The sequence below is a fragment of the bacterium genome, from assembly GCA_013360215.1.
Taxonomy (GTDB): Bacteria; CLD3; CLD3; order SB21; family SB21; genus JABWCP01.
In genome coordinates this window covers 1-41032 of record JABWCP010000029.1, presented here as the reverse complement: position 1 = coordinate 41032, position 41032 = coordinate 1, and the positions used below count along the sequence as shown (strand labels likewise).

At 43.5% G+C, this 41032-nt stretch carries 34 protein-coding genes; 13 read left to right on the top strand and 21 right to left on the bottom strand.

Annotated features, from left to right (window positions below):
- Positions 1-127: 127 nt before the first annotated feature.
- Both HUU58_13830 and HUU58_13825 read right to left on the bottom strand, forming a co-directional pair.
- The gene (locus tag HUU58_13830) at positions 128-706 is read right to left on the bottom strand and encodes a hypothetical protein (GenBank protein NUN46751.1); all 579 of its coding nucleotides are present in this window, start codon (positions 704-706) and stop codon (positions 128-130) included.
- The gene (locus HUU58_13825) at positions 703-3168 is read right to left on the bottom strand and encodes a leucine--tRNA ligase (GenBank protein NUN46750.1); all 2466 of its coding nucleotides are present in this window, start codon (positions 3166-3168) and stop codon (positions 703-705) included. Before HUU58_13825 ends, HUU58_13830 begins: the two co-directional genes overlap by 4 nt.
- A 199-nt stretch (positions 3169-3367) precedes the next feature.
- On the opposite strand from HUU58_13825, the gene HUU58_13820 reads away from it, so the two are divergent.
- The 11 genes from HUU58_13820 (at position 3368) to icd (ending at position 16302) form a co-directional block, all read left to right on the top strand.
- A complete protein-coding gene (locus tag HUU58_13820) occupies positions 3368-4279 on the top strand; it encodes a hypothetical protein (protein ID NUN46749.1) in 912 nt (303 codons plus the stop codon).
- Positions 4276-5715 carry a B12-binding domain-containing radical SAM protein gene (locus tag HUU58_13815; GenBank protein NUN46748.1) on the top strand — a complete coding sequence of 480 codons (1440 nt, stop codon included), beginning with the start codon at positions 4276-4278 and terminating at the stop codon, positions 5713-5715. Before HUU58_13820 ends, HUU58_13815 begins: the two co-directional genes overlap by 4 nt.
- 4 nt (positions 5716-5719) lie before the next feature.
- Positions 5720-6541 (top strand): class I SAM-dependent methyltransferase, encoded by an 822-nt coding sequence (locus HUU58_13810; GenBank protein ID NUN46747.1) that lies wholly within the window; start codon positions 5720-5722, stop codon positions 6539-6541.
- Positions 6542-6578: 37 nt separating this feature from the next.
- Positions 6579-7763 carry a glycosyltransferase family 9 protein gene (locus HUU58_13805; GenBank protein NUN46746.1) on the top strand — a complete coding sequence of 395 codons (1185 nt, stop codon included), beginning with the start codon at positions 6579-6581 and terminating at the stop codon, positions 7761-7763.
- Positions 7753-9006: a DUF2029 domain-containing protein gene (locus HUU58_13800; protein ID NUN46745.1), complete on the top strand. Its 1254-nt coding sequence runs from the start codon at positions 7753-7755 to the stop codon at positions 9004-9006. Before HUU58_13805 ends, HUU58_13800 begins: the two co-directional genes overlap by 11 nt.
- A gap of 100 nt (positions 9007-9106) precedes the next feature.
- Positions 9107-10318 (top strand): polysaccharide biosynthesis C-terminal domain-containing protein, encoded by a 1212-nt coding sequence (locus HUU58_13795; protein ID NUN46744.1) that lies wholly within the window; start codon positions 9107-9109, stop codon positions 10316-10318.
- A complete protein-coding gene (locus tag HUU58_13790; GenBank protein NUN46743.1) occupies positions 10315-11814 on the top strand; it encodes a B12-binding domain-containing radical SAM protein in 1500 nt (499 codons plus the stop codon). Before HUU58_13795 ends, HUU58_13790 begins: the two co-directional genes overlap by 4 nt.
- Positions 11814-12473, top strand: a complete 660-nt coding sequence (locus HUU58_13785; protein ID NUN46742.1) for a class I SAM-dependent methyltransferase — start codon at positions 11814-11816, stop codon at positions 12471-12473. Before HUU58_13790 ends, HUU58_13785 begins: the two co-directional genes overlap by 1 nt.
- A 7-nt stretch (positions 12474-12480) precedes the next feature.
- The gene (locus tag HUU58_13780) at positions 12481-13656 is read left to right on the top strand and encodes an amidohydrolase family protein (protein NUN46741.1); all 1176 of its coding nucleotides are present in this window, start codon (positions 12481-12483) and stop codon (positions 13654-13656) included.
- Positions 13647-14678 carry a radical SAM protein gene (locus tag HUU58_13775; GenBank protein ID NUN46740.1) on the top strand — a complete coding sequence of 344 codons (1032 nt, stop codon included), beginning with the start codon at positions 13647-13649 and terminating at the stop codon, positions 14676-14678. Before HUU58_13780 ends, HUU58_13775 begins: the two co-directional genes overlap by 10 nt.
- Positions 14679-14973: 295 nt before the next feature.
- Complete coding sequence (icd, locus tag HUU58_13770; GenBank protein ID NUN46739.1) at positions 14974-16302, top strand: NADP-dependent isocitrate dehydrogenase; 1329 nt, start codon at positions 14974-14976, stop codon at positions 16300-16302.
- Between the two features lie 83 nt (positions 16303-16385).
- Here icd and HUU58_13765 read toward each other — a convergent pair whose 3' ends face one another.
- From HUU58_13765 to HUU58_13735, 7 genes are all read right to left on the bottom strand, one after another.
- The gene (locus HUU58_13765; GenBank protein ID NUN46738.1) at positions 16386-17519 is read right to left on the bottom strand and encodes a BamA/TamA family outer membrane protein; all 1134 of its coding nucleotides are present in this window, start codon (positions 17517-17519) and stop codon (positions 16386-16388) included.
- Between the two features lie 70 nt (positions 17520-17589).
- A complete protein-coding gene (locus HUU58_13760) occupies positions 17590-18777 on the bottom strand; it encodes a hypothetical protein (GenBank protein NUN46737.1) in 1188 nt (395 codons plus the stop codon).
- A gap of 36 nt (positions 18778-18813) precedes the next feature.
- A complete protein-coding gene (locus HUU58_13755) occupies positions 18814-20979 on the bottom strand; it encodes a S9 family peptidase (GenBank protein ID NUN46736.1) in 2166 nt (721 codons plus the stop codon).
- Positions 20980-21090: 111 nt separating this feature from the next.
- Positions 21091-21549, bottom strand: a complete 459-nt coding sequence (locus HUU58_13750; protein NUN46735.1) for an EamA family transporter — start codon at positions 21547-21549, stop codon at positions 21091-21093.
- Between the two features lie 178 nt (positions 21550-21727).
- Positions 21728-24130 (bottom strand): molybdopterin-dependent oxidoreductase, encoded by a 2403-nt coding sequence (locus HUU58_13745; GenBank protein ID NUN46734.1) that lies wholly within the window; start codon positions 24128-24130, stop codon positions 21728-21730.
- A gap of 59 nt (positions 24131-24189) precedes the next feature.
- Positions 24190-24672, bottom strand: a complete 483-nt coding sequence (locus tag HUU58_13740; GenBank protein NUN46733.1) for a (2Fe-2S)-binding protein — start codon at positions 24670-24672, stop codon at positions 24190-24192.
- A gap of 74 nt (positions 24673-24746) precedes the next feature.
- Positions 24747-25472, bottom strand: coding sequence for a class I SAM-dependent methyltransferase (locus HUU58_13735; GenBank protein NUN46732.1), 726 nt, complete (start codon positions 25470-25472; stop codon positions 24747-24749).
- A gap of 389 nt (positions 25473-25861) precedes the next feature.
- On the opposite strand from HUU58_13735, the gene HUU58_13730 reads away from it, so the two are divergent.
- Positions 25862-26848, top strand: a complete 987-nt coding sequence (locus tag HUU58_13730) for an AraC family transcriptional regulator (GenBank protein NUN46731.1) — start codon at positions 25862-25864, stop codon at positions 26846-26848.
- A gap of 75 nt (positions 26849-26923) precedes the next feature.
- On the opposite strand, the gene HUU58_13725 is transcribed toward HUU58_13730, so the two are convergent.
- The 4 genes from HUU58_13725 to HUU58_13710 all read right to left on the bottom strand — a co-directional run bounded on the left by HUU58_13725 (position 26924) and on the right by HUU58_13710 (position 34116).
- A complete protein-coding gene (locus HUU58_13725; protein ID NUN46730.1) occupies positions 26924-27580 on the bottom strand; it encodes a hypothetical protein in 657 nt (218 codons plus the stop codon).
- A 20-nt stretch (positions 27581-27600) separates the two neighbouring features.
- Positions 27601-32058 (bottom strand): T9SS type A sorting domain-containing protein, encoded by a 4458-nt coding sequence (locus HUU58_13720; GenBank protein NUN46729.1) that lies wholly within the window; start codon positions 32056-32058, stop codon positions 27601-27603.
- Between the two features lie 204 nt (positions 32059-32262).
- Positions 32263-32940 carry a FecR domain-containing protein gene (locus tag HUU58_13715; protein ID NUN46728.1) on the bottom strand — a complete coding sequence of 226 codons (678 nt, stop codon included), beginning with the start codon at positions 32938-32940 and terminating at the stop codon, positions 32263-32265.
- A gap of 42 nt (positions 32941-32982) precedes the next feature.
- Entirely contained in the window at positions 32983-34116 is a 1134-nt protein-coding gene (locus HUU58_13710; GenBank protein NUN46727.1) for a hypothetical protein, read from the bottom strand.
- 130 nt (positions 34117-34246) lie between these two features.
- On the opposite strand from HUU58_13710, the gene HUU58_13705 reads away from it, so the two are divergent.
- Complete coding sequence (locus HUU58_13705) at positions 34247-34834, top strand: isoprenylcysteine carboxylmethyltransferase family protein (GenBank protein NUN46726.1); 588 nt, start codon at positions 34247-34249, stop codon at positions 34832-34834.
- A 6-nt stretch (positions 34835-34840) separates the two neighbouring features.
- On the opposite strand, the gene HUU58_13700 is transcribed toward HUU58_13705, so the two are convergent.
- From HUU58_13700 to tsf, 8 genes are all read right to left on the bottom strand, one after another.
- Positions 34841-35551 (bottom strand): Crp/Fnr family transcriptional regulator, encoded by a 711-nt coding sequence (locus HUU58_13700; protein ID NUN46725.1) that lies wholly within the window; start codon positions 35549-35551, stop codon positions 34841-34843.
- Between the two features lie 26 nt (positions 35552-35577).
- The gene (locus HUU58_13695; GenBank protein ID NUN46724.1) at positions 35578-36096 is read right to left on the bottom strand and encodes a biotin/lipoyl-binding protein; all 519 of its coding nucleotides are present in this window, start codon (positions 36094-36096) and stop codon (positions 35578-35580) included.
- Between the two features lie 70 nt (positions 36097-36166).
- Positions 36167-36928 carry an SDR family oxidoreductase gene (locus HUU58_13690; protein NUN46723.1) on the bottom strand — a complete coding sequence of 254 codons (762 nt, stop codon included), beginning with the start codon at positions 36926-36928 and terminating at the stop codon, positions 36167-36169.
- 12 nt (positions 36929-36940) lie between these two features.
- Entirely contained in the window at positions 36941-37552 is a 612-nt protein-coding gene (locus tag HUU58_13685) for a helix-turn-helix transcriptional regulator (protein ID NUN46722.1), read from the bottom strand.
- Positions 37537-38769, bottom strand: a complete 1233-nt coding sequence (locus HUU58_13680; protein ID NUN46721.1) for an ABC transporter permease — start codon at positions 38767-38769, stop codon at positions 37537-37539. The genes HUU58_13685 and HUU58_13680 overlap by 16 nt, the downstream gene beginning before the upstream one ends.
- A 143-nt stretch (positions 38770-38912) precedes the next feature.
- On the bottom strand, positions 38913-39476 hold the full coding sequence (gene frr / locus HUU58_13675; GenBank protein ID NUN46720.1) for a ribosome recycling factor: 564 nt from the start codon (positions 39474-39476) through the stop codon (positions 38913-38915).
- 38 nt (positions 39477-39514) lie between these two features.
- Entirely contained in the window at positions 39515-40237 is a 723-nt protein-coding gene (locus tag HUU58_13670) for a UMP kinase (protein NUN46719.1), read from the bottom strand.
- A 117-nt stretch (positions 40238-40354) separates the two neighbouring features.
- On the bottom strand, positions 40355-41032 hold a 678-nt coding region (tsf, locus tag HUU58_13665; GenBank protein NUN46718.1), incomplete at its 5' end, for a translation elongation factor Ts.

Below are 41032 nucleotides of genomic sequence, written 5' to 3'. Positions count from 1 at the left end.
AGAATTTTATGGACAAAAAATCGGTGTAGGCATGCCTACACCGATTTAACGGAATAAATCACTAACTAAAAAACTGTGTACTTTTTCTAGGACGACACACTATCAATATCTCTATTTCACGCATCCATCACGGCTTTGTATCAATCGTATTTTTGAAATCCTTTAGCGCTTTGTTGATTGCCATTTCATTGGATAAGACCGTGTCCAGCACAGCGATCATGGATTCAAATTTCTCATGGTCGCGAAGTATCTGGTAATTGTTGAGCCAGCGTTTATGAGCGATGAGCAATTCGTTGTATGACGATTTTAATGCGGCATCGGTCGGGCGAATAACCCCGCGAAGACTATCCAGATAAGCTGTATGGTACATTTCGGCATTTCTATAATTTTCCCGTGCAATATTGTTTCGCACCGCCTCGCGCCACGGCTCGCCGGAACGTTTGGCAAAAAGTATGAGCCCAAGCCGTTGATTGAAATCTTTACTCCGATTGCCTAATTCAATACTGAAAGCGAGGAGTTGATCTCTAAAAGGTAACTCTTTTACCGAAGTAACAGGACGACCGGCTTCAATAGGAATATCGTAGTTGATCGGTTGTACCGCTGTGGATGCACTATCTTGACCAAGCTGTGATTCATCCGTTTTTTTCTTCCCGCAGCTCGCGATCAGAAGAACTAAAAAAACAAATAGTGGAAATCTCAAACTCATCCCTTCACCACCACATTGACTAATTTATCCGGTACCACAACTATTTTAACAATTTCTTTTCCGGCAACCCAATGTCCAAGTTTTTCTTTAGCCATGGTCTCTAAGGTTTGTTTATCCAAACCTTTTTTCACTTCAAGTTTATCCCTTAATTTTCCATTGACCTGAAGAACAACCGTAGCCGTATCTTCCACCGTCCATGCGGGATCAAAAACGGGAAATGGCTCGTAGGTGAGTGACATTGTATGCCCAAGACGCGACCATAATTCCTCCGCAATATGCGGAGCAAAAGGCGCCAACAAAAGCAAAAACGGTTCTATAACTTTTCGCGGCCGCACGTCCGACGGCGTAAGTTCATTTACAAATATCATCATTTGAGCAATTGCCGTATTAAAACTAAGCGCCTCGATATCATCTTGTACTTTTTTGATCGTTTTATGCAAAACGCGTAACTGATCCGGCGTCGGTTCGACATCCTGCACTTTAGACGACAGTTGGTCGCGCTCATCCACAAAAAGACGCCATGTACGCTGAAGAAAACGGTACACACCCTCGACACCGCGTGTACTCCAGGGTTTGGTCTGTGTCAACGGCCCCATAAACATTTCGTAAAGCCGCATGGCGTCGGCGCCGTATTGCGCGATAACATCATCGGGATTGACGACATTGCCTCGGGATTTGGACATTTTTTGTGAATCTTCACCTAAAATGATACCTTGATTGACAAGTTTCATAAAAGGTTCCGGCGTAGAAACCAATTTCAAATCGAAAAGCACTTTATGCCAAAAGCGCGCATATAAAAGATGCAGCACGGCGTGTTCACCGCCACCAACATACAAATCAACAGGCAACCAATATTTTTCTTTTTCCGCATCCACAAATGCTTGATCGTTATGGGGATCACAATAACGAAGATAATACCAGCAAGAACCGGCCCACTGCGGCATGGTGTTCGTTTCGCGACGCGCGGATTTTCCATCCATGGTTATGTTCACCCAATCGGTCATCGTCGCAAGCGGTGACTCGCCGGTACCGGCCGGCTTATATGACTGTACTTCCGGAAGATTCAACGGTAAAACGGATTCATCCAACGGCATGATACGGCCATCCTCAAGGTGAACTATGGGAAAAGGTTCACCCCAATATCTCTGACGCGAGAAAAGCCAGTCGCGGAGCTTATAGTTAATGGTGCGCTTACCGATACCTTTATTTTCGATCCAAGCTACGATCGTATCAAATGCGGTTTTATAATTCATTCCGTTGATCGATACTTCCGCATTGGAAGAATTCACACAGACGCTATCCGTATTATTATCGTACACTTCTTCTTGTACGTTTTTCGCCGCTTTAACGACTTCGACGATGGGAAGATCAAATTTTTTTGCAAATTCCCAGTCGCGTGTGTCATGCGCCGGTACAGCCATAATCGCACCGGTACCATAGTTGATCAGGACGTAGTCTGCAATCCATACCGGTATCGGATTACCGTTGGCAGGATTGATCGCATACGCACCGGTCCACACCCCGGTTTTATCTTTGGCTAACTCCGTACGCTCCATATCGCTTTTCAAAGCGGCTTGTTTGCGATAAGCTTCCACCGCATTACGCTGTTCTGCACTTGTTATTTTTTCAACCAGCGGATGTTCCGGTGCGAGCACCATATAGGTCGCACCAAAAATCGTATCCGGTCGTGTCGTAAACACTTTGATATCCCCGTCGTGATCTTTGATGCGGAAATGAATCTCGGCACCTTCGCTGCGACCGATCCAATTGCGTTGCATTTCTTTGATGCTTTCAGGCCAATCCACTAAATTGAGATCCTCCAGCAAACGATCCGCATACGCCGTAATTCGGAGCATCCATTGGCGCATGGGTTTTCGTACGACAGTAAAACCTTTTTCGATTTGTTCCGGTACTTCTTCATTGGCCAGTACGGTACCGAGTTCCGGACACCAGTTGACCGGTACTTCAGCGATATAAGCGAGGTTCTTCTTAAACAATTGAAGAAATATCCACTGCGTCCACTTGACATAATGCGGATCGGTCGTATTGACTTCACGATCCCAATCGTATGAGAAACCGAATATTTTGAGCTGACGGCGAAAGGTGTCTATATTTTGTTTGGTTGTGATGGCCGGGTGCACACCGGTTTTTACCGCATACTGCTCGGCCGGCAATCCAAATGCATCCCAACCCATCGGATGGAGTACATTGAACCCTTTCATGCGTTTGTATCGCGCAAGGATATCGGTCGCTGTATAACCCTCCGGATGACCTACATGCAATCCCGCACCTGACGGATAAGGAAACATATCTAAAACGTAGAATCGTTTTTCTTTGGGAAACTTGGGGTCTTCCGTCACACGGAAAGTTTTATGCTGATTCCAATAAGCTTGCCATTTGGCTTCGATTTTAGTGAAGTCGTATTTCGCCGCGATCTGATCGTTTGAAGAAGATGTGGACATTTCTTTTCCTGCAATAAATGAATGGCGTAATAATATAAACCGAAAATCAATTACTCAATCGAATAATAAAATAAACCGCGAAATACACTGTTTTGTGTACGTGTAAATTTTATTTGCATTACCATTCAAAATTAGAAATATTGTTGCGACACCGTTCTTGACTTAATCGCCCTCTTTCTGTTTTATACAACACAGGTACATGATGAGCCAATCTGTTTCTGACGCCATAGTACGCGTTATCGCCTACTGCGACTATTTCAAGTATCCACTGACTTCCGAAGAAATTCGCTGTATGCTTGCCGTCCCCTGCCGTGACACCAAACAACTGGAAGCAGCACTTAATCAGTGGTGTGCGGAGGGAGAAATCATTTGCCGCGACGGATACTATTGTTTTACTGATCACACAACAGATATCGTCAACAAACGTTTGGAAGACGAGAAACGCGCCGCGCCGCTCAAGGCTAAAGCAGAACGTATTGCACGTTGGATGGCATTCATTCCGTTTGTACGCGGAGTGTTATTAACCGGCAGTTTATCAAAAAACGTAGCGGATGCCAGCGATGATATCGATTATCTGATTATTGTTCCTCACGGACGTGTATGGCTTGTACGCACGCTATTTACCGTAATAAAAAAGATTTTCCTGCTTAACGATAATGATAACTTTTGCGTGAATTACATACTGGCAGAAGACGGTTTGGAGATACCATTTAAAAGCTATTATACGGCATACGAAACCGCCACCGTCAAAATGCTATGGAATGCTAAAGCATTGGATCGCTTTCAGGAAAACAACCGATGGATACATGACTTTTTACCCAATTGGAAATTTCCTTCGCATCCGTCAAAATCGGAGGCCAACCCTTCTTACGTACAACGTTTTTTGGAGTGGGTTTGTTTTCCTCTGGTGATTCCCGGTATGGATACATTCCTACGGCGTATCTGGGATAAGATATGGAAATGGCGGCATCCCGAGCTTCAACAATCCCAGCGTGACAAGCTTTTTTCAACGACCGATCAGGCATCGTCCCGATGGAATATTGATTACGGCGCACTTATTGAGGCTCATATTGAGCAGCGCCTTCAGCGTAAACAAAATTTAGCCGGATGAAAATACTCTTTACTCAATCCTACCAACGTTATCTCGACCCTAAAGAAGAGAAACGTCACATGCCGTATGCACCGCTGGGAACACTCATAGCCGCTGCGATGTTACGTAATGAAGGGCATGATGTGCGTATCATTGACGGCATGTTCTCACGCGACATGAAATCGTTTGATCAAACCATAGCATCATGGCGGCCTGATTTGCATTTTATCTATGATGATGAGTTCAATTATCTCACCAAGATGTGCCTTACCAATATGCGTCAAGCGGCTTTCTATATGATCCGCCGTTCGACCGAACACCAAATCCCCGTATTCGTGTATAGTTCGGACGCGACCGACCATGCCCCGCTATATTTGAATAACGGATCCGACGGGGTCATCATCGGTGAAGGTGAATCCGTGATATCCGATATCGTACATCACGATGATGTCCGGCGCGGTGATCGCCGAGTATCCGGTCTCCTCCGGCGCGATATAGCACCATCCGATCATCCGGGCCGACGTAATGCAACTTTGAATATTGACCAATTGCCTGCACCGGATTTTACCTTAGTAGATATCGCTTCGTATCAAAACGAATGGAAGCGGCATCACGGATATTTTTCCATGAACGTCACGACGTCCCGCGGATGTCCGTATCACTGCAACTGGTGCGCCAAACCGATATATGGGCAAGTGTATCACGCACGATCAGCCGAGTCAACTGCCGACGAATTTTATCGCCTGCATCACCGGTATGGTGCCGATCATATATGGATTACGGATGACATTTTCGGATTGAAGCCGGGATGGCTCGATAGCTTTGCTGTCGCTTTACAACAACGCCGCCTCCATCTGCCGTACAAATGCCTCAGTCGCGCTGACTTACTGTTGCGCGGCAATACGATCAGCGCACTGCGTGAATCGGGTTGTCGTACCGTCTGGTTGGGAGCCGAATCCGGTTCGCAAAAAATATTGAACGCCATGGATAAGGGCGTACAACGTACACAGATTGACGAGGCCACACAAAATCTTCGTCGCTCGGGCATCGAAACGGCATACTTTATCCAGTTCGGTTATTCCGGTGAATCGTGGAATGATATCAATGCGACACGTGCGATGATACGCCAAAATCTTCCCGATGAACTCGGCATATCTGTATCGTATCCTCTGCCGGGTACTCCTTTTTATGAACGCGTACGCAATGAATTGAAAGAAAAGCATAATTGGTCTGATTCCGATGATTTGGATATGATGTTTGAGGGAACGTATTCCAAATCTTTTTACAAAGCACTGCATCGTTTTGTGCATGCAGAATATCGGCTTAGACTTTTTTTAAAACGTGGTCCATGGCACCGATGTATCCATGCCGTGTATTATTTAATCAAGTATTTGATATACGGCCCGTACGTTCAACTGACAAGAATGAGGCCATTGAACCCGACCGATCCGAAATGATTATATGATACCAACCGATTCATTAGACGATATCAACACAGCGTTCTCGCGGCAGTCTGAGGGGTACGACGCGTATGACCAATCGAACCCGATATTATTGTGGATGCGACAACGTGTATACAATCACGTTTTTGAATTTTTAAAACCGGGAGAACGGGTACTGGAAATCAACGCGGGAACCGGTATTGATGCGATGCGCTTTGCACAATACGGATGTACCGTGCATGCTACGGATCTTTCCGAAGGTATGATCCGTCAGATGAGAAAAAAAATTACCGCTGCAAATTTGGAAAACAGTATAACGATAGAACAATTATCTTATACGGAATTAAACCGTATCTCCAACGGCCCCTTCGATTATATTTTTTCCAATTTCGGAGGACTCAATTGCGCACCCAATCTCAGACTTGTAACTCAACATATAGACGATTTGCTCAAACCCGGCGGCCGCCTGACATGGGTGATCATGCCCAAAATCTCACCATGGGAAATAGCCGCTGCACTCAAAGGCCATCTGAGGTATGCCTTTCGACGCCTGCATCGCGGTGGCGCACGTGCACATGTCGAGGGTATTTATTTCCAATGTTACTATTTCAATGTTTCCGACGTGCAAAAAGCTTTGGGTGACGGATATCAACTTTGTCAGTCCGAAGGTTTAGGCGCCCTAGTGCCGCCTCCCCATCGTATGGATTTTGCAGTTTCTCATCCGGACATATACGCTTATCTGAAAAGAGCTGAGGAAGGGTATTCAACATCGTGGCCACTTAATCATTGGGCCGATCACGTGATATGGACATTTCAAAAAAAGACGAGAAACGTATCATGACAGGCTCTGATTTCTTAATTCGAAGTATTGTAAAAGAATGATCACGATACGTACCGCTCGATGGATTGATCGTAAGTTCGGGAAACCGTTGTGTCGAATATTGTCGGTTATTAGTCGCTTCCGAAAAAAAACATGCCCATTGCCAAATGAGATACGGCGTATTGTCATTATTAAAATGTGGGGTATGGGTTCGGTGATTCTTGGTAGTAGCGCTATCCGTAATATGCGACTGAATTGCCCCGAAGCACACATCACGTTAATCACACTTAAACAAAACCAAAGCTTGTACGCTCCCGGTCCATGGATCAATCAACTTATGTATTTCGATTTAAATTCGTTGCCCAAGGCGATCCGTTCTTTGTACCAAATTATGTCGTTCTTGCGCGCACAACCGCCGGATATTGTGTTTGATTTCGAGTTTGCATCGCGGTTTACCGCAATGCTAAGTTTTTGGTCATACCGTAGTTTTCTCGTAGGTTTCAATCCGTCCGGCAGTGCCAAAAATATTTTTGATATAACTATACCTTATTCCGAAACACGCCATATTTCGAAAATTTTCATGGATTCGCTAAAAGCGGTAAAATTTACGATACATACCGACGAACTTATTCCGTGTGTTGCTGAGGATGGCGAGAAATCCAAAGTGGATGCTTTCCTAAAAACACGAGGTATTAACCGGTTTATCGTTTTTAACCCTAATACCAGCAGTATGGCACCTGAACGACAATGGCCACTGGAGCGTTTTGCAGAATTAGCGAAACGATGGTTTGCTGTCGAACCAGAGTGTGTCATTATTGTCATAGGCGGAACAGAAGATATTCAACGCGTTGAAACGCTTTGTGCGATGGTATCTTCGGCCCGAATGATTAGCGCGTGCGGCCACTTTACTATTGCCGGTACATCGTATATGCTGAGCAAGGCCATTGCACTGGTTACGAATGACTCCGGGCCTATGCATTTAGCTACTTTATCGAACACTCCGACGGTCGGTCTTTTTGGCCCGGAAACCCCGGCTTTATACGGACCGGTAGGAGTAAATCAATCAGCTTTAAGCTCTAACGAATATTGCAGTCCGTGTATTTCGATTTATAACGATAAAAAAATCGTTTGCTACCGTCAATGCGCATGCATGCAAAATATCTCCGTATCTCAGGTTTATGAAACACTCAATAGCTACTTTTCTAAAAATCCTTCATTGGAGATACCGCGCAGTGAATCTTAAGCGTAGCCAAGTGATTACGTTTGTTGTGCTGGCGTCTTTGTTTTTTTGGCGCGGCATATGGGTTTCATGGAATGACGTTCATGGAGATTTTCCAAATTATTATTTGGCCGCTAAATTATACAACGAAGGGCATCCGGCCGAATATTTTTATGATGATCAGTGGTTTGACAAAAAATTAACCGAGCATGGTTTTAATTCCGGAAGATTTTCTCAATTTCCGCCATTAACAGTTTTTGTAATGACTCCGCTCGTTAATTTCGAAGCGGCAACAGCTAAAAATATATGGATTATAGTTAATCTCGTTGCTCTTGGAATGATTGTTTTCTGGCTAATGCGACTTTTCCATCAATCGTTTCTTACCTCAGGAATTTTGGTACTTGCTTCAGGTTTTGGACTGATCAATAATTTTCGAGCCGGACAGTTGTACATCATACTTCTTTTGATTTGTATGGGTAGTTATATGCTGCTCAAATATAATAGGAATATATTAACCGGTTTATTGCTCGGCCTAGCCGCTATGATAAAATATTTTACGGCCATATTTATTCCATTCTTATTACTGCAGCGACGCTATAAGGCCGTCAGCGCTATGGGCATAAGCATCATTGTGTGCATGATAATTCAAATTTTAGTTTTCGGTTATACATTGAATGCATCTTTTTTTCGGAACATATTTCTTAATCACCTTGCAGCAGAAATCCCTTCCGGAACTCCATACGCCATCGCCTATCAGGCATGGACGGGGGTTTTGCATTATCTTTTCGTTTTTCATCCCGATTATAACGCCAATCCTCTTCTGGACTTACCTATATTAGCTCATGTTATAAAATACCTTCTACACGGAATCATCTTCGTAACAACTGTAGTTGTGTTATTTAAATTGTACAAATCTCGATGCGAACATCGAGATGATAAAATGCTTGTAGTAATTTGGTTAGCCATCTTTACTTTACTGCCTGCGTCGGCAACATACCATTTCGTTCTGCTAGTTTTTCCTTTAGCTTTTATTTTTTTTCAAAATTGGTTTTCGGCGCGGGCTAAACTCGCGGCGGGATGTCTCTATCTTATGATAAGCTACTTCCCCATTCATCAGATCATAACTTTAAAACCTGATGGGCTGTGGGCCGCTTTGGGTTATCCGCGTCTATATGCGACGACAGCCCTATTCGCTCTTACAATACATCAAGCGTGGTATTCCGTAGAATCGTTATATTCAAATTCTGAACCTAGATATAAAACATGAATAACGTTATAGACAAATAGCCCGACCATAGCATGATTTTTGATTTAAAGTTTCTAACTACAAGCTTACGATTAATTTGCGATTCGTTTTGGAATACCCTATGAAACACCGATGGCCGCAACGATGGATGCCGATGCTATGGAATGCTCTCCGCAACGCGATTCCGCCCGCAGCGGGGTTGATCTCCTCGGTGGTGATTATTCGTACGGCTTCGCTTGAGGTGTGGGGAAATTATGCGCGGTATCTGATCGTTATCCATTTTGGAGTTACTTTTGCCAATTGGGGTTCCCGCTTATATTTACTGCGTGCTTTTTCGGATCAACCGCAACGCTGGCAGGAACTCTGGTTGACGAATATCAAAACGCGCTTACCCTTACTTATCCTACCCATCGCTTTGATGTGTACTGTTGTCCAAGCGAATGACGCCTTACCGCCTCTTCTGCTTTGGTTCGTATGTTTATTTGGAATCCATGCATTTGAACCGGCGATTATTTTTCATCACCGATACATACTCGGCATCCTCAATGATCTTGCAGGTACAGCCGTTTTTTTAGGGTTATCGTTATGGTCATCGGAGATGCAGCATATCCATTTGATCTGGGCCACTTGCATGGCTGCTCTTTGCCGACTTATCATTCTATTGATAGCATGGAGAAATACATTCAGATTGTGGTTTAGAGTTATCGCGCAATGGAATCAACTCAAACATGCATGGGCTCTTGCCATGCAAAATATCAGCGGTTTGTTAGTTTCTAAAATGGACACCTACAGTGTTGCTGTTCTGCTACCGCCATCCGAATTAGGAGTTTATCATATAGTCATGAATGTGCTTAGCTTTTTACAAGCGCTGCCGGAGTTTGCCATTTCAACGCAGTTAAAAAATCTATATCGGTTACAAGCCTCTCATATTCGGCGCATGGGCTTACAATCACTTTTTGCAGGCAGCCTTTTGACTGCGCTCGGCGTCGTTTGTTTGATTGGGATTTTATGGTTTATCGAGGATACCCGCGTCCCGATCACGGCATTGGCCGTCGGTTTTTTATTTGTGCTCCCGATGTACGTATATTTACCATATGTACACGCTTTACTCAAACAACATAAATCCATTATAGTTTTGCGTTTGAGTCTGATCGGTGCATTGGTCAACTTGACAGGTAATATTCTGTTTATCCCTTCACTGGGACTTACCGGCGCCATCGCATCTGCCGCATTGACGCAATGGTTATTATTGGGCGCTTATGTACTCCAATCCGGAGCACCGGAACAAAGCGTTGATCGTAACACACCTTTATCGGAACATGAAGCCATATGAAAATAATTTTTTTTAACCCCAAAGTTACGATCCACGCTAAAATCATACCCAACTCGATTTTACAGATAGCCGCTTCGATACATGGCCAACATGACTATGTGATCGTTGATGGCAATAGGGAATCCGATCCTTTAGAAAAGATTATGGATTTATTCAGGGATCCTTCATTCGGATTCTTTTGTTGCACGGTCATGCCCGGCCCGCAACTTGCTCAAGCCATTCCTATTTCGAAAATGATCCGCGAACAATATCCGCACGTGACCATTATCTGGGGTGGTTATTTTGCTTCCAATCAAAGCCATACTGTGATTCGCTCGGGATATGTTGATTACGTGATTAATGGACCGGGTGATCATGCTTTCCCCGAATTACTGCAAGCGCTTACGGCACGAACATCCGTTGCAACCATTTCCAATCTCGTTTACCGCACAGGTGACACAATATATAAAACACCGAAAGCCGATCTTATTGATCAGGATACGCTACCGGATTTGCCCTACGACACATTACATTCCTTTTATCCGATGGATGGATACTTGGGAAAAACGTTTTTGGGAACGCGCACTATTGCCTATCATTCAAGTATAGGCTGTCCATTTTCATGCTCATTCTGCGGCGTTGTACCGATCTTCGAAACACGCTGGAAAGGCAAATCGGCTGAACGTATTTACCGTGACATACGATTTTTGAAAGAAACCTACGGCGGAAACGCTATCACATTTCACGATAATAACTTCTTCGTCTCTGAAAAACGAGTTGTCGAATTTGCGGAACGTATTATGCACGACGGCATGGCTTGGTGGGGAGAAGGTCGAATTGACACGATGGATAAGTATAGCGATGCTTCATTGGCGACGCTGCGCCGGTCGGGATGCCGCATGATATTTTTTGGAGCAGAAAGCGGAAACGATACGCTATTGCGCCAAATGGACAAAGGTGGAACTCAGTCCGGTAACAAACTTCGGAGTTTCGCCGCGCGATTAAGAGAACACGATATTATACCGGAGTACTCGTTTGTTCTTGGATTTCCGGCTGCCACCGAAGATGAAGTCTGGAAACTGATTGACCAGGAGATACGCTTTATACGTGAAATAAAATCCATCAATCCTTCGACTGAAATTATCATATATATATATACACCTGTGCCTACGGAAGGTTCAGATTTATATAATCAGGCCTTAGCTCGCGGATTTCAGTTCCCGCGACATTTGGATGAGTGGATGAAACCGGAGTGGCTCAATTTTGATTTGCACCGTCAATATGTGACACCGTGGCTTACTCCGGCGATGATCCGTCATATTCACGATTTTGAAACTGTTCTTAATGCACAATACCCGACGATCAGCGACCTCAAACTAACTGCTTTTCAGCGCACTGCCATGCGATGGTTTTCCTCGTGGCGTTACCGGTTTCACCGGTATGCGCACCCATATGAATTGAAATTTCTTCAGAAATATTGGCTCCGATATCGCCGCCCTGAAAAGGAGGGGTTCTGATGTTCCGGCGCGTACGCAAATTCTTCGGGAAAGCACCTGTTCAGCTCAATCCTAAAGAAGCATACAATCTGTGGTCTGAATCATACGACACCGAACGTAATCCCGTAAAATCGTTTTCCGATAATATGGTTTCAGAATATTTACCTGAAATGAAAGACAAAGCTTTACTTGATGTGGGTTGCGGAACAGGTCATGCATGTAAGCTTGCATTAGATCATGGTGCCGCACGCGTGTTAGGTCTTGATATTTCAGAAAACATGATCATTAAAGCTCGGAAGTTGATTCCATCCGACAAAGCCGAATTTCGTACGATCTCAGAAAAACAGTCATTTGTTGTTGATGAACCATTCGATGTGGCCGTATGCGCTCTGGTTCTGGCACACACCGACGATCCGAACCTTATTCTTCACAGCATTTATGACGCTTTACGTCCTGACGGAATATTGATTATTACGGATTTTCATCCGCATGCAGCGCATCAGGGTATGAAACGCTCTTTTGATCATCACGGTGTGACTTACACTGTAACGCACCATACTCATACTCTTGAAACATACCGTGGAATGCTTGAAGATACAGGCTTCACATGCTTACAACATAACGAAGCTTCGTGGCTCAATACACCGGTAGTATTTGCAATGCAATGCCAAAAAAAATGATTGGTACATGGAACTGCTTATACAAAACGTCAACTGGGAACATGAAGAACAATTGCAATGCGGCGCATTACGTATCAAGAATGGTCACATTGTAGAAATTGATAAGGACATAAAACCAAACAAGAGTGAAATCGTAATTGACGGTAAAGGCGATTTTGTTTACCCGGGTTTGATCAATAGTCACGATCATCTTGAAATGAATATTTATCCGAGGCTAGGGAAACCGCCATATGAGGACTACGTTGCTTGGGCAAATGATATTTATAAACCCCATGCGGCGCCTGTTTCTGACATAGAGGCATTACCGCTCCGCGATCGGTTATTGTTTGGTGCATTTAAAAATATTATTTCAGGCGTAACTACTGTCGTACATCACAATCCATACCATGCGCGGTTTCGTTTTGGTTTTCCGATCTCTGTATTTAGCCGATACCAATGGATGCATTCGTTGGTATTTGGGGAAAAAATCCGCAGGCGTTGGTTTGGTACACAAAAGCTGATTATACATGCTGCGGAAGGAATCAATGAGCGCGCGGCCAGAGAGATTGATGAATTGGATAATTTAGGATATCTCCGGAAACAAACCGTGCTGGTTCATGGTGTTGCCGTATCCGCAAACCAAATAAATCGTCTTCAGGAGAAAGGCGCTTCGTTGGTTTGGTGTCCTTCTTCCAATATATACTTATTCGGAAGAACTGCGCCGATAGATATGCTTAAACACCGCATTCCCGTTGCCCTTGGTACCGATTCCACTCTGACCGGATCACCGACGCTTTTGGATGAAATTCGTGACGCCATTAAAACAGGACTGGTTTCAGAGAATGAAATATTTCACATGGTAACAAACGGACCATCACGAATATTCGGCTTACAAAAGCCGATGGCCATTACGAAAGGCGCACCGGCTGATCTATTCATAGCAACACGCAAACAAGAAGATTACAAAACGAATTTGACTTCGACTTACCCCGATGATATCCGACTGGTGCTGCATAACGGATGTGTAAGATTATTGCGCGGTGAGCCGCCGCACAGCTGGCCGTTTCGATTAAAAAGGTTATTTATCCGTCAAAACTATCTGTGCATACATATGCCCTCGTTGATGAAACGCATAACATCGGGCGTTCCTTCCGTTTTTCTTCAACAAAATCCCGTATGGAAAATAGCGGAGACATGGATATGACTTTTTTTAGATCAAAATCTATCAAAACATTGCCTGTACTGGTACTGATGCCGCATAGCGCTTGCAATTGCCGTTGCCTTATGTGTGATATCTGGAAATCCAACTCAAATCTACGATCGTGGGATTCTGATATTTTTAAAAAACTGGAAAACGATATCCGATCGTTGCGAGTGCGTGAAGTGGTTTTTTCGGGCGGTGAGGCCTTACTTCACCCCGCTTTGTTTGAATTTTGCACATCATTAAAATCAATTTCAGATATCAAACTTACATTATTATCCACCGGACTTTTGTTAGATCGGTTTGCCCGATCCATTACCGATCATATTGATGAGGTGATCGTATCTCTAGACGGCCCGGCGCAAATTCACGATACCATTCGTAATATTCCCGGAGGCTTTGAAAAGATCCGTGTGGGCATTAAAAGCATACTGACCGTTAAGCCGGAGTTTAATATATCCGCGCGATGTGTAGTCCAAAAATCAAACTTCCGATTTTTAAAAGAACTCATTATCGCCGCACAAGACATGGGGTTACGCCGGTTGAGTTTTTTACCGGCGGATATGCATTCGCAAGCCTTTAACCACACCTCGCCTTTGCAATCCGAACAAACAGATCCCATAATACCCTCACCCAATGAACTTCCTGATCTGCGCCAGAGCTTGTCAGATATAGTAAAGGAATTTAATAACGCTTTTCATACGCGATGGATTTCAGAATCTCCTCAGAAACTGCTGCGCATCGCAGATTATTACGAAGCGGTGCATGGTTTAGGTTCATTCAAATCTCCACCCTGTAACGCCCCGTGGGTTTCGGCTGTGGTAGAATCCGATGGCTCTGTGCGTCCTTGTTTTTTTCATGCATCGTTAGGAAATTTTTTCAATCAACCACTTCCGGAAATACTAAATGGGGACGATGCAATACACTTCCGGAAAAACCTAGATATATCACAAAATTCGATATGCCAGCGTTGCGTTTGTTCCCTGCAATATTCGCGATCTATCGTAGATAAACTCTATTTTTAATTAACTTACCTCTATCGGCGTCAACTATTTGACGCACTCTATTAACCTGTGACCTCTATCACAAACCGAATACACGGTTTTCATGTATAATCCTATTGAACGATGGTTGTAATCGTTTTTTGAAAGGGATTTTATGCAGTACATGATTATGGCACTTGCTTTTTTTATGGTTGTTATGGTGATGGCGATATTCTACGGCAATGGTGATCGCCGGGATCGTTATTCAGACGGATTGTAATTCTCTATCGAGCCTGACGTTTGTCATTGTTCTTTGTATCGAAGTTGGCTTTTTTGAATGATATTCGCGACCGACTTGAGTTTGCGGTTTATCGGAACTATATTTTCAAACCATTTCGTCACATCATTCACCACGATAAGGAAGCCAACCGTGTACAAAGACATTACTCCCCCCAAAGAAGGTCAAAAAATTTCAATCCAAAACGGTGTACTCCAAGTACCCGATAATCCGGTCATACCGTTTATCGAAGGTGATGGTACCGGTCGTGACATTTGGCGTGCATCGGTACGTGTGTTTGATGCCGCTGTACAAAAAGCTTATGGCGGTAAGAAAAAAATTCATTGGTTTGAAGTATATGCCGGACAAAAATCATTTGATCAATACAATACTTGGCTTCCCGATGATACCATCACTGCTTGCAAAGAGTATCTCGTTTCGATCAAGGGTCCCCTCACGACACCGGTGGGCGGAGGCATTCGCAGTCTCAATGTAGCCTTACGTCAAACACTCGATCTATATGTCTGTTTACGCCCTGTGCGTTATTTTAACGGCGTTCCCTCTCCTGTCAAACGCCCCGAAAAAGTGGATATGGTGATTTTCCGCGAAAATACGGAAGACATCTACGCCGGTATCGAATGGAAAGAAGGATCTCCGGAAGCTAAAAAAGTAATCGCCTGGCTTCAAAATGAGATGGGCGTTAAAAAAGTACGATTCCCCGAAACGAGCGGCATCGGTATCAAACCGGTATCACGCGAAGGTTCCGAACGCTTGATTCGCTCCGCCATCCAATATGCCATCGCACAAAAACGTAAGAGCGTGACGCTTGTGCACAAAGGCAATATCATGAAATACACCGAAGGTGCATTTCGTGATTGGGGTTATGAATTAGCCAAACGCGAATTCGGAGGTGTGGAAATTGACGGCGGGCCGTGGGTCAAATTGCCTAGTGGTGTTATCATCAAAGACGCTATCGCCGACATCACACTACAGCAAGTACTGACGCGGCCGGAAGATTTTGATGTCATTGCCACGATGAACCTCAACGGTGATTATCTGTCGGATGCCTTAGCTGCACAAGTCGGCGGCATCGGTATAGCTCCGGGCGGTAATATCAATTATATCACCGGTCATGCCGTATTTGAGGCTACACACGGCACAGCACCTAAATACGCCGATTTAGATAAAGTCAACCCCGGTTCGGTGATATTGTCCGGCGAAATGATGTTTCGCTATATGGGTTGGAATGAAGTTGCCGATCTTTTGATCAAAGGACTTGAAACCTCGATCGCAAAAAAAACGGTTACCTATGATTTTGCCCGCCTGATGGATGGTGCAAAAGAAATCAAGTGTAGCGAATTTGGCGATGCGATCATCGCAAATATGTAATACCAAAAAAAGTAAATATGAAACGGCGAGCTAAACTCGCCGTTTTTTGTTTTAATAAGGGCTCTAGTGATCTGTGAATCAGATCAAAATACCTGTGAAAATAAAATGTATAAACCGCTTCCGCCTTCGGAAATGCCATAATCGGTTCGTATAATCGTGCTATGCCAATAAAATCGAAGCCCTCCGCCGTATCCGGCATGCCAGTTTTTTGGTATCAGGGATGGCCCGTCTTTCCGTTTATAAATTTGCCCCGCATCGGTGAATAGTATAACCCCAAGCATCATATTACGGCGATCCGACAAATGTATTCCACGCCATCGCAGTTCGGTATTAACCAAAAAACGACCTTGCCCGCGTCGCCTTGCCGACGGCATACCGCGCACCGAACCTTCACCACCCAGCTTCAATTCGTCATAAAATGGTATCTGTCCAAAGACTTGATCAGCCGCTAAACGATATCCCGCCACGACACTTGGTGTGATAGGAATGAAATGCCGATGTTCATAACTCGCGAGCCACCCCTGATAATCCCCTTCTCCTCCTATTTTATATTCTACAAGCAACTCTTCTAATATCCCGCGCGTGGAATTGATATAATTATCACGTGTATCATATCGCATGGCAGCGTCCAATTTCCACAATACACCACCTTTATAACCCACCGGTTTCAGTTCCTTAAGGATATTACCTGAATCAGCATTGGGCTTGACCGAAGTATGGCGAATACTCACACCGCCGCGAAGGCGCCATGGCCCATGCAGATCATAAATCCATGTTAGGGATGCGCTCGGTGTAGCTTGACGAAAAGTTCGTTGTGATTTACTCAAACGCAAACTATCCACCATATGATTAGAAAGTTCTCCGTAATAATTGGCAAACTCGAGCTTATCGTAAGCTAACTCGAAATCAAAACGGTGACCTTTAAGAAAATTCGGATAATCCAAAGACAACACATGCGCCCATTTTCCCTCTGTCGTCACAAAGTACTGTGCTTTCAAAGCACGACGATACGGCACCGTGACACTATCATAGTCATACACGCACATACGAAGACCATAACCCGTACCGTCATCGGATGTATAATTCACCAAAGGTATAGGCGTAAAACGACGCCCTTTGGTGCGACGTGATACATCCACTGGTGTGTCACCTGAACTGCTTTGCAGATTCTCATACAAATTTTGCCCGCAGATCGTGGTTACAAAAAACCAACTCAAAACAAAAAGCCGCCTGAGTGAAATTATATTTGCCGTTTCAATCATCATCTGTTTTAAATTATCTGATGGGCTATGCAATGGCTACCGGTATATGACGCATACGCATAATATGATACGTCATTTTCCATAATCGAAAAAATCCCTGAATCGTTTCAGTAAAAATTTGGGTTAAAGAACCCCATTCGATCTTTAAATTGACGTGTGTGAATAAACTTGTAACAGCTACAAAAGGAGCCGGTGCCGAAGTGAGATTTTTTGCTAATGCTAAACTCTCGGTGTACGGGACGACACGATCCTGATCACTGTGGCCGATGATCATGTAGGAGTGAATTAAGTGCGCATACGACGTAAGATCAGCCAATTCTAATTTAGAACGAAAATCGTTGGGTAAAGCTGCGTACAATACATCAAAAGCCGAGGGATTCTGATTTTCTATAAATCGATACAGTGATTGATGCGTGCTATCCAATGAAAGAAAATTTTTCCCGGGGTCATATCCGGCATCCGTTATTTTTTGAGCGATTATAGATTTAAAAATAACCAGCGATTTTTCGTTCCCACTTTCCGGTATATTGCCCAATAGAAATTTCCATCGGTCATTATTTTTAGATACAGAGCGCATTTCTTGACCGGTATCGGTCGTGTAATATCCTGTTAAAGTATATTTGAGTGTTTTTCGAATATCAAAATAACCCCCAAAAATAACACCAAAGCGTACTTGATCTCTGATCGAAGAATCAGATAACGCCATAATAACCGGACCCGCACCATAACTGAATCCCATCAAACCGATAGACGACGAGTCAACATCCGGTCGTTGCTTCACTATACGAAAAGCTTCCATGGTGTTGTCTGCATCTTCCATACTTATACGAAACCGCCGCATCATAGGAAACTCAGGCGTCATTACAATAAAACCGGCACGCGCCATACGATGCGCCATACGTTGTAACCTTCGATCGTTGTTTCCTTTTTCAGTAAACCCATGCGCCATGATGATCGCTGATTTTTTATGATTTCCGGGTGGCGAATAAATAGAATAATACAGCGTTTTTTTTGACTCACGATCAAGAGAATCATGTGTGACAACTATTTCATCCGTTACGACTTGATAAAGATCGGAGGCCTCCGGCGTAGCCATATCTATAATAAACAAAAAAGCTAACGCCGCATCACGCGGTTTCTCAAACAACAAGGATACGGCCATAACACAGCAAATAACAGCAAACCAAACGATGGCATGTCGAAGTGTTTTCACCAAAACAATGATCTTTCAAATTTCGACGAATACATTTTATTGCGGCCCCGGTTTAAGATGTTCCTTGAGGTACCGTGTCAATAGCGAATACAGATGCAACGAGGTTCCGTCTCCTTCATCAATATTGTGCGTTCGATTGGGGTAAGCCATCATATCAAACGGTTTTCCTGCCGCGATCAGCGCATTAATCAACATTTCCGTATTCTGATAATGTACATTGTCATCACCTGTACCGTGCACCAGTAAGAGTTTTCCTTTCAGATTTTGTACATAGCTGATCGGCGAAGCTTTTAAGAACCATTCCAGGTTATCTTTGGGAAAACCCATATAACGCTCGGTATATATATTATCATAGTTTCGCTGATCCGTCACGGGTGAAACACACATGCCGACGTGAAATACGTCCGGAAATCTAAACATCGACTGCAATGTCGAAGCGCCGCCGCCGCTCCAGCCCCAGATGCCCACACGCGACTTGTCAATATAAGGCCACGTCGTCACACGACGCACTCCTTCAGCCAAATCCATCGGAGCAAGCCATCCTAATTGTTTATATATCGCTTTACGCCAAGCTCTGCCCCGCGGCGCAGGTGTACCACGCGGATCTAAGCTGATCACGATATATCCTTGCTGAGCGAGCATCTGATGCCACAAATAATCAGCGCCATCCCAATTATCGGCTACTGTTTGTTCGGCAGGTTCGCCATAGACAAAAACAAAGAGAGGATATTTTTTCGTCGCATCAAAGGATGCCGGTTTAAGCATCCACCCGTCTAACATCAACCCATTGCCGGCTTCAATTTTAAAAAACTCCGGTGCATTTATTTTTAACCCTGCCAGTCGTTGACGCAAAGCCAGATTGTCTTCCAGAGTACGTAATGTTTTATGTTTCGGAAGGTCTACAACTTCAACTATTTGTGGCAGTTGCATAGACGAATATTTATGTATCGCGTATTTTGCATCGGGCGAAATCTGATAATCATGCCAACCTCCGGTCTCCGTTGTAATGCGTTCGGCTTTCCCTTTACCGTCCATTTTCATGCGATATAAAAAACGTTGCGTAGCATTTTCGGGTGACGCCGTATAATAAAGCATGTTTTCTTTTTCTTGTGCGAGTATAACTTTGATCACATCAAAATTAACCGGCGTAAGAAGCTCCGTTTTTTTACCGTCGCGACTGGTCTTATACACATGCCGCCATCCGTCACGCTCACTAATCCATAAAAATCCTTTTCCGCCATCCAGTACTTTAAATTCATCATCTATATCAATCCATGCACTATCTTTATCGGTGGCTATCGTTTGTACAATGCCGGATTTTACATCACCGAGCATGATCTGCAAAGTATTTTGCAAGCGATTGAGGTGTCGCATGACGATGGCTTCTGATGTTCCTGCCCATTCCATTCGAGGAATATAATTATCCCGCGGATCGCCGGGTGTTTGCATCCATACCGTAGTACCGCCGCTGGCAGAAACTACACCGACACGACAGAATGAATTCGGATATCCGGCTTTGGGATACTGCACCGGAATGACTTTGGAATAAACTGAATCCGTGTTGTTAATCATATAAAACACACCGATACCCTCAGCATTCAATTGCCAATATGCAACAGCACGACTATCGGGACTCCATCGAAATCCGTCTCGGCAGCCAAATTCTTCTTCATATACCCAATCAAACGTTCCGTTGATGATGACATCGGAACCGTCGAAAGTCAATTGTGTGATTTTCCCGGTTAACAGGTTTTCTGTGTAGATATTATTTTCCCTAACATACGCCACTTGCTGACCGTCCGGAGAAAATTTAGCAAACATCAGGGTGGATGTTTTGGCGTCGGCACCACCGAGCTTATGTAGTTTTCCCGTCCCAATATCCAGTACCCAATAATCGCCCCGCGTATTATATCGCCAGACTTTGCGTGTATTGGTAAAAATCAATAACCGTGAATCATCGGAAGACCAGAAATAATCGGATATTTTGAGAGGACGGGTTTGCCCCTGCGGTATTAGCTTTTCAGCGCCGATCAATACGGTACGCGTCCCGGTAGCCGCATCATACTTAATGATATCTTTACCTTCCGCTCGATCCGACACTTCAAGCGTCGTATAACCTTTGTCGTCTTTTAACCACCGCGCCGGACCAAAAAAACGTGACTGCAATTCATCGGAATCAAAAATTCGCTCCAACGATAACATCGTGCTGTCCTGCGAAACCAATGGCCATTGCAGAAACAAAAATATACTCAGAATGAATGTTTTCATGCCGTCACCTTTCGTAGAGTTGAAGGCTGTTATGATCAATTAAATTCAAGGTTTGGTTGTCGGTGTATGCGACGTCTGGAGAATGATGATGCCTATGATAATCGTGACTAAACCGATACCTGTTTGCCAGTTCATCGGTTGATTGCTTTTGAATAATCCCATCACAGTGCCTGCGATCGGTGAAATCGAAAACGCCAAAGCCAACGTAACTCCGAGGTTTTCCGTCGTGGATAAGGATTTGTAAAAACTCCACATGCCAAGACTTCCGGCTACTACGCCGCCACCGATGATGATCATGACCCACGCCGTCGTATCGTTTACATTGGCAATCTGTTTCCATGCCGGTATGGATAATAACGCTAATAAAATGAACGCTACTCCGGTGCGCAAAGTAATCCCTGCAATCGGTGGTATTCCCATCGCACGCAATCCTGATTTTTCAAAATACCCTCCCAGCCCCCATGCTAATCCCGCTAATACGGCAAATAATACATAGTCACGCATAAAGCTCCTTAAACAATTTAAACGAATCGTATTCCAATATGACACGCTTCGTTAGAAAAAAAATGATTTTTGACAGCAGGCATGCAGCTCGATATGCAACAGCTATAGCAATCGGTAGGAAGTAAAAAAAATTACAACAAAATGATAAGGTCTATCGCACTAAAAAAAACGCTTTGTTTCAGGTCGTTGCGATATGGGATACCAATTTTTTTGCGCCGATATCACGAAGTTTTTTGGAATGACCGTTACCGCCTTTTTCAGCGAGTTCTTTTTCTTCCAAAGCCTTCAGGATTTTATCCGGTGTAAATGGCGTCGTATCCAGACGTACACCGATGGCATTGTAGATCGCATTGGCAATCGCCGGTATCGCCGCGTGGAGAGGGCCTTCACCAGCTTCTTTGGCGCCAAACGGGCCTTCGGGATCAATAGACTCCACGATAATGGATTCGATTTCGGGCGTATCCAATATCGTCGGCACTTTATATTCCAGAATACTGGGGTTGCGATGCAATCCGTTTTTATGAAAAATATGTTCTTCAAAAAGCGCCTCACCGACACCCATATAAACACTGCCTTCGATCTGACCTTCAACGATCACGGGATTGAGCGCTCGCCCGCAATCATGGGCTGACCATATTTTTTCTACCGTCACCGCACCGGTTTCTACATCCACGGACACTTCAGCGATATGCGTAGAAAAAGTGTATGAGGGTGATGGACCTGCACCTGCGCCTTTGTAAGAGCCGCCGATTTTGGGCGGCTTGTAGCTGCCGGTCGCACCGATCGTACCATAGGCTGATTCCGCCATGTTTGCGGCTTCGACGAAATCCATAAATTTATTCGGATCCGATTTTGAAAAAATCAATCGTTTACCGTTATCAAGATCAGTTACCGGTACACCGAGTTTACGGCTCGCCATTTCAAAGATCATTTCTTTAATACGCTCCGCCGCTTGTATGCACGCATTGCCCGCCATAAAAGTGACACGGCTCGAATAACTGCCCAAATCCACCGGCGTCAGATGGGTATCGGTTTGGCAAACGTGAACATCCGATATTTCGACACCCAGAACTTCCGCTGCAATATAAGCTAACATCGAATCCGAACCCTGACCTATATCCGACGCTCCGCAAAATACCGTCACACCGCCGCCACGATCCACTTTGATCTGCACGCCGGAATGCGGCATATCATTCCAAATGATGGATTTTCCCGCTCCGCTGATATATGTGCTGGCCGCAATACCGATACCTTTGCGAATAACTTTACCATTTTGTTTTTTATATGACGCGTACTTTTTATCAAACTCCGAACGCGCACGCGTAGAAGTGAGGCATTCTTTGATACCGCATGAGGTGACACGAAACGAATTGATCGTCATCGTATTGGGTTCGATACTATTTTTGAGACGCATCTCCACCGGATCAAGACCGAGTTTTTCGGCTATTTTATCTAATTGGCATTCCATCGCAAAACGAGGCTGCACGGCACCATGCCCGCGTTTGGGCCCGCCGGCCGGTTTATTGGTATAAATACGATACGCATCAAATTTGTATCGAGGCACTTTGTAAGGCAACGTCAGAAATACGCCGGAATAATACGTAGTCACAAGGCCATAACTTCCGAACGATCCGCCGTCTAGAAACGTACGCATGTGGATCGCGGTGATCGAACCGTCCTTTTTGACGCCGGTTTTAAGTATCATCTTCATCGGTTGGCGACCCCGATGCGCGTAAAATACTTCTTCGCGGGTATATAAAAATTTCACGGGACGACCGGTTTTTTTGGAAAGCCATGCCGCACAAAATTCCAATGCAAACGGTTCGGATTTCCCACCATAACCTGCACCGATATGCGGCTTGATGACACGAATATGCGAACGCTTCATTTGAAGCACTTTGGCTAAGGCTACATGCAGATAATGCGGTGTCTGCGTCGAAGACCATATAGTCAGTTTACCGTCGCTTCCGTATTGAGCCAGAGCACAATGCGGTTCCAAAGGTAAGTGCGTATTGCCTTCAAAGAAATATTCGTTTTCCATAACCAAATCGGCTTCTTTGAAACCCTCATCCACATCACCGAACTCTTGATGCACTTCCTTCATTACATTGGCTTGTTTGGTGTGCGGGTGTATTTTAGGAAGGTCTTCACGAAAACCATCTTCGATCGTAAGGCACGGTTTCAAAACTTCATATTCGACTTCGATAAGTTCGCACGCTTTTTCCGCTGTTTCTTCATCCAGCGCTGCTACGGCCGCCACACCGTCACCGATATAGCAGACTTTATCAACAGCCAGTACGGTTTCATCCTGCGAAGCAGGAAGAACGCCGTATTTTTCCGTAAGCTCCGTCCCGATCATTACCGCTTTCACGCCGGGTAATGCCTCCGCCTTAGAAGTATCAATTTTTTTGATCAGGGCATGCGGATGCGGGCTGCGCAAAATTTTTCCGATGAGCATATTGGGGAGCATCAGATCATCAGTATACAGAGCGGATCCGTTGGCCTTCTCCAATCCTTCAATTTTCGGATTGGGTCTGCCGATAATAGAGAATTGATTTTTTTTCGGATTAGGCTTTATCATTATGATGTCTTTCGGTAATCAATCAAATAATTTTTAAATTTTTATAACGCAAATCGCGATTAAACGGCTTTTTCTTTTTGCATTATCGCCGCGGCCTCTTTCATGGCGGTTATGATCTTAGTATAACCGGTACAGCGGCAAATATTGCCGGACAAGGCCTCTTTGATTTCCACATCGCTTGGATTAGGATTTTTTTCCAAAAGCCACTTGGCCACAACCATAAAACCGGGCGTACAATATCCGCACTGGGATGCACCTTGATTATTCCATGCCGTCTGTAGCGGATGCGCTTCTGTTCCTTTAGCGATTCCTTCGACGGTGATGATTTCTTTGCCGACGCATTCCACCGCAAGTGTGATGCAGGCCTGGATAGGGACGTTATCAATTAACACCGTGCACGCGCCGCAGTCGCCCATATCACAACCTTGTTTGGAACCGGTAAGATGGCAATCGTAGCGCAGCGCTTCAAGCAAAGTGCGATTGGATTTGACGGCAATTTCGTAAAGGTCGCCATTGACCTTAAGTGTGATCAACGATTTCATGATTCTCCGACTATACTATACTATAAGAAAGCATTATGACAGGTAGGCAAAACTATCGAATGGAAGGTAGATAATCAAGATTTGACTGCAATGATGGTCAACCGATCGCCAAAGCGTCCCGTCAACTTCGTTAGAGGGTAATTCAAACATTGAAAAACATATTTGGCTGTATTTTGAACAACGCTGCTGCGCAAACCAATTTCACCGGGCTTCATAATCACCGGTTTCATATCTATTTTAGAAAAACCGTGGTTAAGTAACAAACGTCGAACCGATGAAGGTCGGTATTCAAAAAGATGATACGGCGGCATATATATCCGCGCCCGTTTGCCGGCTAACGAAAATAAGGTCATACCAAATCGCGAAAAAAGTGTATTCGTTTGCGTAGGAATAACGATCACCAGTGTTCCACCCGGTTTCAGCCATTGATACGCCTGCTTGAGGAGTAAAACAGGATCCGTCAAATGTTCAAACACATCCAACAAATAGATAAGATCAAATTTCTCCGACGAAAACTGCGCTTGATGAACGGCCATCGTATCTACATCCAAGTGATACACATCCCGCGCATGACGGGCTGCATCTTCGGATATCTCAATCCCTTTGACATGATGCCCCGCATCATGAAATGCTTTAAGCGTATAACCTGTCGCGCAACCAATTTCTAAAACGGATGACTCAGGTTGAAGGTGAACCTGCTCAGCCCAATCCGGCAGAACAGGATCCGTCTTTTTATTAAAGGCTGATGCATCTTCATGCCCGCATCTAAAATCCGATTCGAAATAATCCTTACTGTACATACGTACAATCGTTTTTTCGTCAGGTTGAGGCGATACAAATCCAATGCGACATGATGAACATTGCAAAAGATCGAAATGTTGGGATTCAAATTCGTAATACATCGGCCATTTTTGATGTGTACTGTGACTACAAATCGGGCAAATATTCATTTTTAGAAACGGATAGATAATAATTGTATTTGGTTGTCTGTAGAATAAAAATTATATAACGAAATAAAAAGAGAAACTTGTTGTAACTAAAAACATTGTCTAATCGTATAAGAATCTAATTTTCTGAATTATTATCATACAGTTCTTAATCTATGATTTGGACCATCATATACACGCTCATATTCGGCCAAGGAATTTTTCTCGCCATTGTTCTTTTTTTTAACAAAAAAGGAAGCGTTTTGGCAAATAAAAGTCTTGCGCTCCTGATGCTTATTTTTTCAAGTGCCGTATTGGAACAATTGATTCGCATCTCCGGTCTTTTTTCCACCCTGCCCCATATGCTCTTCATTTCGGTCCCTTTTTGGTATGCACTGGCTCCGGCTTATTATCTTTATGCCAAAAATCTTGTCGAGAAGCAAAATCGATTCGTCATCAAAGACGCTTGGCATGCATTACCTTTTTTGGGAGTGATTCTTCTCTTGTCACCATACTATTTGTGGGATGTACAAAAGAAAATCGCATACATAATTGACCCGTCACAGTTCAATGATTTCGCCGTAGAGAGTATTATTCTAAATGTCGTAATGGTCTTGCAAAATGTCATGTACCTCACTATGGCCATTCGTTTGCTGTCACAAAATGAAGCGTATTCTAAACTCAATCGCATTATCCGATTCTTATTTAGCATTATGATGGGATATGTCGTTTTCAATTTTATAAATGCTATTTACTTTCTTTTCACCGGAGAAACGCTTGTCCATTGGGGTAATTGGTCAATACCGATTTTTGCAACGATTATTTACACTATTGCATTCCTTTCATTCGTTTCCCCGGAAACAATATTTTTTACTTTATGGCCGAGAAAAAATAACAGCCTTTCTAAAGAGAGAAAGCATGAAGTTTTAAATCAATTATACAAACTGATGGAACAGGACAAAATATATCGAGAACCCGACCTGCGTTATACCGAAGTGGCGGCTCGCCTTGGTATCAGCGCACGATGCTTGTCTGCACTGCTAAGCGAAGACATCGGGATGACGTTTAACGTGTTTGTCAATACGTATCGTGTAAAAGATGCCCAAAACCAACTCAGAGAACGATACAGCGAAGAAACTCTGCTGGCTATAGCTTTAGATTCAGGGTTCTCAGGTAAAAGCTCTTTTAATCGCATATTCAAAGAGCAAACCGGTTTAACACCATCTGAATTCGTTTACCAATCCAATTAGCTTTCTGATCAATTTGTGTTTATGTAAATAAAAAACCTCGATTTCAGTCGAGGTTTTTTATTTCACAAGAAGACATTACGGCAATGCCGGTGGATCGCTGAAAGCCGGAGGGCCGGAGGATCCGCTTTCTTTTTTATTCAACATCATATAAGCCGCCACACCGCCGCCAACAGCAAGTAAACTGCCCATCACCCACCATTTGGTATTACTCGCAACGCTTACTTTCAAAGGCGGAAGCCCGGCAAACTGTCGTGCGACATTGCGAATGACCTGTGTCAAGCCTTCGGTAGGACCATTATAATCCTGCTGCGAAGCCGTGATGACGCGACCGGATACAACATCAATCAGTCGTACGTCCACCGTATATGAACGACCAACACGACCGATGGAACCCACTACGATTTGTTCGACGCTGAGCAACTTCCCGGCTTTAGCCGCATTGGCTTCCGTCATATCAGACATCGCAAAATCTTGTTCCTTAAGCAAAGCATCCATCTGAGAACGTTCGATGATATCAAATTTCTTTAGTCCTTGCATCTCGCCACGTAAACGGTCGGAAAGCGATTGCGCTTCCGATTTGAGAATACCTCCGGTAACCTGTAGATCAAGAACTGCCACTAATGGCCTGGTGCCCTGTTGTGCGTGTATAGAATGCGAAAACAGCAATGCCGCCTGAATATTCCAAAAAGCAGCCGATAACAAGACAGCTATGATTTTTTTAAACCTCTTCATAAATCTATCCTTAATTTATTTTATTTAATCAAAGTCATTTTACGGGTCTGTGAAAACACCTTGTTACTTCCCAGCCCGGTTGCTTCTAAACGATACACATATACACCGCTGGCCACGCGTTGACCGAAATCATTGGTCCCATCCCATAACAACGCATGCGATGCCGCAGGCATCACTTGTTTGACCAATGTACGCACCTGCTGACCCAACATATTGTAGATCGTAATTTTTACTGAGGATGTCTCAGGCAAACCAAATCGTAAAGTGGTGCTTGGATTAAATGGATTAGGATAATTTTGTGCCAGCGAAAATTGTGACGGAATAATCTCAGCTTGTGCTTTTGCAATAAATGCTTCCGTACCTATCAGTAGTTTATACATCTTTGGTTTTCCGCTTTGCACGATTACGCTCTGCGTTTCACCTGTTTGCACCATACCGGTGGACATCTCAACAATACGTGCCGAAAAACCTTCAGGCAAATTTGTCGCTGAATAGGATAATGATACCGTGCGACGATCTGCGCCCGTAGTTACCTCAAACGTATATATATGACCTTCCGGTGAAACGGCGCGTATATCCGTTTGCAATTTCCGATCCGCATGCAACCAGTGGAGCGATACCTCATCCTTCATCAGCATAGGAAGCGCTCTTTTATCATGACCGTCAGCACCGTCTTGCGCATCTTCCGAAGCACCTGCTTCAAACACCATGTCTTCGCCGTCATCATGTAATGTTAGTTGCAAACGATAACCGTTTTTATCAACCGTTGTCCGAATCTCTTTTTTCTGCAAAGCTGATGCATTATCCGAATTGATCGCGGGATAATTGATTGTAAAAGTGCCGTTTTCTTCGGGAGAATAATACATGTACCCTTTCCACGGCTCTAATTTCAGATTGTACACATCCACTTCATCAACATATTTGAAACGACCATTTTGTAAAACCACAATATTGGTTAATTCCACATTGTCGTTAAAATTAGCAACGTCAGACCAGTTAATACTAAACGCATAAGGATTCGCAATCATGTTCCATCCGGGTTGGATCGTTACATGGGCATCCTCTTTTTTTACTGTTTTCCCTGCTCCGCTATTGATGGTTTTAGGTTTACGGGAAACCAATAAATAAGATTTTCCCGACTCGATATTTCCAAATGTAATATCAGGATCTGAAGATGAGATAAATTTAGAGAGGTCGTTATCATAGCGATATACTTGCCAATCACCTTTGACACCGGCTTCACCCATATTACTTGGAGTAAATGCGCCGCCCACGGTTTTATTGGTTAAATTGAGCGGAAAGGACATAAGCTGAAAAGCCTTTTTATCGGTGCCTCCCGGCAAAGAAACATAGCCGCTACTGCTTAATCCAGGATTAGGAATCGTCACAGAAACCACCTGCGGTTCAAATTCTCCGTTTTCAGGGTATTGGATCGGTGACACACTGGAGGACGATGTGAATTCCACATAAAACTCAAGCCCGTTTTGTGTAATATCCTCCTGAGGTATCGTTGTCGTAAATCGGCTAGAAGTGCCGGTTTGCAAAGCCGCCGGGGCCATCGTTTTACTTTTGTAGCCTGACGAACCATCACCGCTTTTTCGATAGCGCAGAATCCCTGTAACGTCCGATGCTTCGATCTGACTGAGACTGACTTCTATGGTTAACGCTTGATTCAATGCTGCACCCAGATTATCCAGATTACTAATCTGAATCGAAGAACCAATTCCTTTGATCACAATACGGTGCTTAGGACTGGGCGTATTGTTGGCCGCAAACGCCGTGCTTTCGACGATCAATGTATCCGTGTAGGATTGCGCCGCTTGCGGAGTAAAATTGATAGACAAAGCCAAAGTTCGCCCGGGAACTACATCAAGGGAAACACTATCAGATCCATTAACACTGACCAAGGAAAACGCTTCTTGCTTTACGAAGTAAATATCATTGATAGTCAATATATCTTCGCCGGTGTTCGTCAGGGTAAAGGTCTGTGCTTTCGATGCGTTTAGTAAAACGCCTTTGATATTGAGTGTGTCGTTTTTCAGATTGGTTCCGATTTGAGAGGTTTTTCCAATGCCGACGAGACGTGTTGTCGCAACTATCGTACTATCTGATCCATTGGACGCTCGAACTGTATAATACGATTTTAGATTGGCTGTCTTTAATCCCTTCGAAGTAGGTTTAAACATGACGGAAAAATCCGTCTCGGCGCGAATGTCCAAGAACAATATACCATTTTCATCGGTAATACTTTTATCAGCGATCGAAAAGGACTGCTCCGCATCATCCGTTATTTCAAACCGCTCAATATAGGAAAATGCCGTTCCTGAATTACGATATGTCACCCTCGCAAAACTGGAATCCAGCAAGGCTGACGTCGAGGCAAATGTCGTAATCGTATCAATTTCAATGCTGGCTGTTTGCTTCAGAGTCCATATACCATTATTGGCCGCCGCATAGATAACGACGGCATTTTGGTCAAATCGATATTCCGTAATTACATTCTCAATATTAAACTTACCTAAATCCTTAGTGCTAATTTCTGTCCAGTGAGGGTTATCACCAAATCCGGCTTTATACAGGGGGCGACTATATTCAGCACCGTTTGCGCCAAAGTCCACCCGGTTCCTAATCATGTAGTAGCCATCAACTCCGGTATGAATTGTATGGACTTCTGATTGGCCAAATTCGGTACCTGAAAATTGAATAAACAACTCATTTATTGTGAAATTTGAATTCACATTCTCACGATGACCTCCGAATAGGCGATCTCCGCCCGGTGCTTTAGCCCAAATAAACGCTTCCGTTTCACGGAATTCGATTTTGTTAACAACAAATGAACCGTCAAAATTTGTTATGGTTTGCCATGACCCAAATGCCCCATCAACAAAATAGGTGGTAGCTATGCCCATCGACGAAGCTACGTAGATATCCACGGTATCTCTTTGATAACTTCGGAATGCAATGGATAGGGATGTCATCGGGGCAGACACAGCAATATCAGGCAGCGTCGAAGGCGTATACATAGCAACCGATCCAAGCCCAAAATCATACTTCGCCATAAAAAATCCGCTGGCAACACTATTCATCACACTTTGGGTTAAACCAAATTCATAACTTTCATAAAATCCTGATGCATAAACATCTTCACCGATCACGGCGACCACTGAGTCGGTGCCAGGAGGAAATGTTATATTTCCTAATGAAGAACCTTGGGTCTGCAAATAATTCCCTCGTTTGGTAACAAAATATCCGTGTCCTCCTACGATTTCATCCCCCGGAGCTAAAGAAAGTCCATACGAATAGAAATCCTGTCCGAAATTATCTGAATATATCAAGTCACGAGTCCGGGTTTCTGCATAGACATACGTGTTTATCGAATGATAAACCTTCTTTATCTCTTGCGCCGTAAATCCTATGGATTGGCTGACATTAGCGACATATCCATAGGGCGTGATAGTTAATTTTGTCGGTGCTTTATCGTAGTTGCAATAAAACACTGAGGTGTCTTGAGGCGAGCGAACAAATGTCCCTCCGCGTACAGAAACCAAATTATTATTCAGACCGTCACGCATACGAAACCATGTCAATCCGCCGTCATTAGTTTTTAAAACTCCGTTTTGCGAAGCAACAACATGTTCATTGCTGTTTTTTCCGCGATGTAACCATGTGTATTGCCCGATTCTAAAATTCCCTTGGTACATGGCAACATCGTCTTCAAAGACGGTCGTCCAAGTTTGTCCCTGATCAGTGCTTCTCAAGATTTTGGTGCTGTCAGTATTACCCATCAATATGTATACGGCGGCTATAAATGTGTTTTCAGCATGGATTTTTCCTATCTTCCAGCCGGGTTGCATATATTGGTAGGCATGTACGTTGGACCATGCATTGCGAGTGCTTTGAAAAACCGCCAGATCAAAGTCCTCATCATGGCCGGCCGCGTACATGACATTGGAGGGATCATGAGGATCATAGGCTAGCGAATTGAAACTTCCGTTATAATACGGACCATTTCCAACAAAACTTTTTCCGCCATTAACAGAGGGAACAGAACGGTTGGCCGTCACTAAATGCATTTGAAGATTGTTGGCCGGATTGATGATAAAATCTTTTATCTCTTCATTGTAATAGGACAATAAGCTATTGTTCTCCCAATGCAACCCGCCATCCGTAGAGTAAAATACGCGACTATAGTTACTTCGATCTCGAAGACCAACAAACATACGCAGGCCATCGGACGAATCAACTACAAGTTTGGATATTGACCCATCGAGTGCGTTCAAAAACGACCACGTTTGACCTGAATTTGTAGATCTGTATATTTGACCATTACGGGTTCCAATGTATAGGTAATTAGGTTTTTTTTGATCAATCGCCATTGCATCAAATTCACCGCCGTAAGGTCCTAAATTAACCCAGTCACTTTGTGCATGTATTGATACAATACAACACATCAAAAGCAAACGTATCCAACGTGCCATAAATTCTCTCCTCGCCAAGTGAAATAAAAAAAAGAAAAGACTCTTTTTTAGTCTAAAGAAATGCCAAGTGTTAATACTGCATGAGAATGGTTTGTAAACGATAAATTAATAGAAATGACGTCGTTAGGCAATAAGAAAGGTCAAAAAAAAAACCGCTTGACTCTTTAGTCAAGCGGTTTTTTACAAAACTTCTAAATTACAATCTTAGTATTTAATCTTAACTTCTTTTTCTTTGCCATCATTATCTCTAAATTTGATAATAATTTCTTCAAGATCTTTGTCTTCAGGAATCTCATTTTCCTTGGTTGTATCTACGTTCAAATTACCGGACTTATCCGAATTTGCAGTATTACCGGCCGAAACGTCTTGCTTTTTATTCGATGCTTTATTCAAAACTTCGATCAAACCTTCGATACCGATAACTTTTGTACCATTGGTGTTTTCAATCACCCAAAATTCTGTACCTTTTACCGAAGCGACTGAGGTTGGTGTTGCAACTTGGAAAGAACCTTTTTGTTTGGATACTTTCACGAAAAGTTCACCGACGTCCATCACAATGTTTTTCGAAATGGATTTACCTTCATATTGGCCTTTAACTTCGAGATTGGAATTGGGCTTAAGCTTGATAATGCTCTTATCATCAAGAAACATCACAGCGGCAAAACCATCATCTTTGGTTACCACTTTATCGCCCGAAAAAAGCCTTGATCCCTTAGTCACGTCAACCCATTTGTTTCCTTGTTTGGCTTGCGCTTTACCGGTGGACTTGACGACGATCGCAACCGCTTTGCCGTCATTGGCTTCAGCCAAATACAACGTCGCCGTGATGACCGTAGCTACACAGGCCAAAAGCGCCGTCATTTTGATCATGAATGATTTCATATATTTTTACTCCAAATTCTGTTTTATAGATTTGCTTTAAGTTTACGGTTTAATTTCAAATTTTACCGCTTCCGGTAAGTTTTGTACAGCGGTGCGGAGATCATCGATCGTTGCTGTATTACCTTTGATAGTAATGGAAACCGCTTTAAAACCTTTGAGTTGATCTTTGAAATTAACCGCTCCTTTAGCCGCATCATTCAAAAGGCCAAGGATTTCTTCCGTATTGAGGCCGGCTGTTGATGATATAGTTTCTTTTACCGTAAAGGCCCGAATCGGGCTGTCTACATTGCGGGATTTACCGGTGAAATTATCTTGAATAACAGCTGTCACTTGGAATACATAATCACCGGGTTCCAAACCGGGTACCCAAGTAAGATTATTTTCTTTGGAGGTTGAAGGACCACCGGAAGGTAATTGATATGAAAAAGCATTATCCAATTCGATCACGGCGCGTTGTACCACAGATTTGATAGCGCCTTCATCCGATTGTGAACCCTTTTTACGTGCAATGGTCAATAAGAATTTCGTAGCACCTTGCGCAGACCATGCAAATTGAGGAAGTCCGTCTACAGATTCAAAACCAAAAGACGGAGAAATGATTTCAACGGGACTATTTCCGAGAACTTGAATCTGGAGTGATCCCATATAATCCAGACCATCATAAGTATTAATATTGGCAAGACCCGCTTTAATGTCAAAAGTGAAAAGACCGCTGGGAAATCCGCCTTTGATCTGTTTCATGAAGTCATCGCTGATGCTGATCGATTGCCTGTTTGATGCTTTGATAGAACCAAAACTGCCGTTCAATATCTGAGGAACGCCTACAAAAATCGGCACACCGGAGGGAATAGTTAGGGTCACCATATATTTCTTATTAAATATCGACCCTTGAGACGTTTTTAAGTCTATTCCCATTCTTATTATTTTTACAGATCCGCTATTATTCTCAAATCTCAACCCGAAATTATTAAATGAAGATAAGTTGGCATCGGAACCGCCAATACCCAAAAGGCTTAAAGGAAACGAAGTAAAGGTGAACGGTGTCAATGGTTCCGGAGTAATTGTTACTCCATTCGTTGTTCCTTGCGCAACAACCGTAGTGAGCGAAAATACCGCAACGATCAGTGACAACCCGACCATTTGGCGGAACCGACTTAATACAGCCTTAAGTTCCATACCGTCTCTCCTTATAATATTGTGATGAAAAAGATATTCTTTTGGCATTTTTTGAGTAAATTAAGTTTGAATAAATTACAATGCTGTGATGTGTGTCACACTTAACCTAGATAAAATATAAACTTAACCGATGGTAATTTCAAGACTTGGGGAAGTCTTTTTTAGATTTCGCAGTTTTACTCCCGTACCATTATACATTTTTCTTTTTATAACGGGCACCTATGACACAATACCATTTATTACAGGTACGTTACTGATCGTTATCGGTGAATCGTTACGCATTATGGCTGTGGGATATATCGGAAAGGAATCTCGCGTTTCCGGCGTTACGGCCCCTATTTTGATAACATCCGGACCATACGCGCATATGAGAAACCCGATCTATACTGGTAATATTTTAATATATTTAGGTTTTACCGCCTTGTCAAACTCTTTCTTGATACTCGCAATACCTTGCGTATTTATTTTTTTTGGAATGATTTATTACTGTATCGTTATTTATGAAGAAACATATCTGCGTAAAAAATTCGGCACAGATTATGAATTATACTCCCAATTGACGCCGCGGCTTATTCCAAAATACCGTACGATATATGAAGACATCCATCACCCCAAATTCCGATTTGACATATACACCGCGATCAAAAGCGAACAGCCAACGTTTGTAGCGCTGGCTGTCTGTTATAATTTATTGGTTCTAAAATTTTTTCTATTTTAAAACTTTTTAATCTTCAACATTAGCGGCTTTGAGTAGCAAACCTCGGTTCACAATCTTGATACGTTTTCCTTCCAGTTCAATCAAGCCGTCGCTGCGAAATTCCGATAACAACCGAATGGTTGTCTCCGTGGCCGTTCCGACGATGTTGGCTATTTCTTCACGCGATAATGATGTCCGAAGTGTTTTACCGTCGTTTTCCGTTCCTCCGAATTCTTCAAGCATAAGTAATGTTTCGGCGAGGCGTTCGCGCACGGTATTCTGCGCCAAGTTGACGACACGATCTTCAGATGATTTGAGATCATGCGAGAGCAGACGGATCATCTTCATCGAAAATGTCGTATTGGAATCCAGTAGGTTCAAAAACACATTACGCGGTATATAACAAATAATCGCATCCTCAATAACAGCCGCCGAACTCGAATACAAATCGCCGCTAATGAGCGAGCTGTATCCCAAAACATCACCTTCTTTGGCCAGCCGAATGATTTGTTCTTTACCGTCCGCATTGATGCGGTACGTTTTTATCTTGCCTTTATTGACACAAAATAGTCCCGTCGGCTTGTTGCCTTCATAAAAAAGCACTTGGCCTTTTTTATAAATATTGCCGCATTTATTTTCATTCAGCGACTTGACATCGCTGTCTTTGAGATCACCAAAAACGGAGTGAATCCGTGAATGGCATTGATCACATAGCGGGAGTTCGAATTTTTTATTCATATATCAAGACCTTTGAAGCGCGTACGTTATGGTTCTACTACAAACAAAGGTTGCCCTTTTTCTACATTTTTTCCGCCCTGCACATGAAACTTCTTAATCTTCCCGGCCATCGGTGCTTTGATTTCATTTTCCATTTTCATCGCTTCAAGTATCAGTACGCCTTGCCCTTGATTGACCGTGTCGCCTTCTTGCAAAAGTAACTTACTGACCAATCCGGGGATTGGCGCTTTTACTTCACCGGCCGCTTTAGCTCCGGAGCCGGCTATTAATGAACGCATCAAAAATGTGCGTTCATCTTCGACGTTAAATTCAAAACGATGACGCCGAGTATATACGGCGTGTTTGTGCATTTTTTTATCAATAATCACACGATACGATTTGTCATTGACCAGCATCGAATGAACCGATCCCTGACCTACGGTGTGAAAATCTACATCCAATTCTTCTATATCAGGAGATTTGCCTACGCGCACTTTGAAGCTTGCGCCTTGCGGTACGACTTCGATGTCGTACTCTTTTTGTTCGGTGGTTACTTTGTATTTCATGAGCGTACTCACTTATCTTAGACAGTTTAATCTAACTCACATTATTTAAAATAACAACAAAAATAGAAGCTTAGCTATTCATGATCGCACCGTTATTGATATCCAATGTCTGGCCGGTTATACTGCGTTGCTTTACCAGATAATGAGTTAGATCAGCTATCTCCTCCGGTTCGCTCATTTTCCGCAAAGGCACCGATTCCATAGCCATCCGATAAAATTCTTCCGTCGTTACACCGATATTTTTAGCTATACCTTCCATACCATCCTGTGCCATTTTTGTATTGACCCAGCCCGGGCAGACCGCGTTGACCAAAATTTTCTCAGGAGCTAACTCAACCGCCCAGCTCCGCATAAGACCGAGCAAACCTGCTTTACTTGCACAATAGGCTGAATACCTTGCCACGCCGAGTCTTGCTAAAATAGACGAAACAATAACAATATGACGATATGTATTCGGTGATTTTCTTAGGATTGGTAGAAAATTAATAACAAAATGATACGTGCCTGTCAGATTGGTTGCAATGATTGCATCCCAACGATCTTCGTCGCCATATTGATTTTCTCCTCCGATACCGGCATTGGAAATAATACCATCAAGATACGGTATAGCCAGATTGGTAGCCGCTTTTTTTATCGTGTCCGGATTTTGTATATCCATCACCAATATCGAATGATTGCGCGTATTGGAAAGTTGATGCATGGCCTCGCTTAAAACGTCCTGTCGGCGACCACAGAGTATTACGCTGTGATCGGCGCGTTCGGCTAATTTTTTGGCTATTGAAAGACCGATACCCGTTCCGGCTCCGGATACAAGATAATATTTTTGGCGCATCGTTGGTTCCCCTTATGTGACACGATGGATCATTTTTATTTTGTCCAACGGAATTCGGCGATGATCGTTTTGCTGTTTAAATTCCGTCGGCGTTAAACCTGTTATTTGTTTAAACTGTTTGGACAAATGAGGCACACTGCTGTAACCCAGTTTATAAGAAATCTCACTGAGCGTCCGATCGTCGTACGCTAGCCATTCTTTCACTTTTTCAATCTTTTGCAAAATCAAAAAGCGTTCTATGGTGATCCCTTCTACCGATGAAAAAAGTCCGGAAAGATATGAATAATCACGACCGATCGTGCGTGATAAGAGTACGGATAATTTAATATTTTTATTTTCGACATCGTTTTTTTGAACATAGATCACGATTTGATTTTTTATTTCCTCTACGATTTTTGCACGTTTGTCCTCAAGAAGTTCAAAACCATTTTGAGTCAATACCATTCGTAGTTTATTTTGCATCGGCAAAGTTAGATTACCTTCAACGATCGCTTTACCCAATTCGACATGACGCACATTTACGCCGATATTAGCCAATTCATCGCGAACTACGCGGATGCATCGATCGCAAACCATGTTTTTTATGGCTAAAGTAGTAACTTTATTTTTTATGCCCGAGCCCATCGCATCATCTCGCGAAGTGATATTTTTTTTCCATGCATCCGCAAACTTATTTCAAATAAACGACCGGCCATACGAAACACCAAGACTACACCGACAAAAAGTGTTATGAATGTCAACCCTATTTCCCACCACGGCGGATTGGATACAATAATACGAAGAATCATCATCGTCGGCGTAAGAAATGGAACGTATGAAAGTATTCGTATCGCGATATCGGATGGCGCTTCAATAACCCAAAACGCCAATGCTACCGGCACCACACCCAACATCGAAATGACCGCTTGTAAGGGCTGTATATCCTGATCTGAAGCGAAAACAGCTCCGATCAAAGCATTGATTCCTGCAAAAAACATATAACCCATCACAAAATAGAGAATAAAAAAAAGTAGCAGCTCCGGAGAAAGTGCAGCGATTTCTTTACGTGATCCTAACATAACGGCAAATGTTGTCCATACTGCAATTTGCAACAACCCAACTAACCCGAGACCGATGACTTTACCCGCCATGATTTCCCTCGGCGAGGCACTGGCGACAAGCACTTCAATGACACGGTTGTTTTTTTCCTCAGATAGCCCCCGCATAAACGATCCGGCCGAATTGGCTATTGCAAAATACAACATCATAACCAAAATAATGCCGGTCATGTATTTTTGTAACGAAGCGGCATGATCACTACCCAGTTTATATGTGTCTACTTGTAACGGGGCGGTGATGTTTTGAATTTCTTCGTGTGTAAAATTTTTACCACGCATACGATATTCTATCAGCAGACTGGCAACCGCTTGTTTTAACAATTCTATCTGTACGGCATTCTCGGTACGGTTGTCGGTATATATTTCTATTTTTCGCTGAGTGAACATATCCACAGTTAAAACTAGCACCGCATCAATTCCGTCTTCCTTGGCAAGGCGTTTACCCTCTGCTAATGCCTCTTCCACATTGGACGAAGCCAACGGTACGAGCTGAATTTCGCTATACGTCAAATCTTGCAGCTTCGATGATAGATCTTCGCCCAAACGCCGGGTGGCATCAAATACGCCGACAGAAAAAATACGATTGCCGTTAGAATTGGCGAAAAACACCGGTAATAATGTAAAAGCAAGAATAATGACAGGAATAAAAATGACTGAAAAAAGAAAACCCTTTGAAATCACACGCTGAGTAAATTCCCATTGTATGATCGTTCGGGTTTTGGATGTAAAAAAGAAATTTGACATACGCGCCGTATCAACCTATCCGTTTAACCGGCATGATGCCCGCTTTGATCGTGTTAATGCTTATATGTTGAGGTACTTAACAATATATTGTATCTGCACAAAATCTTCAGCGAGCATCCACTTCTGACGAAACACAACGTCCACTAAACTTCCATGATTTCTTTTTCTTTGATTAACAACATTTCGTCTATTTTTTTGATATAGTTGTCGGTCATTTTTTGCACTTTGTCCTGCGCGTCTTTGGAATCATCTTCTGAAATCTTATGATCCTTTTCGGCTTTTTTGAAGTGCTCATTGGCATCGCGACGTACATTGCGAACGGCCACTTTTCCTTCTTCGGCATATTTTTTACCGAGCTTGACTAATTCTTTACGACGTTCTTCGTTGAGCGGCGGAATGGGTATGCGAATCAACGCGCCATCATTTTGCGGATTGAGACCCAGATTCGCTTCACGAATCGCTTTTTCGATAGCCGGAACCATACCTTTTTCCCATGGTTGTACCGTAAGCAATCGCGCTTCCGGCGCGGAAACATTACCAACCTGATTGAGTGGCGTCGGTGTGCCGTAATAATCCACTTTGACACCATCCAGAAGTGTCGTCGTCGCACGGCCGCTGCGAATTTTAGCAAGTTCATTGCGCACCGTCTCGAGGCTCTTTTTCATTTTTTCTTCGGTTTCGTGATATTGCTTATTCAGGTCGTACATAACAGCACCTCAATTATTTAATTCGGTTCTTTAGATTTTTATTGTTCTTGCTGAACGCGTGTTCCTACATTTTCGCCGAGTACAAGTCGGCGGAGATTGCCTTGCGTTTTTAGATTGAAAACCACTATAGGAAGTTTATTGTCCATACACAAGGTCACCGCTGTCATATCCATGACGTTGAGTCCTTTTTTGACCACATCCAGATAAGTGATCTTTTCAAACCGGAACGCTTCTTTGTTTTTCTCCGGATCGGAATCGTAAACGCCGTCCACCCGCGTGCCTTTGAGTATGACATCGGCCTCCACTTCGATCGCACGCAATGACGCCGCTGTATCCGTCGTAAAATACGGATTGCCGGTGCCTGCCGCAAAGATTACAATACGACCTTTTTCAAGATGGCGTATCGCGCGACGGCGAATAAACGGCTCGCAAACCTGTTCCATTTTGATCGCACTGAGTATCCGCGTAAAAAGTCCTTGTTTTTCCAACGCATCCTGTAATGCCAGCGAATTCATCACTGTTGCCAGCATACCCATGTGATCCGCCGATACGCGATCCATACCTTTGGCACTGGCCGCTAAGCCGCGAAAAATATTACCACCGCCGATTACAATGGCGATTTCGACGCCCAAGGCTTTGACATCCTTGATTTCTTTGGCTATCTGTTCGAGCACTTTGGTATCGATTCCGTATCCCTGTTCACCCATAAGCGCTTCGCCGCTGAGCTTGAGGAGGATTCGTTTGAATATGGGCATGGGCATGGTATGATTCCTTGTATTTACGATACGCCTGCAGTTCAGGACTTCTATTGAAAGCAGGTAAAATTATAAAAAGGACATAAAAAAAGCCACGAATTAAAATCCGTGGCTTTTAAAAGATTATTCGCCGAGGCGAAAGCGCTCAAATCTCCGGATCGTTACCGGTTTGCCTAATTTTTTGGAGAGATCGGCAACAAGGTCTTTGATCATTTTATTGGGATCTTTTACGAACGCCTGGTCAACAAGACAGACTTCCTGATAAAATTTATCAAGGCGGCCTTTGATGATATTAGTCAAAACATTGTCCGGTTTATTTGCATTTTTCGGATCGTTTTTGAGCTGTTCGCGGAGAATAGCCGATTCTTTTTCGACCACATCCGCCGGAACTTCTTCGCGATGGATATAGGTCGGATTCATCGCAGCCGCCTGCATAGCAATGTCATAAGCAACGGAATACGCATCCGCAGTCATTGTTGCGGCAAAACCTTCGACATTGAGCTGCAGAAGTACGCCCAACTTATTACCGGGGTGAATATAACCCGCAATAACGCCTTGATTGTTCTCGATCACGGCAATGCGTTTGACGGCGATTTTTTCACCGATTTTAGCGGTCAATCCGGTCACGGCATCCGCTATGGTCTGACCCGCAGCAAAGGCTGCCGGCGCAGATAAAAATGCGTCCAGATTGGCCGGCTTCGAATCACGCACTTGCGCCAATACGTTATTGGAAAATTTTACGAAATCATCATTTTTAGCGACGAAATCCGTTTCGCAGTTAATCTCTACCATGACCGCAAA

Coding starts and splice junctions, on each gene's coding strand:
- HUU58_13830 (NUN46751.1), bottom strand. CDS start 706: ATGAGTTTGAGATTTCCACTATTTGTTTTTTTAGTTCTTCTGATCGCG.
- HUU58_13825 (NUN46750.1), bottom strand. CDS start 3,168: ATGTCCACATCTTCTTCAAACGATCAGATCGCGGCGAAATACGACTTC.
- HUU58_13820 (NUN46749.1), top strand. CDS start 3,368: ATGATGAGCCAATCTGTTTCTGACGCCATAGTACGCGTTATCGCCTAC.
- HUU58_13815 (NUN46748.1), top strand. CDS start 4,276: ATGAAAATACTCTTTACTCAATCCTACCAACGTTATCTCGACCCTAAA.
- HUU58_13810 (NUN46747.1), top strand. CDS start 5,720: ATGATACCAACCGATTCATTAGACGATATCAACACAGCGTTCTCGCGG.
- HUU58_13805 (NUN46746.1), top strand. CDS start 6,579: ATGATCACGATACGTACCGCTCGATGGATTGATCGTAAGTTCGGGAAA.
- HUU58_13795 (NUN46744.1), top strand. CDS start 9,107: ATGAAACACCGATGGCCGCAACGATGGATGCCGATGCTATGGAATGCT.
- HUU58_13790 (NUN46743.1), top strand. CDS start 10,315: ATGAAAATAATTTTTTTTAACCCCAAAGTTACGATCCACGCTAAAATC.
- HUU58_13785 (NUN46742.1), top strand. CDS start 11,814: ATGTTCCGGCGCGTACGCAAATTCTTCGGGAAAGCACCTGTTCAGCTC.
- HUU58_13780 (NUN46741.1), top strand. CDS start 12,481: ATGGAACTGCTTATACAAAACGTCAACTGGGAACATGAAGAACAATTG.
- HUU58_13775 (NUN46740.1), top strand. CDS start 13,647: ATGGATATGACTTTTTTTAGATCAAAATCTATCAAAACATTGCCTGTA.
- icd (NUN46739.1), top strand. CDS start 14,974: ATGATATTCGCGACCGACTTGAGTTTGCGGTTTATCGGAACTATATTT.
- HUU58_13755 (NUN46736.1), bottom strand. CDS start 20,979: ATGTTATCGTTGGAGCGAATTTTTGATTCCGATGAATTGCAGTCACGT.
- HUU58_13750 (NUN46735.1), bottom strand. CDS start 21,549: ATGCGTGACTATGTATTATTTGCCGTATTAGCGGGATTAGCATGGGGG.
- HUU58_13745 (NUN46734.1), bottom strand. CDS start 24,130: ATGATAAAGCCTAATCCGAAAAAAAATCAATTCTCTATTATCGGCAGA.
- HUU58_13740 (NUN46733.1), bottom strand. CDS start 24,672: ATGAAATCGTTGATCACACTTAAGGTCAATGGCGACCTTTACGAAATT.
- HUU58_13735 (NUN46732.1), bottom strand. CDS start 25,472: ATGTACAGTAAGGATTATTTCGAATCGGATTTTAGATGCGGGCATGAA.
- HUU58_13725 (NUN46730.1), bottom strand. CDS start 27,580: ATGAAGAGGTTTAAAAAAATCATAGCTGTCTTGTTATCGGCTGCTTTT.
- HUU58_13720 (NUN46729.1), bottom strand. CDS start 32,058: ATGGCACGTTGGATACGTTTGCTTTTGATGTGTTGTATTGTATCAATA.
- HUU58_13715 (NUN46728.1), bottom strand. CDS start 32,940: ATGAAATCATTCATGATCAAAATGACGGCGCTTTTGGCCTGTGTAGCT.
- HUU58_13710 (NUN46727.1), bottom strand. CDS start 34,116: ATGGAACTTAAGGCTGTATTAAGTCGGTTCCGCCAAATGGTCGGGTTG.
- HUU58_13705 (NUN46726.1), top strand. CDS start 34,247: ATGGTAATTTCAAGACTTGGGGAAGTCTTTTTTAGATTTCGCAGTTTT.
- HUU58_13700 (NUN46725.1), bottom strand. CDS start 35,551: ATGAATAAAAAATTCGAACTCCCGCTATGTGATCAATGCCATTCACGG.
- HUU58_13695 (NUN46724.1), bottom strand. CDS start 36,096: ATGAAATACAAAGTAACCACCGAACAAAAAGAGTACGACATCGAAGTC.
- HUU58_13690 (NUN46723.1), bottom strand. CDS start 36,928: ATGCGCCAAAAATATTATCTTGTATCCGGAGCCGGAACGGGTATCGGT.
- HUU58_13685 (NUN46722.1), bottom strand. CDS start 37,552: ATGGGCTCGGGCATAAAAAATAAAGTTACTACTTTAGCCATAAAAAAC.
- HUU58_13680 (NUN46721.1), bottom strand. CDS start 38,769: ATGTCAAATTTCTTTTTTACATCCAAAACCCGAACGATCATACAATGG.
- frr (NUN46720.1), bottom strand. CDS start 39,476: ATGTACGACCTGAATAAGCAATATCACGAAACCGAAGAAAAAATGAAA.
- HUU58_13670 (NUN46719.1), bottom strand. CDS start 40,237: ATGCCCATGCCCATATTCAAACGAATCCTCCTCAAGCTCAGCGGCGAA.